This window comes from Blastococcus capsensis (genome assembly GCF_030165005.1).
In the GTDB taxonomy this organism is placed as follows: Bacteria; Actinomycetota; Actinomycetes; order Mycobacteriales; family Geodermatophilaceae; genus Blastococcus; species Blastococcus capsensis.
This window is the reverse complement of record NZ_JASNNW010000013.1, coordinates 55,766-111,095: the sequence shown is the minus strand read 5'-3', so window position 1 is coordinate 111,095 and position 55,330 is coordinate 55,766. Positions and strand designations below refer to the sequence as shown.

58 protein-coding genes and 2 pseudogenes (2 of these 60 cut by a window edge) are annotated in these 55,330 nt (G+C 73.3%); 33 read left to right on the top strand and 27 right to left on the bottom strand.

The window, feature by feature from the left end:
- The 3 genes from QOZ86_RS13295 to QOZ86_RS13285 form a co-directional block, all read right to left on the bottom strand.
- Positions 1-220 carry the beginning of a peptide ABC transporter substrate-binding protein gene (locus tag QOZ86_RS13295; RefSeq protein WP_284492452.1) on the bottom strand. 1,439 nt of this gene lie to the left of the window's left edge, so the window shows 220 of its 1,659 coding nt (coding positions 1-220); the start codon lies at positions 218-220; its stop codon lies off the left edge, out of view.
- Between the two features lie 500 nt (positions 221-720).
- Entirely contained in the window at positions 721-1,335 is a 615-nt protein-coding gene (locus QOZ86_RS13290) for a PDDEXK family nuclease (RefSeq protein ID WP_284492451.1), read from the bottom strand.
- A 278-nt stretch (positions 1,336-1,613) separates the two neighbouring features.
- Positions 1,614-2,369 carry a (deoxy)nucleoside triphosphate pyrophosphohydrolase gene (locus QOZ86_RS13285; protein ID WP_284492450.1) on the bottom strand — a complete coding sequence of 252 codons (756 nt, stop codon included), beginning with the start codon at positions 2,367-2,369 and terminating at the stop codon, positions 1,614-1,616.
- A gap of 27 nt (positions 2,370-2,396) precedes the next feature.
- On the opposite strand from QOZ86_RS13285, the gene QOZ86_RS13280 reads away from it, so the two are divergent.
- The 5 genes from QOZ86_RS13280 to QOZ86_RS13260 all read left to right on the top strand — a co-directional run bounded on the left by QOZ86_RS13280 (position 2,397) and on the right by QOZ86_RS13260 (position 6,696).
- The gene (locus tag QOZ86_RS13280) at positions 2,397-2,879 is read left to right on the top strand and encodes an RrF2 family transcriptional regulator (protein WP_431521218.1); all 483 of its coding nucleotides are present in this window, start codon (positions 2,397-2,399) and stop codon (positions 2,877-2,879) included.
- Between the two features lie 49 nt (positions 2,880-2,928).
- Positions 2,929-3,459, top strand: a complete 531-nt coding sequence (gene cysC / locus QOZ86_RS13275) for an adenylyl-sulfate kinase (RefSeq protein WP_284492448.1) — start codon at positions 2,929-2,931, stop codon at positions 3,457-3,459.
- 299 nt (positions 3,460-3,758) lie between these two features.
- On the top strand, positions 3,759-5,432 hold the full coding sequence (locus QOZ86_RS13270) for a nitrite/sulfite reductase (RefSeq protein ID WP_284492447.1): 1,674 nt from the start codon (positions 3,759-3,761) through the stop codon (positions 5,430-5,432).
- A 177-nt stretch (positions 5,433-5,609) separates the two neighbouring features.
- Complete coding sequence (locus tag QOZ86_RS13265) at positions 5,610-6,320, top strand: phosphoadenylyl-sulfate reductase (protein WP_284492446.1); 711 nt, start codon at positions 5,610-5,612, stop codon at positions 6,318-6,320.
- 82 nt (positions 6,321-6,402) lie between these two features.
- Positions 6,403-6,696 carry a 4a-hydroxytetrahydrobiopterin dehydratase gene (locus tag QOZ86_RS13260; RefSeq protein WP_284492445.1) on the top strand — a complete coding sequence of 98 codons (294 nt, stop codon included), beginning with the start codon at positions 6,403-6,405 and terminating at the stop codon, positions 6,694-6,696.
- A gap of 75 nt (positions 6,697-6,771) precedes the next feature.
- On the opposite strand, the gene QOZ86_RS13255 is transcribed toward QOZ86_RS13260, so the two are convergent.
- Positions 6,772-7,167 carry a DUF3037 domain-containing protein gene (locus QOZ86_RS13255; protein ID WP_284492444.1) on the bottom strand — a complete coding sequence of 132 codons (396 nt, stop codon included), beginning with the start codon at positions 7,165-7,167 and terminating at the stop codon, positions 6,772-6,774.
- A 20-nt stretch (positions 7,168-7,187) separates the two neighbouring features.
- Entirely contained in the window at positions 7,188-8,057 is an 870-nt protein-coding gene (locus tag QOZ86_RS13250; protein ID WP_284492443.1) for a HipA family kinase, read from the bottom strand.
- A 47-nt stretch (positions 8,058-8,104) separates the two neighbouring features.
- Between QOZ86_RS13250 and QOZ86_RS13245 the strand changes: the two genes are divergently transcribed.
- The 3 genes and pseudogenes from QOZ86_RS13245 to QOZ86_RS13240 all read left to right on the top strand — a co-directional run bounded on the left by QOZ86_RS13245 (position 8,105) and on the right by QOZ86_RS13240 (position 9,595).
- Positions 8,105-8,617, top strand: a complete 513-nt coding sequence (locus QOZ86_RS13245; RefSeq protein WP_284492442.1) for a diguanylate cyclase domain-containing protein — start codon at positions 8,105-8,107, stop codon at positions 8,615-8,617.
- Positions 8,515-8,832: pseudogene (locus QOZ86_RS21215) on the top strand (EAL domain-containing protein); the annotation flags it as partial. The gene QOZ86_RS13245 and the pseudogene QOZ86_RS21215, both read left to right, overlap by 103 nt.
- A 217-nt stretch (positions 8,833-9,049) precedes the next feature.
- The gene (locus QOZ86_RS13240; protein ID WP_284492441.1) at positions 9,050-9,595 is read left to right on the top strand and encodes a DUF1990 domain-containing protein; all 546 of its coding nucleotides are present in this window, start codon (positions 9,050-9,052) and stop codon (positions 9,593-9,595) included.
- 2 nt (positions 9,596-9,597) lie between these two features.
- Here the strand turns inward: QOZ86_RS13240 and QOZ86_RS13235 are convergent, their stop codons facing one another.
- Positions 9,598-10,419, bottom strand: coding sequence for a formate/nitrite transporter family protein (locus QOZ86_RS13235; protein WP_284492440.1), 822 nt, complete (start codon positions 10,417-10,419; stop codon positions 9,598-9,600).
- Between QOZ86_RS13235 and QOZ86_RS21210 the strand changes: the two are divergent.
- A pseudogene (locus QOZ86_RS21210) lies at positions 10,309-10,719 on the top strand (DUF6817 domain-containing protein); the annotation flags it as partial. The gene QOZ86_RS13235 and the pseudogene QOZ86_RS21210 overlap by 111 nt on opposite strands.
- A gap of 325 nt (positions 10,720-11,044) precedes the next feature.
- Here QOZ86_RS21210 and QOZ86_RS13230 read toward each other — a convergent pair.
- Together QOZ86_RS13230 and QOZ86_RS13225 are read right to left on the bottom strand one after the other, a co-directional pair.
- A complete protein-coding gene (locus QOZ86_RS13230; RefSeq protein ID WP_284492439.1) occupies positions 11,045-11,692 on the bottom strand; it encodes an FAD-binding oxidoreductase in 648 nt (215 codons plus the stop codon).
- A 241-nt stretch (positions 11,693-11,933) separates the two neighbouring features.
- Positions 11,934-12,542: a sulfite oxidase-like oxidoreductase gene (locus QOZ86_RS13225; protein WP_284492438.1), complete on the bottom strand. Its 609-nt coding sequence runs from the start codon at positions 12,540-12,542 to the stop codon at positions 11,934-11,936.
- A gap of 181 nt (positions 12,543-12,723) precedes the next feature.
- Here QOZ86_RS13225 and QOZ86_RS13220 point away from each other — a divergent pair, with 181 nt between their 5' ends.
- The 3 genes from QOZ86_RS13220 to QOZ86_RS13210 are packed head-to-tail and all read left to right on the top strand — an operon-like array spanning position 12,724 to position 16,196.
- Entirely contained in the window at positions 12,724-13,422 is a 699-nt protein-coding gene (locus QOZ86_RS13220; protein WP_284492437.1) for a succinate dehydrogenase cytochrome b subunit, read from the top strand.
- 12 nt (positions 13,423-13,434) lie between these two features.
- Positions 13,435-15,381: a fumarate reductase/succinate dehydrogenase flavoprotein subunit gene (locus tag QOZ86_RS13215; RefSeq protein WP_284492436.1), complete on the top strand. Its 1,947-nt coding sequence runs from the start codon at positions 13,435-13,437 to the stop codon at positions 15,379-15,381.
- Positions 15,378-16,196, top strand: a complete 819-nt coding sequence (locus QOZ86_RS13210) for a succinate dehydrogenase/fumarate reductase iron-sulfur subunit (protein WP_284492435.1) — start codon at positions 15,378-15,380, stop codon at positions 16,194-16,196. The genes QOZ86_RS13215 and QOZ86_RS13210 overlap by 4 nt, the downstream gene beginning before the upstream one ends.
- A 165-nt stretch (positions 16,197-16,361) precedes the next feature.
- On the opposite strand, the gene QOZ86_RS13205 is transcribed toward QOZ86_RS13210, so the two are convergent.
- A complete protein-coding gene (locus QOZ86_RS13205) occupies positions 16,362-18,683 on the bottom strand; it encodes a putative bifunctional diguanylate cyclase/phosphodiesterase (protein WP_284492434.1) in 2,322 nt (773 codons plus the stop codon).
- Positions 18,684-18,920: 237 nt separating this feature from the next.
- Here QOZ86_RS13205 and QOZ86_RS13200 point away from each other — a divergent pair, with 237 nt between their 5' ends.
- Positions 18,921-21,476, top strand: a complete 2,556-nt coding sequence (locus QOZ86_RS13200; RefSeq protein ID WP_284492433.1) for a putative bifunctional diguanylate cyclase/phosphodiesterase — start codon at positions 18,921-18,923, stop codon at positions 21,474-21,476.
- Between the two features lie 7 nt (positions 21,477-21,483).
- Here QOZ86_RS13200 and QOZ86_RS13195 read toward each other — a convergent pair whose 3' ends face one another.
- The 3 genes from QOZ86_RS13195 to QOZ86_RS13185 all read right to left on the bottom strand — a co-directional run bounded on the left by QOZ86_RS13195 (position 21,484) and on the right by QOZ86_RS13185 (position 24,178).
- Positions 21,484-22,389 carry a DUF1028 domain-containing protein gene (locus tag QOZ86_RS13195; RefSeq protein WP_284492432.1) on the bottom strand — a complete coding sequence of 302 codons (906 nt, stop codon included), beginning with the start codon at positions 22,387-22,389 and terminating at the stop codon, positions 21,484-21,486.
- A gap of 46 nt (positions 22,390-22,435) precedes the next feature.
- Positions 22,436-23,425, bottom strand: coding sequence for an LLM class flavin-dependent oxidoreductase (locus tag QOZ86_RS13190; RefSeq protein ID WP_284492431.1), 990 nt, complete (start codon positions 23,423-23,425; stop codon positions 22,436-22,438).
- Positions 23,426-23,557: 132 nt separating this feature from the next.
- Positions 23,558-24,178, bottom strand: coding sequence for an LURP-one-related family protein (locus QOZ86_RS13185; RefSeq protein ID WP_284492430.1), 621 nt, complete (start codon positions 24,176-24,178; stop codon positions 23,558-23,560).
- A gap of 424 nt (positions 24,179-24,602) precedes the next feature.
- Here QOZ86_RS13185 and QOZ86_RS13180 point away from each other — a divergent pair, with 424 nt between their 5' ends.
- The gene (locus tag QOZ86_RS13180) at positions 24,603-24,758 is read left to right on the top strand and encodes a polysaccharide deacetylase family protein (protein WP_284492429.1); all 156 of its coding nucleotides are present in this window, start codon (positions 24,603-24,605) and stop codon (positions 24,756-24,758) included.
- A 13-nt stretch (positions 24,759-24,771) separates the two neighbouring features.
- Here the strand turns inward: QOZ86_RS13180 and QOZ86_RS13175 are convergent, their stop codons facing one another.
- Positions 24,772-25,224: a nuclear transport factor 2 family protein gene (locus QOZ86_RS13175; protein WP_284492428.1), complete on the bottom strand. Its 453-nt coding sequence runs from the start codon at positions 25,222-25,224 to the stop codon at positions 24,772-24,774.
- A gap of 150 nt (positions 25,225-25,374) precedes the next feature.
- Between QOZ86_RS13175 and QOZ86_RS13170 the strand changes: the two genes are divergently transcribed.
- The 4 genes from QOZ86_RS13170 (at position 25,375) to QOZ86_RS13155 (ending at position 28,392) form a co-directional block, all read left to right on the top strand.
- Positions 25,375-25,914 carry a dihydrofolate reductase family protein gene (locus QOZ86_RS13170; RefSeq protein ID WP_284492427.1) on the top strand — a complete coding sequence of 180 codons (540 nt, stop codon included), beginning with the start codon at positions 25,375-25,377 and terminating at the stop codon, positions 25,912-25,914.
- Between the two features lie 73 nt (positions 25,915-25,987).
- Complete coding sequence (locus QOZ86_RS13165) at positions 25,988-26,224, top strand: hypothetical protein (protein ID WP_284492426.1); 237 nt, start codon at positions 25,988-25,990, stop codon at positions 26,222-26,224.
- A 551-nt stretch (positions 26,225-26,775) separates the two neighbouring features.
- Positions 26,776-27,960 (top strand): NAD(P)/FAD-dependent oxidoreductase, encoded by a 1,185-nt coding sequence (locus QOZ86_RS13160; RefSeq protein ID WP_284492425.1) that lies wholly within the window; start codon positions 26,776-26,778, stop codon positions 27,958-27,960.
- 201 nt (positions 27,961-28,161) lie between these two features.
- Complete coding sequence (locus tag QOZ86_RS13155; RefSeq protein WP_284492424.1) at positions 28,162-28,392, top strand: hypothetical protein; 231 nt, start codon at positions 28,162-28,164, stop codon at positions 28,390-28,392.
- A gap of 52 nt (positions 28,393-28,444) precedes the next feature.
- Here QOZ86_RS13155 and ychF read toward each other — a convergent pair whose 3' ends face one another.
- A complete protein-coding gene (ychF, locus tag QOZ86_RS13150; protein WP_284492423.1) occupies positions 28,445-29,518 on the bottom strand; it encodes a redox-regulated ATPase YchF in 1,074 nt (357 codons plus the stop codon).
- Between the two features lie 24 nt (positions 29,519-29,542).
- Between ychF and QOZ86_RS13145 the strand changes: the two genes are divergently transcribed.
- The 6 genes from QOZ86_RS13145 to QOZ86_RS13120 all read left to right on the top strand — a co-directional run bounded on the left by QOZ86_RS13145 (position 29,543) and on the right by QOZ86_RS13120 (position 34,663).
- Entirely contained in the window at positions 29,543-30,166 is a 624-nt protein-coding gene (locus QOZ86_RS13145) for a GDSL-type esterase/lipase family protein (protein WP_284492422.1), read from the top strand.
- 34 nt (positions 30,167-30,200) lie between these two features.
- A complete protein-coding gene (locus QOZ86_RS13140) occupies positions 30,201-30,563 on the top strand; it encodes a cupin domain-containing protein (protein WP_284492421.1) in 363 nt (120 codons plus the stop codon).
- On the top strand, positions 30,560-32,065 hold the full coding sequence (locus tag QOZ86_RS13135; RefSeq protein WP_284492420.1) for an AlkA N-terminal domain-containing protein: 1,506 nt from the start codon (positions 30,560-30,562) through the stop codon (positions 32,063-32,065). The genes QOZ86_RS13140 and QOZ86_RS13135 overlap by 4 nt, the downstream gene beginning before the upstream one ends.
- Positions 32,065-32,616 (top strand): methylated-DNA--[protein]-cysteine S-methyltransferase, encoded by a 552-nt coding sequence (locus tag QOZ86_RS13130; RefSeq protein ID WP_284492419.1) that lies wholly within the window; start codon positions 32,065-32,067, stop codon positions 32,614-32,616. Before QOZ86_RS13135 ends, QOZ86_RS13130 begins: the two co-directional genes overlap by 1 nt.
- Before the next feature lie 103 nt (positions 32,617-32,719).
- The gene (locus tag QOZ86_RS13125) at positions 32,720-33,826 is read left to right on the top strand and encodes a DNA recombination protein RmuC (protein WP_284492418.1); all 1,107 of its coding nucleotides are present in this window, start codon (positions 32,720-32,722) and stop codon (positions 33,824-33,826) included.
- A gap of 396 nt (positions 33,827-34,222) precedes the next feature.
- Positions 34,223-34,663, top strand: a complete 441-nt coding sequence (locus QOZ86_RS13120) for a DUF6542 domain-containing protein (RefSeq protein ID WP_284492417.1) — start codon at positions 34,223-34,225, stop codon at positions 34,661-34,663.
- 81 nt (positions 34,664-34,744) lie between these two features.
- Here the strand turns inward: QOZ86_RS13120 and QOZ86_RS13115 are convergent, their stop codons facing one another.
- On the bottom strand, positions 34,745-35,716 hold the full coding sequence (locus tag QOZ86_RS13115; RefSeq protein ID WP_284492416.1) for a 4-hydroxy-3-methylbut-2-enyl diphosphate reductase: 972 nt from the start codon (positions 35,714-35,716) through the stop codon (positions 34,745-34,747).
- 164 nt (positions 35,717-35,880) lie between these two features.
- Here QOZ86_RS13115 and QOZ86_RS13110 point away from each other — a divergent pair, with 164 nt between their 5' ends.
- The 3 genes from QOZ86_RS13110 (at position 35,881) to QOZ86_RS13100 (ending at position 38,765) form a co-directional block, all read left to right on the top strand.
- Positions 35,881-37,128, top strand: coding sequence for a hypothetical protein (locus tag QOZ86_RS13110; RefSeq protein ID WP_284492415.1), 1,248 nt, complete (start codon positions 35,881-35,883; stop codon positions 37,126-37,128).
- Positions 37,129-37,296: 168 nt separating this feature from the next.
- Positions 37,297-38,553 (top strand): exodeoxyribonuclease VII large subunit, encoded by a 1,257-nt coding sequence (xseA, locus tag QOZ86_RS13105; RefSeq protein ID WP_284492414.1) that lies wholly within the window; start codon positions 37,297-37,299, stop codon positions 38,551-38,553.
- Positions 38,550-38,765, top strand: coding sequence for an exodeoxyribonuclease VII small subunit (locus QOZ86_RS13100; RefSeq protein ID WP_284492413.1), 216 nt, complete (start codon positions 38,550-38,552; stop codon positions 38,763-38,765). Before xseA ends, QOZ86_RS13100 begins: the two co-directional genes overlap by 4 nt.
- Positions 38,766-38,796: 31 nt before the next feature.
- Here the strand turns inward: QOZ86_RS13100 and QOZ86_RS13095 are convergent, their stop codons facing one another.
- A complete protein-coding gene (locus QOZ86_RS13095; RefSeq protein ID WP_284492412.1) occupies positions 38,797-39,003 on the bottom strand; it encodes a hypothetical protein in 207 nt (68 codons plus the stop codon).
- Positions 39,004-39,194: 191 nt separating this feature from the next.
- A complete protein-coding gene (locus QOZ86_RS13090; RefSeq protein ID WP_284492411.1) occupies positions 39,195-39,824 on the bottom strand; it encodes a DUF4245 domain-containing protein in 630 nt (209 codons plus the stop codon).
- Between the two features lie 131 nt (positions 39,825-39,955).
- On the opposite strand from QOZ86_RS13090, the gene glpX reads away from it, so the two are divergent.
- A complete protein-coding gene (glpX, locus tag QOZ86_RS13085) occupies positions 39,956-41,011 on the top strand; it encodes a class II fructose-bisphosphatase (protein ID WP_284492410.1) in 1,056 nt (351 codons plus the stop codon).
- A gap of 99 nt (positions 41,012-41,110) precedes the next feature.
- Here the strand turns inward: glpX and QOZ86_RS13080 are convergent, their stop codons facing one another.
- A complete protein-coding gene (locus tag QOZ86_RS13080) occupies positions 41,111-41,785 on the bottom strand; it encodes a hypothetical protein (protein ID WP_284492409.1) in 675 nt (224 codons plus the stop codon).
- Between the two features lie 165 nt (positions 41,786-41,950).
- Here QOZ86_RS13080 and QOZ86_RS13075 point away from each other — a divergent pair, with 165 nt between their 5' ends.
- The 4 genes from QOZ86_RS13075 (at position 41,951) to QOZ86_RS13060 (ending at position 47,623) form a co-directional block, all read left to right on the top strand.
- Complete coding sequence (locus tag QOZ86_RS13075; RefSeq protein ID WP_284492408.1) at positions 41,951-43,366, top strand: class II fumarate hydratase; 1,416 nt, start codon at positions 41,951-41,953, stop codon at positions 43,364-43,366.
- 203 nt (positions 43,367-43,569) lie between these two features.
- Positions 43,570-44,886: a citrate synthase gene (locus QOZ86_RS13070; RefSeq protein ID WP_284492407.1), complete on the top strand. Its 1,317-nt coding sequence runs from the start codon at positions 43,570-43,572 to the stop codon at positions 44,884-44,886.
- 151 nt (positions 44,887-45,037) lie between these two features.
- A complete protein-coding gene (locus QOZ86_RS13065; protein ID WP_014374721.1) occupies positions 45,038-45,229 on the top strand; it encodes a hypothetical protein in 192 nt (63 codons plus the stop codon).
- Between the two features lie 291 nt (positions 45,230-45,520).
- The gene (locus tag QOZ86_RS13060) at positions 45,521-47,623 is read left to right on the top strand and encodes an NlpC/P60 family protein (RefSeq protein ID WP_284492406.1); all 2,103 of its coding nucleotides are present in this window, start codon (positions 45,521-45,523) and stop codon (positions 47,621-47,623) included.
- 108 nt (positions 47,624-47,731) lie between these two features.
- On the opposite strand, the gene QOZ86_RS13055 is transcribed toward QOZ86_RS13060, so the two are convergent.
- The 9 genes from QOZ86_RS13055 to QOZ86_RS13015 all read right to left on the bottom strand — a co-directional run bounded on the left by QOZ86_RS13055 (position 47,732) and on the right by QOZ86_RS13015 (position 54,829).
- Positions 47,732-48,499 carry a hypothetical protein gene (locus QOZ86_RS13055; protein WP_284492405.1) on the bottom strand — a complete coding sequence of 256 codons (768 nt, stop codon included), beginning with the start codon at positions 48,497-48,499 and terminating at the stop codon, positions 47,732-47,734.
- The gene (locus QOZ86_RS13050) at positions 48,496-48,843 is read right to left on the bottom strand and encodes a hypothetical protein (protein ID WP_284492404.1); all 348 of its coding nucleotides are present in this window, start codon (positions 48,841-48,843) and stop codon (positions 48,496-48,498) included. Before QOZ86_RS13050 ends, QOZ86_RS13055 begins: the two co-directional genes overlap by 4 nt.
- Before the next feature lie 398 nt (positions 48,844-49,241).
- On the bottom strand, positions 49,242-50,345 hold the full coding sequence (locus tag QOZ86_RS13045) for a sigma-70 family RNA polymerase sigma factor (protein ID WP_284492403.1): 1,104 nt from the start codon (positions 50,343-50,345) through the stop codon (positions 49,242-49,244).
- Between the two features lie 73 nt (positions 50,346-50,418).
- Positions 50,419-50,925, bottom strand: coding sequence for a hypothetical protein (locus QOZ86_RS13040; RefSeq protein WP_284492402.1), 507 nt, complete (start codon positions 50,923-50,925; stop codon positions 50,419-50,421).
- Between the two features lie 200 nt (positions 50,926-51,125).
- Positions 51,126-51,443, bottom strand: a complete 318-nt coding sequence (csrA, locus tag QOZ86_RS21205) for a carbon storage regulator CsrA (protein WP_284492401.1) — start codon at positions 51,441-51,443, stop codon at positions 51,126-51,128.
- 90 nt (positions 51,444-51,533) lie between these two features.
- A complete protein-coding gene (gene fliW / locus QOZ86_RS13030) occupies positions 51,534-51,977 on the bottom strand; it encodes a flagellar assembly protein FliW (RefSeq protein ID WP_284492400.1) in 444 nt (147 codons plus the stop codon).
- A complete protein-coding gene (gene flgL / locus QOZ86_RS13025) occupies positions 51,977-52,864 on the bottom strand; it encodes a flagellar hook-associated protein FlgL (RefSeq protein WP_284492399.1) in 888 nt (295 codons plus the stop codon). The genes fliW and flgL overlap by 1 nt, the downstream gene beginning before the upstream one ends.
- A 5-nt stretch (positions 52,865-52,869) precedes the next feature.
- The gene (flgK, locus tag QOZ86_RS13020; protein WP_284492398.1) at positions 52,870-54,270 is read right to left on the bottom strand and encodes a flagellar hook-associated protein FlgK; all 1,401 of its coding nucleotides are present in this window, start codon (positions 54,268-54,270) and stop codon (positions 52,870-52,872) included.
- A gap of 73 nt (positions 54,271-54,343) precedes the next feature.
- Entirely contained in the window at positions 54,344-54,829 is a 486-nt protein-coding gene (locus QOZ86_RS13015) for a flagellar protein FlgN (protein ID WP_284492397.1), read from the bottom strand.
- A gap of 216 nt (positions 54,830-55,045) precedes the next feature.
- On the opposite strand from QOZ86_RS13015, the gene QOZ86_RS13010 reads away from it, so the two are divergent.
- Positions 55,046-55,330 carry the beginning of a sigma-70 family RNA polymerase sigma factor gene (locus QOZ86_RS13010; RefSeq protein WP_284492396.1) on the top strand. The gene runs 702 nt beyond the window's last position, so 285 of the gene's 987 nt are visible here — the first part of the coding sequence; it begins with the start codon at positions 55,046-55,048; its stop codon lies beyond the right edge, outside the window.

The window sequence follows — 55,330 nt, the reverse complement described above, 5'->3', positions numbered from 1 at the left end:
CCGTCCACAGCGAGTCGACGACCTGACCACCCTCGGTCTCGTTCGTGTTGCCGGGAACCAGCGGGTTCTCGGGGTCACCGATGTAGATGCTGAAGCTGCCGCCGTCGGCCGCGGTGGCTTCGCCGCTGTCACCGCCGTCGTCGCCGCCACAGGCCGTCATCAGCAGCGCGGCGGCGATGGTCGTCGCGACGAGCCCACTGTTGCGCTTGCTCAACTTCACGTGCAATGCCTCCTCGACCCGCATGGCGCGGGAACCGACTGGTCGGATCGCACCGGTATCGGCCGGCCGATTCATTGGTCTCTGTCGCTATCGGCAATCCAGCGGCCCCGCGACACCACGGGGGAGACGGTAGGGCCCCGTTCGAGGGACTGCCACGGACGTCATCGAGTTGTGACCTGGGTCCACCAGCCGCGCCACCACCACAACTCCTGCTTCCAGCCATCCCATAGACCGCAGCCCTTCCGGCTGTTCCGTCCTGTTTCCGGGCATGTTCCGGTTCAGGTTGACAGCATGGTGCGGCAGGACCCGGAGCCGCGACGAGGCGGCGGCCCCTGGCTCACCCCCACCCCCGCCCCGAGCTCCATGGCGATATAGCCCGGGGCTTCATCGCCATGGAGCTCGCGGTGTCGGGCTCTCGTGGACCCCGGCGTCCACGAGGGCCGCACGGATCCGGCGGACGACGGCCTCCACGTCCCACAGGTCCGCGGCACTCAACCGGATCACCCGCCAACCCGCCGCGACGAGGAAGCCAGCCGGGCGTCGTCCTTGACGATCTGCAGTCCCTCGAAGTGATGCTCGCCGTCGTACTCCACGATCAGCCGGGCCTCCGGCCACGCGAGGTCGACCCGACCCAGCCACGCGCCGTCGGCCACGGCCTCGAACTGCGGTACCGGCTCGGGTAGGCCGGCCAGCGCGCACGCCACCCGCACCCAGGACTCCGGCGGCGACTCGGCGCGCGCGTCGACGAGCTCCACCGCCCGGCGGACGCGGCGAACACCCCAGCGACCGCTCCCCGCACGCACGAACGCGCGCAGCTCGGGCTCGTGCAGGACCCCTCTGCGCAGCAGGTCGTCGAGCACTCCGACGGCGGTCCCCACGGGTTCGAGCGCGGCGACGTCCCACGCCGTCCGCAACGGGACCGTGTAGCGGACGCCGTCGTCCCGGCTGAGCACGTCCGACGCCGGTAGCTCCGCCAGGTGCACCCGCACTCCCCGCGGGCCCCGCCAGGACAGGCTCGTCGGCGGGACGACGGTGACCGGGTCGGCGTATCCCGGCGACGGACCCCCGAGGATCGCCGCTGCGGAGCGGCCACCCAACGCCGCCGTCGCCGGCATGAGGAGTGCTGCCGCTCGGCATCTCAGGTCGTGGTCGCGCGGCAGCGCCGGATTGGCGTAGACGCCGTGCAGCACCCGCCGGTACAGGCCCCGCCTGGAGCTGCCGCCGGGTCACCGCTCCGTCGGCGACGGCGTGCACCCCGATGAAGACACCGGTGAGACCAGCAGTCCGCAGCAACACCCGGGGATCGCCACTGCTCCGCCCCTCCGGGCGCTCCCCTCGTCCACAGCCCCGGGCTTCATCGCGATAAAGCCTCGGCGCTTTATCGCCATAAAACTCAGGCAGAGCTCAGGAGTGCGCGGACCGCGGGGAGGAGCGGGCGGTCGGCGGGGATCCAGTCCAGCGCGTCGAGGTCCGCAGCACCCACCCACCTCAGCTCCGCGTGCTCGTGCGCGACCGGCTGCCCGTGCGCGATCCGGCCCCACCACACGCGCATGGTCGACGCCCCGGGCGCCCCACCCGCGACGACGCCGTCCAGTGGCACCTCGCCCAGGAACGCCTGCGGGACGACGGCGACCCGTAGCTCCTCCGCGCACTCGCGCACCAGGGCCGCCAGCTCCGACTCCCCCGGCTCCACCTTGCCCCCGGGGAACTCCCAGCAGCCGTCGTAGCGGCCCCCCGACCGCTGCGCCACGAGCACCCGGTCGCCGTCGACCAGCGCGGCTCCCACCACCTGGACGACGTCGAGCGCCCGGCGGGCGGCCGCCGCGGCGTAGCCGTCCAGGTGCGCCTGCATCGCCCGCACGATCCGGCCGCGCAGCACCACCTGGTCGACGACGCCGCCGAGGACGCCGGGCAGCCCCGTCTCCCAGTCGACCTGCTCGTCGACGAGGGTGCCGGCGCCGGTGGCCGTGAACCGCCGGGAGTGGGTGACCCAGCCGCGGCCGCGGGCGACCGCGTACACGTCCCGCTCCGGCCGTACGGAGACGACCTCCTGCAGCGGCACCGGCCACGGACGGCCCAGCGCGCGGGCTACGTCGAACGCCACGGTCAGCGGTGCCTCCACCAACGTGGCGAAACGCAGCCGGAACACCGGGGCACTGTCCCAGATGACGGCACTATGTCCTGCGTGCGCATCAACGCCCGGGTCGACTACGCCGTCCGAGCGGTGGTCGAGCTCGCCGCCGCAGCGCCGGGTTCGCTCACCGCCGAGCGCATCGCCACCGCACAGGACATCCCGGGCCGGTTCCTGCAGGCCATCCTCGCCGACCTGCAGCACGCCCGGCTGGTCACCAGCCAGCGGGGCCGGGACGGCGGGTACCGGCTGGCGCTGCCCGCCTCGGAGATCTCCATCGCGCGCGTCATGCGGGTCGAGCAGGGATTCCTCGCCGAGGTGCACGGCCAGCGCCCCGAAGACGTCGTCTACCCGGGTGCGGCCGCCGGGCTGGCCGGTGTGTGGGTCGCCGCCCGGGAGGCCTACCGCCGGGTCCTGGAAGGGGTCACGGTCGCCGACGTCGTCTCCGGGCAGCTGCCGCCGCACGCCGCCGAGCTGGTGGCCATCGACGACGCGTGGCGGTCCTTCAGCGCCCCACCGGAGGACTGAACCGGACCCGGTTCCGACCCGCCCTCCCCGGTTCGGCGACACTGGCGGCATGTCCGAGAAGCGACCCGACGGCGTCACCGTCTTCCTCACCGGCCTGTCGGGGGCGGGGAAGTCGACCATCACCGATGCCCTGGTGGCCCAGCTGGAGGCCGAGGGCCGGCCGGTGACCGTCCTCGACGGCGACGTCGTCCGCACCCACCTGTCGAGCGAGCTGAGCTTCTCCAAGGCCGACCGCGATCTCAACATCCGGCGGATCGGCTGGGTCGCCGGCGAGGTGGTCAAGCACGGTGGCATCGCCGTCGTCGCGGCCATCGCGCCGTACGAAGCCGCCCGCGAGGAGGCCCGGAAGCTCGTGGAGGAACACGGTCGCTTCGTGCTGGTGCACCTGTCCACCCCGCTCGAGGTCTGCGAGGGCCGCGACGTCAAGGGTCTCTACGCCAAGGCGCGCGCCGGCGAGATCCCGGTCTTCACCGGCGTGAGCGATCCGTACGAGCCGCCGGCCCGCGCCGAGCTGGTCATCGACACCGCGGGGACGCCGCTGGCGGAGTCGGTGTCCCTCATCCGGGCGGAGATCGGATAAGGACCCCGTCCTCCCCACCCCTCGCACGCTCGGGGCGGGCCCCGGGACGGGGCCACCACCACCGGCGTCCGACTCGCGGCGCCCCGGGATGTGGCACCATTGACGCATGACCGTTGGCAGTGCGTTCCTCGTCGCGCGCCTGCACATCGATCTCGCGCTGGTCTCCAGCGCTGCCTGTCGCGCCGCGCGCTGACCCAGGTTCTCCCGCGCAGCTCCTCCGCTGCGCTCCGATCCAGCAGCGCCCCGTCTCCCCCGGCCCGCTGCCGGGCGGGCGGCGAGCGCAGGAAGAAGTACGCCACGTGAGCACCCCCACCCGCACCAGCAACCGGCCGCAGCGCGGTCAGGGTCAGTGGGCGCTGGGCTACCGCGAGCCGCTCAACCCGAACGAGCGGATGAAGAAGGACTCCGACGGCCTCGAGGTCCGCCAGCGGATTCTCGACATCTACTCGAAGACCGGCTTCGACGGCATCGACCCCGGTGACCTCCGGGGCCGCATGCGCTGGATGGGCCTCTACACCCAGCGCGCGCAGGGCATCCCCGGCGGCAAGACCGCCGTGCTGGAGCCCGAGGAGCTCGAGGACTCCTACTTCATGATGCGCGCCCGCATCGACGGCGGGCAGCTGACCAGCGATGCGCTGCGGGTCCTGGGCGGGATCAGCACCGAGTTCGGCCGGGACGTCGCCGACGTCACCGACCGGCAGAACGTGCAGTACCACTGGATCCGCATCGAGGACGTGCCCGAGATCTGGCGGCGGCTGGAGTCGGTCGGGCTGAGCACGATGGAGGCCTGCGGCGACGTGCCGCGCGTGATGCTCGGCTGCCCGCTGGCCGGGATCCTCGAGGACGAGGTGCTCGACGCCACCGACGTCATCGCCGAGACCGTCGCCAAGTACGTGGGCAGCCCCGAGTTCAGCAACCTTCCCCGCAAGTGGAAGACGTCGATGTCCGGCTGCGTCGACCACTGCACCGAGCCGGAGATCGACGACGTCTCCTTCGTCGGCGTGGTGAACGAGGCGGGCGAGGCCGGCTACGACCTGTGGGTCGGCGGCGGGCTGTCCACCAACCCGATGTTCGCCCAGCGGATCGGCGTGTTCGTCCGGCCCGACCAGGTGACCGACGTCTGGGCGGCCTGCACCGCCGTCTTCCGCGACTACGGCTACCGCCGGCAGCGCAACCGCGCCCGCATCAAGTTCCTCATGGCCGACTGGGGCCCGGAGAAGTTCCGCCAGGTGCTGCAGGACGAGTACCTGGAGGAGCAGCTGCCCGACGGTCCGGCTCCGGCGCCGGCCAAGCACGACCAGCGCGACCACGTCGGCGTCGCCAAGCAGAAGGACGGTCTCAACGCCGTCGGCTTCGCGTTGCGCACCGGCCGGATCACCGGCTCGCTGCTCACCACGATCGCGAACCTGGCCGACGAGCACGGGCAGGGCCGGATCCGCACCACGACCCAGCAGAAGCTGGTCATCCTGGACGTGCCGGACGAGCGCGTCGAGGCGCTGGTCGAGGCGCTGGCCGAGCACGACCTGCAGGTGCGGCCGAGCGCCTTCCGCCGCGGAACCATGGCGTGCACCGGCCTGGAGTTCTGCAAGCTGGCGATCGTCGAGACCAAGCAGCACGCGCAGGATCTCTACGCCGAACTGGAGAAGCGACTGCCCGGCTTCGACGTGCCGATCGGCATCAACGTCAACGGCTGCCCGAACAGCTGCGCCCGGTTCCAGACCGCCGACATCGGCTTCAAGGGCTCGATGGTCCGCGACGAGAGCGGCGAGATGGTCGAGGGCTTCCAGGTCCACCTGGGCGGTCACCTCGGGGTCGAGGCCACCTTCGGCCGCAAGTTCCGCGGTCACAAGGTGACCAAGGCAGAGACCGCCGACTACTGCGAGCGCGTGCTGCGCGGCTTCCTCGAGCGGCGGACGCCGGACGAGTCGTTCGCGCACTACGTCTCCCGGGCCGAGGAGGCCTGGCTGCTGTGACGGGGCTGCTGTGAGCGAGGAGGCGGGTACGGGAAGGACCCGGCAGCTGCCGGTGTTCCACTGCCCGTACTGCGGTGAGGAAGAGCTGGCCCCCCACGGGGAGTCGGCCGATGGCTGGCGTTGCGGCGCCTGCCTGCGTGCCTTCACCGTCCGACTGCTCGCCACGGGGGTTCAGGAATGACCACTGCGATCTCGCCGACGCCGGAGCTCGCCGCCGATGCCGACGCGCGCTTCGCCGGCATCGCCGACCCCGTCGAGCAGGCGCTGGCTGTCCTCGCGTGGGCCGGGGAGAACTTCGGCGACCGGTTCGCGATCACCTCGTCCATGGCCGACGGGCTGCTGGCGCACCTGGCCAGCCGCGCGGTCCCCGGAGTGCACGTGATCTTCCTGGACACCGGCTACCACTTCGCCGAGACGATCGGCACCCGTGACTGGATCACCGGGGTGCTGCCGGTGACGCTGGTGAACGTCACGCCGCCGCAGACCGTCGCCGAGCAGGACCTCATCCACGGCGCGAAGCTGCACGACCGCGACCCCGACCTGTGCTGTTCGCTGCGCAAGGTGCAGCCGCTGGCACAGACCCTCTCCGGGTACGCGGCGTGGGGTTCGGGCGTCCGCCGGGACGAATCGCCGACCCGCGCCGGAACCCGGCTGGTCGACTGGGACGCCAAGCGCGGCATGGTCAAGGTGAACCCGATCGCGTCCTGGAACCAGGACGACGTCGACGGCTACATCGCCGAGCACCGGATCCCGGTCAATCCGTTGTTCGAGCTCGGGTACGGCTCCATCGGGTGCGCGCCGTGCACCCGGCAGGTCGCCCCGGGTGAGGACTCGCGCGCCGGCCGCTGGGCGGGGTCGACGAAGACCGAGTGCGGCCTGCACACCTGAAAACACCCCGTCCTCCTCACGCCTCGCAGGCTCGGCGCGAGCCTCTGGACGGGGCGGCCGTTCCAGACCGTCACCATGGGGCATGCCCCGACCGCCGCGTCTCTCCCCCGACGAACTCGCCGCCGCGCTGCGCGGCCTGCCGCTGTGGTCCGGGAACGGGAGCGGGATCCGCCGGACCGTGGAACTGCCGAGCTTCCGGGCCGCGGTCGCCGCGATCGCCGCGATCGCCGACGTGGCCGAGGAGATGGACCACCACCCCGACGTCGACCTGCGCTACCGGACGCTGCACCTGACGCTGGTGAGCCACTCCGCCGGCGGCGTGAGCGAACTCGACCTGCGGCTGGCCCGCCGCATCGACGCCCTGCTCCTCGCCTGACCCCCCAGGCATGGGAAGCGTTACATGCGTCTTGAGCCCCGCGACGCATGTAACGCTTCCCATGCCCGGGTGGTCTCAGGGCTCGAGGGGGAGGACGAGCAGCCGCAGCAGCCGGTCGGCCTCGGCACCCGGGTCCTCGGTGAGGCCGGTGTGCACCGGGCCCGGCTGGATCACCGTGCTGCGCGGGGCGGTGAGCCAGCGGAACCGGGAGCCGAGCGCCTCGCGCCCGGCCGCACCGGCACCGGGGTCGGCCGCGCAGACGTCGGCGGCCGCCTGCAGCGCCTTCCCGATGGCCGCGGCGTCCGCGGTCGGGTCCAGCGCCCGCAGCCGGTCGGTGTCCAGGTGCAGCCGCGAGCCGAGGTAGTCGCGCTGACGGCAGTAGACGAGCACGCCGGCGTTGAGGAACTCGCCCCGCTCCACCCTCGGGACCACCCGCAGGACCGCGTACTCGAACACGTCCCTCGATGTCATAGCCCTCGATGTCATGGCCCTCATCGCTGGGTGATGCCCTCCGGCGGCGGCGGGCCCAACCAGCCGGGACGGTTCTGCCCGACGGGCGCGCGCCGACGGCCCGATCCACCGGCGGCCGCAGCGACGACCAGACCCGGCAGCCAGGCGTCACGGGCCGCGAGCCGGGCCAGCAGCTGGCCGACGTACCGGTTGCGGACGGCGTGCGGCGGCTCGCCCGGGCTCTCCCCCTCCAGCCACACGTCCGGCACCTGGGCGAGCACCTCCTCGAGCAGTGGCCGCGTGACCCGGGACGCCAGCGCGGCGTCGGCCGCGGGCACGTCCGGCGCGCACTCGATCAGCGCGTGCGCCGACGCGTCGTAGGGCCGGGTGACGGCGGCCTCGGCGCCGGGCCAGTGGTGGTGGAAGGTCAGCGCCGCGCCGTGGTCGATCAACTGCAGGCGCCCGTGCCAGAACAGCATGTTCGGGTTCCGCCAGGAGCGGTCGACGTTGCCGATCAGCGCGTCGAACCACAGCACCCGTCCGGCCAGCTCCGGGTCGACGCCGTCGGCGCCGGCCTCGAAGTCCAGCGCGCCGGGCAGGTAGTCCAGGCCGAGGTTGCGCCCTGCGGAGCGCTGCAGGAGCTCCTGCACCTCGTGGTCGGGCTCGCCCACCCCCAGCTCGGGGACGACGTCCACGGTCACCAGCGCCGGCACCGGGAGGTCGAGCGCCCGGGCCAGCTCCGCGCACACCACCTCGGCGACCAGCACCCGCACGCCCTGACCCGCTGCACGCCACTTCACCACGTACGTGCCGAGGTCGTCGGCCTCCATCAGCCCAGGCAGCGACCCGCCCTCGCGCAGCGGGGTGACGTAGCGGGTGGCGGTGACGACGGGCAGCACAGTGCCGGTCAACCTACCGCCGTCGGCACCCCGGCCGCCGCGCCGTGGTCCGGGTCGCCGTGCCCCGACCGGGGGACGCGCGGGGGCTGACGGAGGAACTGCGCGAGGGAACCGTGCTGGCCCGGCTGGGCGGTGACGAGTTCGTCATCCTGCTGCGCGACTGCACCGAAGAGGAGGTCGCGCAGGTTGCCCGCCGGGCCCTCGCCGCCGTCCGCCGGCCCTGTCAGGTCGAGGGGGTGACCCTGGAGGTCGACGGCAGCTGCGGGGTCGCCGTCCACGGCGGCAGCGCCACGGACCTGCTGCGGCACGCCGACGTCGCCATGTACGCGGCCAAGGCCGACCACCTGGGGCTCGCGGTCTACGCACCGTCCATGGATGCAGGCGCGGCGGCCCGGTTGAGCCTCTCCGGTGACCTGCGCCGGGCCATCCGCGACGGCGAGCTCGTGGTGCACTACCAGCCGCAGGTCCGGTGCTGGACACCTGCCTCGCCGCCCAGGTCGCCGGGCTGCTCCACGAGCACGGCCTGCCCGCCTCGTGCCTGGAGCTTGAGATCACCGAGAGCGCGGCCATGAAGGACCCCGGCCGCGCGCTCGAGGTGCTCCAGGAGCTCCGCTCGCTGGGGTTGGAGCTGTCCGTGGACGACTACGGCACGGGCCACGCGTCCCTGGCCTACCTGACCCGCCTGCCGGTGAGCACGCTGAAGATCGACCGTTCCTTCGTGCAGACGATGGAGCTGGACCCCAGCGACCGGACGATCGTGCGGTCGACGATCGATCTCGCCCACAGCCTGGGCCTGCGCGTGGTGGCCGAGGGGGTGGAGACCCGCGCGACCTGGAGGAACTCGGCCGGCTGGGGTGCGACATCGCCCAGGGCTACTGGCTCGCCCGGCCGCTCCCGCAGGCCGCCGTCGCGGCATCCGTGGCCGAGCTCGAGAACCGGCCGGCGCTCTCACACCCGGCCTGACCACCCGGCACGACGGCGCCGCGACCGGGAGACTGCACGACGTGGGCCTCCTGCGCGCAACCGACCCCGCCGTCCTCGCCGACGCGCCGTTCACCTACGCCGAGGTGGGAGCCACCGGCGACGCCGTCCTGCCGGCGGGGTACCACCACGCCGAGCACCGGACGATCGTCGGCTCGGGGCGGGCGGCGTTCGAGCGCGCCACGGCCGCGGTGTTCGACTGGCGGGCGCAGCGCGGGGTCGGGCTGCGCGTGCGCGCCGACGGCCCGGCGAGCACGCCCGGCACCGTCGTGCTCCTGACCGCGGGGGCGCCGCGGCTGGGGTACGACATCCCGTGCCGGGTGGTGTGGGCCGCCACCGACGGCGACGAACGCGGATTCGCCTACGGCACGCTGCCCGGCCACCCCGAGAGCGGCGAGGAACGGTTCACCGTCCGGCTGACCCCGGACGGCGACGTCGCCTACGAGATCCGGGTCTTCTTCCGCCTGGCCTCCCCCGCCGCCCGGCTGGCCGGACCGCTCAGCCTGGTGGCGCAGCGGCTGGCGACCGCCCGGTACGCGGCCGTGATCCGCCGGGCGGCTCGCGGGTAGACCTACTCGCCCCGGCGGACGGCCGAGCGCTCGCGCTCGACCAGCTCCTTGCTGCGCACCAACCGGGTCGTCGTGACCACGACCAGCCCGCCCAGCACGTTGAACAACGCGGTGTACCAGAACCACGCCAGCCAGTCGGCGTAGCCGAACGGGGCTCCGGCGTGCAGGGCCGCGAAGGCCATGAGGGACTCGACGATCGAGTGGAACAGCTGCAGGCCACCGATCAGGAAGCCGCCGATGACGGCCGCGATCACCTTCACCATGTCGGAGCTGCTGCCGTGCTGCATCCGCGTCATGAGGGTCATCGCCATGCCCGCGAGCACGGCGAGTGAGATCGACTGCAGGTTCAGCGGGGAGAGGACGAAGTGCGCGGCCATCTCGGTGGCCGTGTCCCGCAGGTCGGGCAGTGCACGGACGATCAACCAGGTGACCAGCCATCCCCCGACGAGGTTGGCCACCAGCGTGCCGGCCCACAGTTTGCCGAGCTGCCGGATGCTGGCCCGCCCGGCGACCACGGCCGTCACCGGCACGAGGAAGCCCTCGGTGAACAGCTCGCTGCGACCGAGGACCAGCGCGACGAAGCCCACGCTGAAGGCCAGACCGGCCAGCAGGTGGCTCCCCGTCGCCGCGTAGACGGCCAGCAGGGCGAGCAGTCCGGTCGCCACCTCGAAGCCACCGGCCAGCCCGGTGGCGAGCACTTCTCGCCAGGTGCGGTGCAGCCGTTGGGCACCCTCGCTGAGGATCCGGTCGAAGGCCTCGGAGACCTCGTCCTCGACCGGCGCGCTGGACTCGCCCAGCTCCTCACGCGTGTGGTCGACGGCCACGGTCTCTCCTCGGATGGCGGGACGCCGGAGCCCACGGCGCGGCGGATACGTAGCGGACGCTCTACCCATGGGCGTCCTCCGCACACCGTCCCGCGCAGGTGGCGTCGTCATGGCGCCGCGGCCGAGGTGCTGGCTACGGTTCCGGCCGTGGATCCGACCGACCGGCTCGCCGCACTGCTCCGCGAGCGCGGAGCGGAAGCGATCGGGCACCCCGGGGGCACGCTCGGCGGCCACCTGGAGCGGGTGCAGCACCTGTTGGCCCGGCTGGGCGCCACCGCCGGCGTCCAGCTCGCCGGCCGCGCGCACGCCGTCCGAGCCTGGTCAACGAGCTCGACGTCGCCGAGCACGCCCGGGTTTCCTCGACCAGCACGGCGGCTACTTCCGGCGACTCACCGAGCAGTGGGCGCCGGTGCTCGGCCCGGCGGTGCTCGCCGAAGCGCGGCGGGTGTTCGGCGAGGCCCGCGACGGTTCATGACCACGACTGTCGGCCGGTGGCCGCCTCCGCGCACGCGAGACAGCAGCAGGCCAACAGCCGGGTGGTGCGCTCACTTCGGGAACGGCATCCGCTGCAGCGCCCCGAACCCGGCGGTCATCACCGTCGTTCCGACGCCACCCCTGCCGCAGGTCAGGCCGGTCCACCGCTGGGGCCGAACTGCTCCACGCGGATGGCCGCCGCCGGGGTGCCCAGCGTCTCGAGCAGCCCGGTGGCCGCGCCGGCGAACGCCGCCGACCCGCACACGAAGACGGTCTGACCCGGCTCCCACAGCGGCACGAGGTCCTCCGCGGTGAGCCGGCCGGCGGGGCGGATGCCGCTCGGCTCCCGGGTGCTGGCGATCAGCGCGCCGGCGTCGCGCAGCTCCTCGGCGTAGGGCAGCAGCTCCAGCGTGCGGACGGAGACCGCGATGCGCAGCAGGTCGGTCCGCCCGAGGTCACGCGCGGTGCGCAGCATCGACACGAAGGGGACGACCCCGCTGCCGCCGGCGACGAGCAGCGACGGGGTCGTGCCGTCCCACACGAACCAGCCCCCGATCGGTCCGCGGACCTCGAGCACGTCACCGGGCTCGACGACGTCGGCGAGGTGAGTGGACACCTCGCCGTCGTCGAGCCGTTCGACGAACAGCTCCAGCAGCGGGTCCCCGGGCGCCGAGGCGATCGAGTACGACCGCTGCGCGGTGTACCCGTCGGGAGCGGTCAGCCGCACCACGTAGTGCTGTCCGGGCAGGTGGTCCACCCGGTCCTCGACGTCGAGGCGCAATTGGACCGAACGCGGCACCGGGCGGCGCACCCCCGCGACGGTGGCGGTGTGCCATCCGCCGCTCGGCGCGCCGGCGACCCCAGCACCCAGTACGGCCTCGTCCCAGGGCTCGCCCCGAGCCTGCGAGGGGTCTGTCGGCCTCGGTGCAGGGTCCCGCCGCCGGCCCTCGTGCAGGACCCCGCCGTGAGCCTGCGAACGGTGGGGGGCAGGAGGGTCCTTCCCCGGTGGGGGGCAGCGAGGTCCTTCCGGAGGCCCTTCTTCAGTCACCCTGGTACCGCTGCTGCCGCCACGGGTCCCCGCGGTCGTGGTAGCCGTTCTGCTCCCAGAAGCCGGGCTGGTCGCGGGCCAGCAGCGACAGCTTGCTGACCCACTTGGCGCTCTTCCAGAAGTAGAGGTGTGGCACGAGCAGCCGCACGGGCCCGCCGTGCTCCGGGGTCAGCGGGCGGCCGTCGAAGTCCCAGACCAGCCACGCCTTCCCCCCGGTGACGTCGGCCAGCGGCAGGTTCGTCGTGTAGCCCGTCGTCGACGTCGCCATGACGAACCGCGCCTCGGCGGTCGGCCGGGCCGCCTCGAGGAGCGTGTCGACGCTGATGCCGGAGAACCGGGTGTCGAACTTCGACCACGTGGTGACGCAGTGGATGTCGCCGCGGTACTCCGAGGGCGGCAGCCGGTGGACCTCGTCCCACGACCACGTCGTGGGCAACTCGACCCTCCCGTCGACGGTGATGCTCCAGGTCTCCGGGGCGATGCGGGGGGCGGGCTCGGCGGTCAGCACCGGCCAGTCGCCGCCGACGTCGTACTGGCCGGGGGGCAGCCGCGGGTCGCGTGCGCGACGGCGACCGAGGAATCCACGGGTGGGGGTGGGCACAGGTGCTCCAGTCCCCCGACCTCCCGCTGCTCAATCGTGACCTCGCGATCACTCGTCACCGACCTGCACGAATGCCCTCGGACACCCCGCTGACCTGCGGTGAGGGTCCCCTTACATGAGGTGTTTCACCTTGTGTTGGCTTGGTGGCAAGCGCCGTGTAGTCCTAGCGTGAGGACTTGTGGTGACGGTGGAGCACGCGCAGCGCAGGACCCCGAAGGTTGCGAAGACGAACTCGGTCTTCAAGAAGGCCGTCATGGCGGTCAGCGGCATCATCATGGTGCTGTACCTGATCGCGCACGTGGTCGGGAACCTGAAGGCCTTCTCCGGCGCGGAGGCCTTCAACTCCTACTCCGGGTGGATCCGCACGGTCGGCAACCCGGCAGTGCCCGGGCAGACCACCCTCTGGATCATCCGGCTCGTGCTGCTGGCCGCGGTCGTGGCCCACTTCTGGGCCGCCGTCTCGCTGTGGCGCCAGGCCAAGCGCGCCCGCCCCCAGGGGTACGTCACCAAGAAGGCGGTGGCGCAGAGCTACGCCTCGCGCACCATGCGCTGGGGCGGCGTGATCATCGCCGCCTTCATCATCTACCACATCCTCGACCTCACCACCGGCACGGTGAACGCCGAGGGCTTCGACAGCACGCCGTACGACCGGCTGGTGGCCAGCTTCCAGAACCCGTTCGTCACGATCTTCTACGCGATCTCGGTGATCCTGCTCGGCATGCACCTGCGGCACGGCATCTGGAGCGCCACGCAGACCCTCGGCCAGAGCAACCGCCGCCGCGAGAAGACCGTCAGCCTCTTCGCCATCGGGTTCGCCACGCTCCTCACCCTCGGCTTCCTGCTCGTGCCCTTCTCCGTCCTCTTCGGGCTCATCGACTAAGGAGCTCCACCGATGCCTCTCGAGCTTTTCAACGTCGGCGAGCCGATCGCCGACACCAAGGCCCCCCGCGACGTGCCGATCGGCGAGCGCTGGAGCCAGCGACGGTTCCGCGGCCGCCTGGTCAACCCGGCCAACCGCCGCAAGCTGACGGTCATCGTCGTCGGCACCGGCCTGGCCGGCGGCTCGGCCGCCGCCACGCTCGGCGAGCAGGGCTACAAGGTCAAGTCGTTCTGGTACCAGGACAGCCCGCGCCGGGCGCACAGCGTCGCCGCGCAGGGCGGCATCAACGCCGCCAAGAACTACCGCAACGACGGCGACAGCGTGCACCGGCTGTTCTACGACACGGTCAAGGGCGGCGACTTCCGCTCCCGCGAGAACAACGTGCACCGGCTGGCCGAGGTCAGCGTCGACATCATCGACCAGTGCGTGGCCCAGGGTGTGCCCTTCGCCCGCGAGTACGGCGGCCTGCTGGACAACCGCTCCTTCGGTGGCGCCCAGGTGTCGCGCACCTTCTACGCCCGGGGCCAGACGGGCCAGCAGCTGCTGTACGGCGCCTACCAGGCGCTGGAGCGGCAGATCGCGGCCGGCAACGTCGAGGAGCACGCCCGCCACGAGATGCTCGACCTCATCGTGGTCGACGGCCGCGCCCGCGGCATCGTCGCCCGTGACCTGGTCAGCGGGGAGATCAGCACGCACTTCGCCGACGCGGTCGTGGTCGCCAGCGGCGGGTACGGCAACGTCTTCTACCTGTCCACCAACGCCAAGGGCTCCAACACCACGGCGATCTGGCGGGCACACAAGCGGGGCGCGTACTTCGCCAACCCCTGCTACACGCAGATCCACCCGACCTGCATCCCGGTCAAGGGCGACTACCAGTCCAAGCTCACGCTGATGAGCGAGTCGCTGCGCAACGACGGCCGCGTGTGGGTGCCCAAGGAGCGCGGCGACGACCGCGACGCCCGGGACATCCCCGAGGCCGACCGCGACTACTACCTCGAGCGCATCTACCCGGCGTTCGGCAACCTGGTGCCCCGCGACATCGCCTCCCGCCAGGCCAAGAACGTCTGTGACGAGGGCCGCGGCGTGGGCCCCGGCGGGCTCGGCGTGTACCTGGACTTCGGTGACGCCATGGAGCGCCTGGGGCGACCGGCGATCGAGGCCAAGTACGGCAACCTCTTCGACATGTACGCCCAGATCACCGGCGAGGACCCGTACGAGACGCCGATGCGGATCTACCCCGCCGTGCACTACACGATGGGCGGGCTCTGGGTCGACTACGACCTGCAGTCGACCATCCCCGGCATGTTCGTGATCGGCGAGGCCAACTTCTCCGACCACGGCGCGAACCGTCTCGGCGCCAGCGCCCTCATGCAGGGGCTGGCCGACGGCTACTTCGTGCTGCCGGCCACGATCAGCGACTACCTCGCCGACGGTCCGTTCGAGCAGGTCGACGAGGGCCACCCGGCTGCCGTGGAGGCGCTCACCGGTGTGCAGGAGCAGACCCAGAAGCTGCTCAACATCAACGGCAACCGCACCCCGGCGTCCTTCCACCGCGAGCTGGGCAAGCTGATGTGGGACCTCTGCGGCATGGAGCGGTCCGAGGAGAGCCTGCGCAAGGCGCTGGACCGGATCCCCGAGATCCGCCAGGAGTTCTGGACCGATCTGAAGGTGGGCGGTGACTGGCACTCCTTCAACCAGACCCTGGAGCACGCCGGCCGGGTCGCCGACTTCATCGAGCTCGCCGAGCTGATGTGCGTCGACGCGCTGCACCGCAACGAGAGCTGCGGTGGCCACTTCCGCGCCGAGAGCCAGACCCCCGAAGGGGAGGCGCTGCGCGACGACGAGAACTTCGCCTACGTCGCCGCCTGGGAGTGGACGCCCCAGGGTCAGCCCCCGGTGCTCCACAAGGAAGACCTCGAGTACGAGTACGTCCACCTCGCCCAGCGGAGCTACAAGTGACAGCCACAGACGGCGCCATGCGGTCCAGCGTCGGCACCCCCGGGGCCGAGAAGCGCGGGATGAACCTGACCCTGCGCATCTGGCGGCAGCAGGGCCCCTCGGTCAAGGGCAAGATGGTGACCTACAAGGTCACCGACATCTCCCCCGACATGTCCTTCCTCGAGATGCTCGACGTGCTCAACGAGCAGCTGATCCTGCAGGGCGACGACCCGGTGGCCTTCGACCACGACTGCCGCGAGGGCATCTGCGGCATGTGCGGCGTCATGATCAACGGTCAGGCGCACGGTCCGCAGCAGACCACCACCTGCCAGCTGCACATGCGGTCGTTCGCCGACGGCGACACGATCGACGTCGAGCCGTGGCGGGCGACCGCCTTCCCGGTGATCAAGGACCTCGCCGTCGACCGGCGGGCGTTCGACCGGATCATCCAGGCCGGCGGCTACATCAGCGTCCCGACCGGGACGGCGCCGGAGGCCCACGCGACGCCGGTGCCGAAGAAGGACTCGGACGCCGCGTTCGACGCCGCGACCTGCATCGGCTGCGGCGCCTGCGTGGCCGCCTGCCCGAACGCCTCGTCGATGCTGTTCACCGCGGCGAAGGTGACCCACCTCGGGCTCGTGCCCCAGGGGCAGCCCGAGCGCGACGACCGGGTGGTCAACATGGTCGCCCAGCAGGACTACGAGGGCTTCGGCGGCTGCACCAACATCGGCGAGTGCTCGGCCTCCTGCCCGAAGGGCATCTCGATGGAGACCATCTCCCGGCTCAACCACGACCTGCTCGGCGCCCTGCGCGCCGGCGCACGGCCGAAGAGCTGATCAGGGGCCCCGTCACGAGGACGGGGCCGACCGCGACGGGCGGGCATCCACTCCGGATGCCCGCCCGTCGCGTTCACGGGGCCGCTCCCGGGCTGTCCCGCTGCGCCCGTGCTGCCCACCCGGCCGATGACCGACGAGGAGTACGGGGCCTGGTCGGACGATGGCTCACACCGGGCTGGTAGCCGGCGGCCGGCCGACCGGCAGCTGCGCCCGCTCGTGCAACCACACCCACAGCTGCTCCGGCGGCAGGGGCCGGCTCAGGTGGTACCCCTGGACGACGTCGCAGCCGAGTTCGACCAGCGCCGCCACGGTGGCCGCGTCCTCCGCTCCCTCGGCCACCAGGACCAGGTCCAGGGCGTGCGCCAGCTGCAGCGTGGAGGTGACGATCGACGCCGCCCGCGCGCTGCCCGTCATGGCGGAGATGAACGTGCGGTCCAGCTTCAGCTCCGTCACCGGCAGGGCAGCGAGGTAGGCGAGGCTCGAGTGCCCTGTGCCGTAGTCGTCGATCGCCACCCCGACGCCGTCCTCCCGCAGCCGGGCGAGCACCCGGACGGCGCGCTCACGGTCCTCCATGAGCAGGCTCTCGGTGACCTCGAGGACCAGGCTCCCGGCCGGGAGCCCGTGCGCGGCCAGCTGGCGTGCGACGTCGTCAGGGAAGTGCTCGTCGACCAGGTTGGAGGGGCTGACGTTGACCGCCATCGTGAGCGCACGCCCCTGGTCGGCCCACTGACGGCACTGGGCGAGCGCCATGTCGACGACCTGCGTGGTGAGCTGCGCCATGAGCCCCGCGGTCTCGGCCAGCTCGATGAAGGCATCGGGGTAGAGCAGGCCGCGCGTCGGGTGCTGCCACCGGACGAGCGCCTCCACGCCCTCCACCACTCCCGTCGGCAGGGCGAGCTTGGGCTGGTAGTGCAGGACCAGCTCCCCACGCTCGAGCGCACGGCGCAATGCGGCGACGTCCTCGAGGCGGTGCCGGCCGTGCCCGTCCCGCGCCTCGTCGTAGGCGGTGGCGCCCAGCCGGCCGGTCTTCGCCGAGTACATCGCGAGGTCGGCCAGTTGCAGCAGCTCGATCGCGCTGCCGGCGTCCCTGGGGGCCACGGCCAGGCCGACGGCGGCGTCGACGGTCAGGTCCATGCTGTCCAGGCGGAACGGCCGCTGCAGGTGCGCACGGAGGCGCTGTGCCATCACCAGGGCGTCGTCGGCGTCCAGGTCGGGGGCCAGCACGACGAACTCGTCCCCGCCCAGCCGGGCCAGCAGGTCACCGGCGCGCACCTCCGCCTGCAGCCGGGCGCCCACCTCCCGGAGGAGCGCGTCGCCGACCGCATGCCCGAGAGAGTCGTTGATCTCCTTGAAGCGGTCCAGGTCGAGGACCAGGACGGCGAGCTCCTCGCCGTCGCGCAGCCGGACGTCCACCGCGTCGAGCGCCTCGAAGACCGAGCGGCGGTTGGGCAGGCCGGTCAGCTCGTCGGTGCGGGCCTGACGACGGCTGTCGGCCAGGGCCCGCACATCGCGGAAGGTCAGGCCGGTCCGGGCGAGGGCGGCCAGGACTGCTCCGAGGGCCAGTACCCCGGCCACCGGGTCCCCGCCGGCCAGGTAGCCGGTGAAGAGCAGGGCCACGGCGATGAGCGCGCAGGCGCCGGGCAGCAGGAGCGCGCCCTTGCTCTGGCTCCCCCGCTCGCTCTCGCCGATGCGGCCGCGCTGGCAGGCGGCCAGGCCGAGGCAGACGAAGGCCAGCCCCCAGGCGTAGTCGAGCGGGCCGCCCACCGTGTACGTGCCCCGGACGACCTGGAAGGCGTAGACGGTGTCGGTCAGGACGAACAAGGACAGGCCGCTGGTGAGCCACCACCAGCAGGCACCGGCCCGGCGGCCGATGACCACCAGCGCGCCGGCGAGCAGGCTGAGGAGCAGCAGGTCCCCGATCGGGTACGCGATGCTGGTGAGGACCAGCGCCGGCCCGCCCTCGGCCGACCGCAGCAGCGGCCCGAACGCCAGCGCGCCGGCGACGGCGGCCACGGTCAGGCCGGTGACGGCGCAGTCCAGCCAGGTGCTGAGGGTCAGCCGCCGCACCCGCGTACGCAGCATGAGCACGAGCGCGACGAACGCCAGCGGGTAGAACCCCATGAAGCCGACGTCGGTCCACGACGGCCGTGGCACGACGGCGAGATGGCGGTAGTGCACCTCGAAGGCGGCGGCGCCGGAGAAGTAGCAGCCCACGGCGGCCGCGAACAGCCACCAGGCGCTCCGGTCCCCTGTCGCGTCGCAGCCGCGCACGAGGAACATCAGCGCGACACCCGCGAGGAAGACGAGCTTGCCCTCCTCGGCCAGCAGGGTGCCGACGTCGGCGGAGCCCAGCGAGTCGGCCAGCAGCGCCAAGGCCCAGAGGCCACCGAAGACGGCGCCCAGGAGGCGCACGACCCGGAGCCGGCCGTCGTCGCCCCGTCGCCGGGCGTCGGGGCCCGGGGCCGGAGCGGATCGCTTCGTGCGCATGGGACAGGTATCGACCGGTTTCGTATCGCACTTCAGTGCTGGACGTCGCCCGCGACGCCCGGCTCCCCCGTCGGAGCGACGTGCGACAGACCGCAGGCTCGTCCGGCCGGCGCATCGGCGTGCCGGCACCGGGGGGGTGACCAGCCCGAAGGGGTGACGGTCCGTTCAGCTCGCGCGCCGGCGAGCCGTCAACCGATCGGATCAGCATCCGGGCACGAGCGAGCGGAAGGAGGGACCGTGGCCAGCGAGGCGACCGCACCGCAGGTCCCCGCCGGCGGGCTGGGCAGGCGCGCCCGCACCCTGTGCCTGGCGGTCCTCATGGTCGCCCTCGTCGCCCTGGCGGTGCTGCTGGCTCCCGGTCTCGTGGGCCGTGGCCCGTTCCTGCCGGGGATCGAACTGCCCTGGTGGGCGATCGCGCTGGGCGTCGCCGCCACCGACGCGTTCGTCCTGCACGTCCAGACCCGCCGGGAAGCGCGGACGATCTCGTTCAGCGAGATCCCGCTGGTCCTGGGGATGTTCTTCGCCGCACCGCTCGCGGTCGTCGCCGGGCAGGTGGTGGGCGGCGTGGTGGCGATGCTCGCGTACCGCCGGACGCCGCCGACGAAGTTCCTCTTCAACCTCGCCCTCCTCACCGGTGAGACGAGCCTGGCGCTCGCGCTGTTCCACGCCCTCGCACCGGACAGCGGCTTCCCGGGACCGGCCACCTGGCTGGCCGCTTACGTGGCCACGCTGGCCGTCGACGTCCTCGGGGCCGTAGCGGTCAGCGCGGTCATCGCCGCCTACGACGGCGGGGTCGACCTGCGCTCGCTCCTGTCGGACGCCGGCTCGCTGGTACGGCCGCTCATCGGCACCACCCTGAGCCTCATGGCCGTGCTCACCCTGACCGCGTCGCCGACGGCGGGGTGGTTGCTCGCGGTCTGCGGCGCGCTGGTCCTGCTGGCCTTCCGCAGCTACGCCGCCCTGGCCGAGCGGCACCTCAACCTGGAGCGGCTGTACCGGTTCAGCCAGGCGGTGAGCGCGACCCCCGAGAACGGCGACCTGCTGGCCGACGTGCTCACCGAGGCCCGGAACCTGCTGTCCTGCGAGCAGGCGATGATCGCCTTCGCGCCCACCGCGGAGGGCGTGGTCACCCGGGTGGGCCTGGACCCCGCTGGTGAGCTCCGTCGCCACGAGGACGAGGACGCGAACTCGGCCGGGTGGGTGACCGACCTCGTGACCCATGGCGGCCGGCCGGTGCTGCTGCCCCGCGGCACCCGCGACCCGCAGGCCCGCAGGCAGCTGGCGTCCCTCGGGATGCGGGATGCGGTCGTCGTCCCGCTCAGCGGCTCGGCCGACCTCGAGGGCGCGCTGGTGGTGGGCGACCGGCTGGGCGACGTGCGCACCTTCGACGGCGACGCCGTCCTGCTCCTGGAGACCGTCGCCAACCACGCGGGGGTGGCGCTGCGCAACGACGAGCTGATCGGCCGCCTGCGCCACGACGCCCTGCACGACGCCCTGACCGGGCTGCCCAACCGCACCCACCTGCAGCGTGCGGTGACCGACGCGCTGGCGGAGGTGGCCGCCGGCCGGGCGGCCGGGGCGTCGGTCATGATCCTCGACCTCGACGAGTTCAAGGAGGTCAACGACACCCTAGGCCACCACCAGGGCGACGCGCTGCTCGTCGAGGTCGGCACCCGGCTCACCTCAGCCGTGGGCGCGGCGGGCTCGGTGGCCCGGCTGGGCGGCGACGAGTTCGCCGTCCTGCTGCCCGGGACCGCCGACGAGGACCACGCCTTCCGGATCGCCCGCGCCCTGCTGCAAGCGTTCGAGCTACCGGTGCCGCTGGACGGCCTGGCGGTGGAGATCGGGGCCTCGATCGGGATCGCGCTTGCTCCGGCGCACGCATCGGACACGGCGGCACTGCTGAAGTGCGCCGACCTGGCGATGTACGACGCCAAGTCCTCCACCGGCGGCATGCGCCTCTACGAGCCCGACCTGCACGCCACCAGCCCGCGGCGGCTGACGCTGGTGTCCGAGCTGCGCGCGGCCCTGCACGACGGCTCGGTGGTCGTGCACGTCCAGCCGAAGGGCGAGCTCGCCTCGGGCCGGGTCGTCGGCGTGGAGGCGCTGGTCCGCTGGGAGCACCCCGAGCGCGGTTGGGTGCCGCCGGACGACTTCGTGTCCGTGGCCGAGCGCAGCGGCCTCATCGGGCTGCTCACCACCCGCGTGCTCGACGCCTCGCTGGCCGCGTGCGCGCAGTGGCGGGCGGACGGCCACGACCTCGGCGTCGCGGTGAACCTGTCCACCCGGAGCCTGCAGGACCCGGCGCTGGTCGACGAGGTCGCCGGGCTGCTGCTGCGCTACGGCGTCCCGGCCGACCGGCTCACGCTGGAGGTGACCGAGAGCTCGGTCATGGCCGATCCCGGCCGTGCCGTCGCGCTCCTGGACCAGCTCCGCGCGCTCGGCGTCCGGCTGTCGATCGACGACTTCGGGACCGGGTACTCGTCGCTGTCCTACCTGCAGCGGCTCCCCGTGCAGGAGGTCAAGATCGACCGGAGCTTCGTCGCCGCCCTGCGCGGCGACGGCGAGAACGTGGCGATCGTGCGGGCCATCGTGGACCTGGGCAGACACCTCGGGCTGGACGTCGTCGCCGAGGGCGTGGAGGACCAGGCGACCTGGGACCTGCTCCGGTCGATGGGCTGCGACCTCGTGCAGGGCTGGCACCTGGCCCGGCCCATGCCGGTCGAGGACCTCCCCGGCTGGCTGACCGGCCGTCGGGCCGCGCCGGGCCGGGCCGGCCTGCGCATGGTCTGACCGCGGGTCACCGGGCGGGCACGGGCGGCATGATCCGCTCCACGACGTCGGCCGGCATCAGCCCGGCCTTGCCGAAGCGGGTGGCCGCCTCCAGGAACTGCGGTGCCGAGGCGGCCAGCTCGACCAGCATCTCGCGGGCGGCGTCCTCCCGGCCGGCCAGCGCCGCGACGACGGCCCGCCACATCAGCTGGTCCGGCTCGGTGACGGGGTCCATGGGGCGCAGCAGCTCCAGCTCGCGGTCGGCGGTCACCGGGTCGCCGTCGATGGCCATCTGGAACGCGCGGACGACGTCCTGGTAGCGGGCGCGGGTGACCGTGAGGTCCGCCAGCACGCCGAGCGGATCCGGCGAGTCGTCCACGCGCAGGTCGACCACCATGTCGTGCCAGGGCCGGCCGGTCGTGGTGGCACGGACGACCATGATCGCGGCCGACCGCCGTCCCCGGAAGTCGCCGCCCGCCTCCTCCCCCGCCACCAGTGCGCTGAGCAGCCGCTGCGCCAGGGGGCCGGCCGACCCCTCGAACCGCTCGACCATCGCCTCCCACACCGCCGGCGAGCTGGCCATGTTGGCCAGGGCGACGCAGTTGTCCCCCTCCAGGTGGCCGGCGTCGTCGACGCAGCTCGTGCCGGTGTAGGCCGCGAAGTCACCGGCCACCCCCAGCACGGCGACCTGCCGGCGCTCGGGCTGCGGGTCGACGCTGCTGAGCGCGGTCAGCACCTCCTGCGCGGTGAACCCACCCTGCAGCAGGTCCAGGCCGACCGAGCCGTACATCGGCTCGGCCATCGACTGGGTGGCGATCACCCCGTGACCGGGTAGCGCGAAGGGGACGCTGTTGCCGACCGCGAATGCCTGGGACTGGGTGGCGACGCCCATCTCCCCGGTTTCCGGGTCGCGGGCCACGATCGAGTAGGTCACCGCCGCGAGCTACCCGCGGCTCCCGGGGTGCCGAAACACGGGGCGGTCATACCGTGACCGGCTCCATCGCCTCGGCCAGCAGCTGCACCGACCGCAGCCGGCCCTCCAGGGACCCCGACTGGTGGGCGACGATCAGCTCGTCGGCGTCGGCGACCTGCACGAAGCCCTCGAGGTGCTCCCGCACCTGCGCCGGGGTACCGACGGCGGTGTGGGTGAGCATCGTGCTCACGTGCTGCCCGGCGCCCTGGGCGAGCAGCTGGTCGGCCTGCTCGTCGGTGAGCGCCTGGCCCCGGCCGAACAGTCCGATGGCCAGGTTGCGCCGGACGGCGGCGAGCTGCTCCTGGGCGGCCGCGGTGCTGTCGGCGGCGACGACGTTCACGCCGGCGATGACGTGGGGGCGGGCGAGCTGGGCCGAGGGCTCGAACTCCCGGCGGTAGGCGGCGACGGCGGGCTCGAGCATGGCCGGCGCGAAGTGCGAGGCGAAGGCGTAGGGCAGGCCCAGGGCGGCGGCCAGCGTGGCGCCGAACATCGAGGAGCCGAGGATGTAGAGCGGCACGTGGGAACCCCTGCCGGGGATGGCGTCGACCCCGGGCACGCGGGACTCCCCCGCGAGGTAGGCCTGCAGCTCCAGCACGTCCTGCGGGAACGTGTCGGCCGAGCGCGGGTCGCGGCGCAGCGCGTACATGGTGTTCTGGTCGCTGCCCGGGGCGCGGCCGAGCCCCAGGTCGATGCGACCCGGGTACATCGCGTCGAGGGTGCCGAACTGCTCGGCGATGGTGAGCGGCGAGTGGTTGGGCAGCATGACGCCACCGGCGCCCAGCCGGATGCTGCTGGTCTGCGCGCCCACGTGGGAGATGAGCACGCTGGTGGCCGACGACGCGATCCGCGGCATGTTGTGGTGCTCGGCGTACCAGACCCGCTCGTAGCCGTGCTCCTCCGCGCGCCGGGCGAGGGCCACGCTGGCGGCGATGGCGCTGCTCGCGGTCTCCCCGCGCGGGATCGGTGCCAGGTCGAGGACGGACAAGGGAATGCTCATGCGCGCGGGCCTCTCGGATCGGTTGTCCTGCGCAACGCCCGACGTGGCCGGCTCCTTCCCGCCAGTGCGTGCGCGCACGCCCCGTTCCAGGCCTGGAACCGGGCGTGCGCGCACTCCGTCGTCAGGCTGCGGTCAGCGGCTCTGCAGCGCGTCCAGGGCCACCGCCATGGACGCCGCGACGCGGAAGTCCAGCCGCGGGTCGGGCACGGTGACGGTGTAGCGGTCGCGGAGGGCGACCCGCTTCTGGCTGCTCAGGACCGGCGCACCGCTCCGGGTGTCGGTGAAGTCGAAGTGGAAGACGAACGGCACGGGAATGTTGTTGAGGAACGGGATGAAGTTCCAGACCCGGCGCAGCACGGCGATGAGCTGGTTCCGCTCCTGCCCGACGGCCTCCACGCCCGGGGCCGAGAGGTTCCAGGTGGAGCGCAGCAGGCTGGCCCCGAACTGCTTGCGGAAGTAGCCGATGGGCCGGCCGTACTCGTCGAAGACGTCGTGCTCGGCCCCGACGTCCAGCCGCTGCCGGGCCCTGAACGAGAACACCCGCCGGCTCTTGGACTCGTCGGCGAAGAAGACGACCTCCTCGCGCAGCTTCATGCGCTTCTGCTCGGCCAGGGCCATGAGGGGGCCCTCGTTGCCGTCGGAGTCGGCCACCCGGATCTCGTAGCGGTTGACCATGAAGGTGACCCGCTGGGCGACGAAGAATCGGGGCACGACCATGGGCGCCGGCGGCTGGTTCTCGAAGGGGACGGTCACGTCGGTGCTCCGTTGCGGTCGAGGTAGGAGTGCCCATCGTGACGCACCGGCCGTCGCGGCGGCACGATGCGGGTTCCCGCCGGGCCGGCCGGCGTCGCGCACGCGGGATCCGGAGGCATATTCCGTGCAGCGGCCCGACCGGGTCCTCGGTTCGGCGATGGCACGGGGGCGCGCGCCGGACGCTCGGCTGTCGACGCGGGACCGGGTCGTCGCCCTGACCTTCGACGCGTGTGGCGGCGCGCGCGGCAGCGGCTACGAGGCTGCCCTCGTCGAGGTGCTGCGGACGACCCGGACGCCGGCCACGCTCTTCCTGGGGCACGGCGCACTACGACGAGGTCGCCGTCCGGATCGCGCGGGACCTCGGTGAGACGGTGGTCAACTTGACGTCAACGGTGATGCCGGTGCGACGTCCGGAGCGCAGCAGGTGGCCGCCGCGCTGCAGTCGGCATCGCCCGGATCGATCGTCATCGGGCATCTGAACCCGCCGGCCAGCGGCACCGCACAGGGCGTGGCGGCCGCGCTGCCCCGCATGGCGGCAGCCGGGTTCCGCTTCGTCCGGCTGTCGGACCACCTCGGATAGCGCGGCCGGCGCGTCAGCGCAGCGGCAGCGGCGTCCGGTCGCCGTCCTCGCGCGGGCCGAGGATCCAGCGCTCCTCCGGTGCGATGGGCACGTCGTTGATGCTCGCCTCGCGCCGGCGCATGAGTCCGTCGGGGGCGAACTCCCACTGCTCGTTGCCGTAGGAGCGCCAGGTGCCGCCGCCGGCGTCCTGCCACTCGTACTGGAAGCGGACGGCGATCCGGTCGCCGGTGAAGGCCCACAGCTCCTTGCGCAGGGCGTAGTCGCGCTCGCGCTCCCACTTGCGGGTCAGGAAGGCGACCACCTCCTCCCGGCCTCGCAGGAACTCCTCCCGGTTCCGCCACACGGTGTCCTCGGTGTAGGCCAGCGACACCTTCTCCGGGTCGCGGGTGTTCCACCCGTCCTCGGCGGCCTGCACCTTCTGGCGGGCGGTCTCGAGCGTGAACGGCGGGAAGGGGGGACGGGACACGCAGACCTCCTCGATGCGGGCGGCCGCTTCTCGACCGCCCGCCCCTACCCTGCCCGGAGTACGCGGGAGCGGCGAGCGCGCCGGTGCGATGAGTTACGGGCCGCGGCCCGGTCTACTTCCCGACGAACCGCTGCACCGAAGGAGAATCCCGTGGGACACATCGCCGCCTCGCTGTTCACCACCGTCGACGGCTCGGCCGAGCGGCCCGACCAGTGGCACTTCCCGTACTTCGACGAGGCGATGGGCAAGGCGGTGGACCGGCACACCGACCGGTGCGAGGCCTACCTGATGGGCCGCGTGCTGCACGACCAGTGGTCGCAGTACTGGCCCGGCAACGACACCGACGAGTTCGCCGACTTCATCAACCCCATCCCGAAGTACGTGCTGTCGACGACGCTGGAGAGCTCGGACTGGTCGGGCACCACCGTGCTGCACGACCTGGACGAGGTGCGCGCCCTCAAGGAGCGCACCGAGGGCACCATCGGGATGTCCGGCAGCCTGGCCACCGTCCGCTCGCTGCTCGAGGCCGGTCTGCTGGACGAGCTGGTGCTGCTGGTCGACCCGATCGTCGTCTCCGGAGAGCGCCGCTGGACCGACGAGCTGGGCCGTGCACCCCTGGAGCTGGTCTCCTCGGAGGCGCTCCCGACGGGCGTGCTGCACCTGGTGTACCGGCCGGCCCGGACGGGCTGACGGCCGTCGACCGCTCGCCAATTCTTCGTAGAGCCGTCACGCAGTCGTCGTGTGCGACGGTCACTCTGTCCGCATGACCGCAAGCCTCTTCGTGACCGGTACCGGCGTCGGGTGGATCGGACGCGATCTCCGACCGGAGGACCGCGGTGCGGATCCGCTGGTCGGCGTCGTCCACGCGGTTGCGAGGCCGGTGGTGGACGGGCTGGACTCGTCGGTGTGCGGCGTCCTGGTCACCGCCACCGCCACCTCCGACTGGGCGTCGGACGGTGTCCTGTCGCGTTGCGAGGAGTGTGCGCGCATCGCCGGCTGAGCGGGATCCTTCGCTGCGGTACCGCGGGCTCCGCACGACGCGGACGCCGCGGTGCGGCAGAGGAGCCGGCAGGGCAGGCAATTCCCGCATCGGGCCGATCGAGCGGGCCACCCACCGGACGTGGGACGAGTGGCTGCGGTTCGTGGCCGGTATCGGCGTCCAGGACGAGACCGTGCAGTCGATCGTCGACGGCGAACCCCGGGTGAGCGGCACCGACCGGCGGATCACCTGGCGGACCAGCGCCCGGGACGGGTCGTCGATCGTCGTCACGAGGGAGCCGAAGGCCAAGGGACGGCGTCACTGGTGGTCACCCAGACCGGGATCGCGACCTTCGAGCTGAGCGCAAGGACCCGGGAGACGTGGACCGCCGTCGTCCGGCGCTCCCTCGAGATCGACCTGGCCGTTCCGGGCTGGACAGCCGGCGGTCCGCTTCATCAGCCCTGGAACCAACTGCACGTTCGTCGTGTGCGATCCACCGGGACCGGGCAGGCTCGACGCGATGGCCGAGCCGCGGCGATGACACGGGTTCGCGGCCTTACCCGGGAGCTGACGTGGAACGTCACGGAGTACTGATCGTCGGTGGCGGCAACGCCGGGATCTCGCTGGCAGCACGGCTGCTCCGCGACGGCGAGAAGGACGTCACCGTCGTGGCCCCGCAGCCGGTGCACCGGTACAAACCGTTGCTCAACTACGTCGGCGGCGGCGAGGCGACGATGGCGGACCTGGACCGTCCGATGGCCGACGTCATCCCCGACGGGTGCACGTGGCTCCGGGACTTCGTGGAAGCGGTCGATCCGGATGCCATGACCGTGCGCACCCGCGGAGGCTGCACGCTGCACTGCTCGACCCTCGTGCTGTGTCCCGGCCTCGTGGAGGACTGGGAGGCCACGCCCGGCCTGCGGTCGGCGTACACCGAGGGCTGGGCCGCCACCACCTACGTCCCGGGCAGCACGCCGCTGGTGTGGCCGAGCCTGCGCTCGCTGCGGAGGGGCTCCGTGGTCTTCACCGTGCCGCCGGAGCCGGCGTCCTGCGGGCCGACCGCGCTGAAGCCGCTGTTCATGGCGTGCGACCACTGGCGGCGCGCCGGCGTCCTGCAGGACCTCGACGTCCGCCTGGTCCTGCCCCGGCCGTCGGTGACGGGACTGTCCGAGCCCGAGGAGGTCCTCGAGCGCGGCTACGCCGACTACGGCATCGAGGTGCTGCGCGAGACCCGGATCGAGCGGGTGGACCCCGATCTGCGCACGCTCACGCTCACGTCGCCCACCGGCCGGGGAGTGCTCGAGGACGTCGCCTTCGCGCACGCCGCGCCGAACTACCGGGCGCCGGGATGGATCGCGGACAGCGGCCTGGCTGTGGACGAGACACCCGGCCTCGTGGACATCGACCCGTTCACCCTGCGCTCGCGCCGCCACGGATCGATCTGGGCGCTGGGCGACGCCGCAGCCGTCGAGACGGTCCCGTCGGGTGGAGCGCTGCGGCGCCAGGTGGACGTGCTCGCCAAGAACATCGCCGCCGCGCGGAGCGGGCAGCAGCTGCAGCGGTACGACGGGTACACGGTCATGCCGATCACCGTGAGCCGCCGGTCGCTGATGCTCGCGGAGGTCGATCGCGACGGCCGCCCCCAACCGTCGGTACCGTTCCTCGACCCGGTCAAGCCCCGCCGCGCGACCTGGTTCGTCGACCGCTACGTCCTCCCGCAGATCTACTGGCGCCGGCTCCTGCGCGGCAAGGTCTGACCCGCTCGGGGAGTTGCCACAGAAGGCTTCCGTCAGGTTCCGACGGTGTGGCCGGCCGCGTCCCGGCTCCGGTCGACGTCGACGCCGAACGCCTCGACCAGATGGCCGGCGAGCAGGTCGTCGGCGAGACCGGCGCGGTAGCCGGCGGACCCCTGGACCCTCGACGCCCGAACTCATTGACACCCGTGGGGACGGGCACGAGTGTGGCGCTGCCGAGCGAGCCGCTCGACGCCCGACGGTGATCCCGCCGTCACCGAGCTCGACGAGACCGATCGTGAGGTCCGGGTCACGGTGGAGGCGACCACTCGTCCGCTCGGGCCGGCCGCCGAGTGCCTCGACGTCGTAGAGCTGCCCCTGGAGGCCCCGATCGGCGACCGGATGCTGATCGACGGGTCGAGCGGGGAGGCGGTCGAGCTGCGGCAGGGCGGTTGAGGATGCGGGGTCCGCGGCCCTGGGAGCCGCTGACCCCGCGGAAGGGCGTGGTCTAGACGTTGAAGCGGAACTCCACGACGTCGCCGTCCGCCATCACGTACTCCTTGCCCTCCATGCGGACCCAGCCCTTGGCCTTCGCCTCGGCCATGGAGCCGGCCTCGAGCAGCTGGTCGAAGGAGACGATCTCGGCCTTGATGAAGCCCCGCTGGAAGTCGGTGTGGATGACACCGGCGGCCTGCGGTGCCGTGGCGCCGACCGGGATGGTCCAGGCGCGGGCCTCCTTCGGCCCGGCGGTCAGGTAGCTCTGCAGCCCGAGGGTGCGGAAGCCCACCGACGCCAGCTGATCCAGTCCGGGCTCGTCCTGACCGATGGAGGCCAGCAGCTCGGCGGCCTCCTCCTCGGGCAGCTCGATCAGCTCCGACTCGGTCTGCGCGTCGAGGAAGATCGCCTCGGCGGGCGCGACCAGCTCGCGCAGCTCGTCGAGCATCGCGCTGTTGGCCAGCTCGTCGGCGTCGACGTTGAAGACGTAGAGGAACGGCTTGGTGGTCATGAGCCCGAGCTCGCGCAGGGGCGCGGGCTCGAGGCCGGCGGCGAACAGGGTCCTGCCCTCGTCCAGCACCTGCTGCGCCTCGACGGCGGCCTTGTGCAGCTGGGCGCGCTCCTTGTCCTTGCGCATCTCCTTCTCCAGCCGCGGGATCGCCTTCTCCAGCGTCTGCAGGTCGGCCAGGAGGAGCTCGGTGTTGATCGTCTCGATGTCGTCGGCCGGGCTGACCTTGCCGTCGACGTGCACGACGTCGGGGTCGGTGAACACCCGGATCACCTGGCAGATCGCGTCGCTCTCGCGAATGTTGGCCAGGAACTTGTTGCCCAGCCCCTGCCCCTCGCTGGCGCCGCGGACGATGCCGGCGATGTCGACGAAGGACACGGTCGCCGGGATGATCTTCTGGCTGCCGAAGATCTCGGCCAGCTTCGCCAGCCGCGGGTCGGGCACGCCCACCACGCCGACGTTCGGCTCGATCGTCGCGAACGGGTAGTTCGCCGCGAGGACGTCGTTCTTGGTCAGGGCGTTGAAGAGGGTCGACTTGCCGACGTTGGGCAGGCCGACGATCCCGATGGTGAGGCTCACGGGAGTCCAGCCTAGTTTGCGTCCGTGCCCTCCCCCGACCTCCGCGTCTGCTTCTTCGGTGACTCGCTGACCGCCGGGGTCGGAGACGACGCCGCGATGGGCTGGGTCGGACGGGTGGTGGCCTCCGCGCGCCGCGCCGGCACCGACCTCACCGGCTACAACCTCGGTGTGCGGCGGGAGACCTCGCAGGACGTGCAGGCTCGCTGGCTGGCCGAGGCCCGACCACGGCTGCGCCAGGGCGACGGCCGGGGCGTGGTCCTCGCCGTCGGGGTCAACGACACCACCGTCGACGGCGGGCAGCGACGGGTGCCGCAGTCCGGGACCCTGCGCGCGGTGCGGCTCGTCGCCGACCAGGCCGGCGAGCAGGGCTGGCCGCTGCTGGCCGTCGGGCCCACCCTCGTCCACGACGACCAGCAGAACCGGCTCATCCTCGACCTCTCCGAGGCCATGGGCAGCGAGTGCACCGCACTGCATGTGCCCTACGTCGAGATCGCCGCCGGCCTGCAGGACGACGAGTGGCTCCGCGAGGTCGCCGCCCGCGACGGAGCCCACCCGTCCGCGCGCGGCTACGAGCGGCTGAGCCGCGTGATCCGTCCCGTCTTCACGGAGTGGCTGGGCACCGTGGCGGACGGGGGCCGGAGTTCCTAGACGTGTTTGCGGCGCGGCCAACGAGCATGGCGCCATGCCCTCCCCCGTCGACCTCCCCGCCGTCCTCGCCACCATCGACCAGCCGTGGTCACCCCGCACCGTCGCCGTCCTCGACGACTACGACCTCCGGGTGGTGCACACCCGGGGCGAGTTCACCCGCCACAGCCACCCGGAGACCGACGAGGTCTTCCTCGTGCTGTCCGGCTCGCTGACCATCCGGATGGACGACGGCGACCTCACCCTCGGCCCGGGGCAGCTCTACGTCGTCCCGAAGGGCACCCCGCACCAGCCGTACTCGCCGGACGGCCGGGCTCCGCCGGTCGGGCACCCCGGACCACGGCGGCGTCCGAAAACCGCCAGAAGGGAGCCCCGGGCACTGGCATGCTCGGGGACGTGAACGAGGCCCTCGACCAGGAGCGCTGCTACCGCGCCGTCGCCGGCCGGGACGCGCGCTTCGACGGCTGGTTCTTCACCGCCGTGCACACCACGGGCATCTACTGCCGCCCGTCCTGCCCGGCCCGCACGCCGCTGGCCCGCAACGTCTCCTTCTTCTCCACCGCGGCCGCCGCCCAGGGCGCCGGCTTCCGCGCCTGCCGGCGGTGCCGGCCGGACGCCGCACCCGGGTCACCGGAGTGGGACGTGCGCGCCGACGTCGTCGCCCGGGCCATGCGGCTGATCGGCGACGGCGAGGTCGAGCGCTCCGGTGTGCCGGGCCTGGCCGCCCACCTCGGCTACTCCGAGCGGCAGCTGCACCGGCTGGTCGTCGCGGAGCTGGGCGTCGGCCCGCTGGCACTGGCCCGCGCCCAGCGGGCGCAGACCGCCCGGCTGCTGGTCGAGACCACCGACCTGCCGATGGCCGACGTCGCTTTCGCCGCGGGCTTCACCAGCGTCCGGCAGTTCAACGACACCGTCCAGGAGGTCTTCGCCACCACGCCGTCCGAGTTGCGCCGCGGCCGCCGCGGCGCGCACGGCGGACCGCCCGGCTGGCTGACGCTGCGGCTGGCCGCCAGGGCGCCCTACGCCGCCGAGGAGGTGCTGCTCTTCCTCGGCGCGCATGCGGTGCCCGGCCTCGAGGAGTGGGACGGGACGACGTTCTCCCGCGTGCTCGACCTGCCGCACGGGCCCGCGGTCGTCCGGCTCTCCCCGGCTCCCGACGGCGGCGCGGGGGTGACCGTGCGCCTGCGGCTCGGCGAACTCCGCGACCTGGCGGCCGCGGTCAGCCGCTGCCGCCGGATGCTCGACCTGGATGCCGACCCCACCGCCGTCGACGACGTGCTGGGCGCCGACCCGGCGCTCGCCCCGCTGGTCGCCGCCGCCCCCGGACGGCGGGTGCCCGCCTCCCCCGACGCCGACGAGCTCGCGGTGCGCGCCGTCCTGGGTCAGCAGGTGTCCGTCGCCGGCGCCCGCACCCTCACCGCCCGGCTGCTGACGGCGGCCGGCACGCCCCTGCCCGAGCCGGTCGGCACCCTCACGCACGCCTTCCCCCGCCCGGACGCGCTGGCGGACGCCGATCTGACGGCGGTGGGCCTCACCGGCGCGCGCCGCCGGACGGTGCACGCGCTGGCCACCGCGCTCGCCGGTGGCAGCGTCGCCCTCGGGCCGGGCGCGGAGCGCGCCGACGCGGAGCGGGCACTGCGCGCGGTCCCCGGCATCGGCCCGTGGACCGCGGCCCTCGTCGGGCTGCGCGGCCTGGCCGACCCCGACGTCTGGCTCCCCGGCGACCTCGCCCTGAGCAAGTCGCTCGCAGCGCTGAGCAGCAGCGACACCGACGCCGCCACCCGCTGGCGACCGTGGCGGTCCTACGCCGTCCTCCACCTGTGGGCGCTCGCCATCCCGTCCCTCTTCACCCGCCCGGCCACACCCCTCACCCGTGCACCCGACCTCCCCAGGAGCGCCTGATGACCGTCCTGCTCGACCGCACCGCCCCGCGCGTCCGCTACGCCACCGTTCCCACCCCGCCGGGTCCGTTCACCGTGGTCGTCGGCCCAGACCCCGATGGTCGCGACGTCGTCCTCGCCAGCGGGTGGACCGCGGAGCTCGACGAGCTGTGGCCGGTGATCCACCGCGCGCTGCGGCCCGGCGGCGCCGACGAGGACCCGCGGCTGCCCGTGCTCTCGGCGGTGGAGGCGTTCGTCGCCGGCGACGTCACGGCCATCGACGAGGTCGTCGTCCGCCAGCGGTCCGGGCCGTTCCTCCAGGAGGCCTGGCAGGTGCTGCGCACGGTCCCCGCCGGGCGACCCGACACCTACGCCGCCTTCGCCGCCCGCTGCGGCCGGCCGGCCGCGGTGCGCGCAGCGGCGAACGCCTGCGCCCGCAACGCCGCGGCCCTGTTCGTGCCGTGCCACCGCGTGCTCGGTTCCGACGGCGGGCTGGGCGGCTTCCGCTGGGGAACCCCGGTGAAGCGCTGGCTGCTCGACCACGAAGCGGAGCACGCCGGAGTCGCCGCCTGAGAGGCCGGACCACCACACCGCGAACGCTCTGCCTCTGAGTGCAGATGTACTCAGCGGCAGAGCTTCCGGGAAATCGTCGGACCCCTCGGGCACCCTCCGGGTCATGGACGCCGCTTCCCTGCTCCTCGGGCTCCTCCTCGGTGCGCTGCTGGCCACGGCCGTCACCCTCGGCGTGGTCACCCTGCTGGCGCGCCGCCGGCCCGAGGAGGCCGGCCTCGAACCGGTGCACGAGTCGCTGGACCACCTGCACCGGCTGCTCGCCGGCATGGAGCGCGCCCGCGCCACCGCCCACGGCGAGCTGCGGGAGCAGATGGGCACGGTCGGCCAGGCGTCGGCGCAGCTCAAGCACGAGACGGCGGCCCTGGTCACCGCGCTGCGCACGCCGCACGTCCGCGGCCGCTGGGGCGAGGTGCAGCTGCGCCGGGTCGTCGAGGTGGCCGGCCTGATCGAGCACTGCGACTTCGTCGAGCAGCCGTCGGGCACCAACGACGAGGGCGCCGGCGTCCGCCCCGACTTGGTGGTCACCCTGGCCGACGGCCGCCAGGTGATCGTCGACGCGAAGGTGCCGTTCACCGGCTACATCGAGGCGGTCCAGGCCGACGACCGCGCGGTGCGTGCGGAGCGGGTCGCGGCGCACGCCCGCCAGCTGCGCACCCACATCGACGCGCTCGCCGCCCGCCGCTACCCGACCGCCTTCCGGCCTGCGGCGCCGTTCACCGTCCTGTTCGTCCCGTCCGACGGCTTCCTCACCACGGCGCTGGAGGCCGAGCCCGGCCTGCTGGAGCACGGCTTCGCCCGCGACGTCGTGCTGGCCACCCCCAGCACCCTGCTGGCCCTGCTGCGCACGGTGGCCTACTCGTGGCGGCAGGAGCGCCTGGCACGCGACGCCGACCAGGTGCTGGAGGTGGGCCGGCGGCTGCACGCCCGGCTGAGCACCCTCTCCGGGCACCTGACCCGGCTGGGCTCGGCGCTCTCGACGACCCTCACCCGCTACAACGAGACGATCGGCTCCTACGAGCGCTCGGTGCTCGCCGCCGCCCGGCGGTTCGACGACCTGGGCATCGCCGAGTCGGCGGTGCCCGAACCGGCCCCCGTCGAGGCGACGGTGCGCACCCTCCGCCCGACGGAGCTCACCGACCTCCCCGGCCCCGACACCACCGGTCGGCTGGACGTGGTCACCGGGCGAGAGCGCGACGGCACTTCCGGCTGACGGCTGCCCGCCGGCCCCGTCGGGAACCCGTGTGCCCCCCGTGTCACAGGCATCACGCTGTGTTGCTGAACCACCACAGGAAGGCTGCGACGCGGCGTCGTCCTCCCGCCTCCGGGCCGCTCGGGTCGTTACCGTTGCCGGGAAGGTCGGCCAGCCGGGTCGCCCTGCGGAACCGGACGGGGGTGCGCCATGGCCACGGCGAGCACGGCGGGCGCGTGGCACAGCGGAGGGCGCCCCGAGCGGCCCTATCCCGCGCGCGCACCGCGCCCCACCGCCGGCGCCGAGCGATCACGGCGTCCCGGGCGGCCGGGAGCGCCGGCCCCGGGCCGAGCCGGTGAACGGCTGCATGCCGCCGAGCGCGGGTACACCCACGACCGGTTCGACCAGCCACACCCCGTGCCGCCCCGCCGGCCCGACCGTCGCGCCGGCGCCGGCTCGACGGAGGCGCGCGGCCGCGAACGCACCGTGGCCCCCCGCGTGCGCGAGAGCCGGCTGCCCGGCACGGTCGCCGTCCTCGGCGTCTTCCTGCTGACGCTGGCCGGCTGCGCCGTCGACTCGTTCGTCGGCATGGGCCTGGGCACCATCACGCTCGTCACCCTGGCCGCCGGCACCGCGACCGCCACCTGGCTCGTCCGGCGGCGCGACCTGCTCACCGTCCTCGTGGCGCCCCCGCTGGTCTTCGTGCTCGTCGCCATGGCGAACATCAGCCTGGCGCCGTCGGCGACGTTCAACCTCCCCACCATGGCCACGCTCCTGGTGCGCGGCTTCCCGACCATGGCCGTCGCCACCGCCATCGCCGTGGTGCTCGCCATCGTGCGGCTGGCCGCCCGACGCTAGGCGTCGCTCCTCCCCAGCACGACGAAGGCCCCGGCCCCGCAGACGCGGGACCGGGGCCTTCTCGTGGAACGGGCGGGTAGGTCAGTCGGCCGCAGGATCGGCGTCGCGGCGCTTGGCCCGGAGCTCGTGCGGCAGTGCGAACACCAGCCGCTCCTCCGCGGCCTTCACCGTCTCGACGTCGGCGTAGCCGCGCTCGGCCAGCCAGTCGAGCACCTCGCTGACCAGGATCTCGGGCACCGACGCACCGCTGGTCACGCCCACCGTCGAGACACCGGCCAGCCAGGCCGGGTCGACCTCGGCGGCGTAGTCGACCAGGTAGGAGGCACGCGCGCCCGCCTCCAGGGCCACCTCGACCAGCCGGACGGAGTTGGACGAGTTCGTGGAGCCGACCACGAGCACCAGGTCGCACTCGGCGGCCATCTGCTTCACGGCCTGCTGCCGGTTCTGGGTGGCGTAGCAGATGTCGTCGCTCGGCGGCGACTGCAGGCCGGGGAAGCGGTTCTTCAACTGGTCGACCGTCGCCAGCGTCTCGTCGACCGACAGCGTGGTCTGCGACAGCCACACGACCTTCTCCGGGTCGCGGACCTGCACGTTCGCCACGTCGTCGGCGCCGTCGACCAGCTGGATGTGGGCCGGGGCCTCGCCCGCGGTGCCCTCCACCTCTTCGTGCCCGCGGTGACCGATCAGCAGGATGTCGAAGTCGTCACGGGCGAACCGCTTCGCCTCCTGGTGCACCTTGGTGACCAGCGGGCAGGTGGCGTCGATCGTGCGCAGCTGCCGCGCGGCCGCCTCCTGGTGCACCGCCGGCGACACCCCGTGCGCGCTGAAGACGACGACCGACCCCTCGGGTACCTCGTCGGTCTCGTCGACGAAGATCGCGCCGCGCCGCTCGAGGGTGGCCACGACGTGCTTGTTGTGGACGATCTGCTTGCGGACGTAGACAGGCGCGCCGTGGATGTCCAGGGCGCGTTCCACGGCCACCACCGCCCGGTCGACGCCGGCGCAGTACCCCCGGGGATCGGCCAGCAGGACCCGTCCGCGCTGATCAGCCATGGCCCCATGGTAGTTGAAGGACCCCCCGCCCCCCGCCGCTCGCGAGCTCGCGACGGGGCCCTGCAGGGGCCACGGGGCACCGATGTGACCGGTCCCATCCCTCCGGAGGGCGCATCCTCGCTGGTGGGTGTGTCGGGTGCGGGGTTCTGGGGCACGCTGTGCCCATGTCCCGTGAGATCCCCGAGGTCGTCCGCGCCGCCGCCGGTCTGGCGGCCACCGTGCTGGACGAGGCCCGGAAGCTGCCCGAGACCCTGCCCGGCCTGCCGGTGCGCGTCATCGGCATGGCGATGCAGCACGCGATGAAGGTGCAGCAGACCTACGCCGGCTTCGTCGCCCGCGGCGACGAACTGCTCGTGGGCCTCCGCGGCGACGCCGAGCCGGGCCTGGCCACCTTCGACGACGACGAGGCCGCGCCCGCCACCGGCTACCGCGAATCCGCGTTCGACCGCGCCCCCTCCGGCACGATCACCGACGACGAGGTGGCCGACCTCCCCGACGACCCGGCCGCCGACGCCGTCGTCGCCGCGGTCGACGACCTCAGCCGGGAGCTGGTGGACGACCTCGCCGACGGCGTGGAGGAGCTCGCCGACGGCGCGGACGAGGCCCAGCAGTCCCTCACCGACCTGCCGACGGCCGACGCGCCGGGCACCGACGAGGTGCTCGACGAGCTGGCCATCGACGAGGCGGTCCCCGAGGTGCCCGACACCGACCCGCTGGGCCCGGGTGTCGACGACGCCGTGGCCACCGAGGACGCCGACGCCCTGGAGCAGGCGCTCCTCGAGACCGGGCCCGCACTCTCGGCCGACGACGTCGCGGCCGACGGTGCCACGACCGTCGACGTCCTGACGCCGGACGGCGAGGTCGAGACCGTCGACGCCGCGGTCACCGACGAGGGCATCGCCGCGGTCGAGGCACCGCAGGACGACGCGGGCACCGACGAGACCGGGGCGATGACCAACCCGGCCGCCGAGCAGGACGCCGCCGTCCAGCAGGGCGCCGGCCCCGACGTGGCGGTCGACGAGGGCGGGACCCCCGTCGCCGCGGCCACCGGGGTGCGCACCGACGTGGGTGCGAGCGACACCGACGAGACCGACGCGGCCATCGCCGAGGGCGCGTCGGTGGACGCCGTCGGGGAGACGACCGACGCGCCGACCGACGACCCGCAGGGCGGCAGCGAGGTGTCCGGCGCACAGGCGGCCGGCACCGCACCCGTCGAGGGCTACGACAGCTTCTCCATCGCCCAGCTCCGCGGGCGGCTGCGCGGCTACCAGTTGCACACCGTTGCGGACCTGCTCGCCTACGAGGAGGCCACCAGGGCGCGGGAGCCCTACCTGCGGATGCTGCGCAACCGGTTGGAGAAGCTCGAGGAGCAGGCGGTCGAGTCCAGCCCGCTGGCACCGCGCGGCACCTGAAAGAGGACCCCGTCCCCCTCACCGCTCGCAGGCTCGCAGGCTCGCAGGCTCGCAGGCTCGCAGTGAGCCTCTGGACGGGGCCACCTGCCCCGCGTCGCCGGCGTCGCGGCGAGCCTGGGGACGGGATGGGGAGCCCGGGGGGTCGGTGCCGTCTGGCACCCTCGGGACGTGACCGCCCCGTCCACCCCGGAAGCCCCCTGGCCGGTGCGCACGGTGGCCCGCAAGGTCGCCGACTGGATCGGCCGGCTGGGTGAGGTGTGGGTGGAGGGCCAGGTGGCCCAGCTGTCCCGACGGGGCGGCGCGGCCACCGTCTTCCTCACGCTGCGCGACCCCGCGGCCGACCTGTCGGTGCCCGTCACCTGCCACCGCGACGTCGCCGAGCGGCCGGGCCTGGAGCTGACCGAGGGCGCGCGGGTGATCGTCCGCGCGCGGCCGGACTACTACGTCGCTCGCGGTTCCTTCTCGCTGCGAGCCACGGAGATCCGCGCCGTCGGCCTGGGCGAGCTGCTCGCCCGCATCGAGCGGATCCGCCGGCTGCTGGCCGCCGAGGGCCTGTTCGACACCGTGCGCAAGCGGCCGCTCCCGTTCGCCCCCGCCGTCGTCGGGCTGATCACCGGCCGGGACAGCGCCGCCGAGCGGGACGTGCTGGTCACCGCCCGCCGCCGCTGGCCGGCGGTCCGCTTCGACATGCACAACTGCGCCGTCCAGGGCCCGCAGGCAGCCACCAACGTCATCGAGGGCCTGCGCCGCCTGGACGCCGACCCGGCGGTCGAGGTCATCGTCGTCGCCCGCGGCGGGGGGTCGGTCGAGGACCTGCTGCCCTTCTCCGACGAGGGCCTGGTCCGCGCGATCGCCTCCTGCCGCACCCCGGTGGTCACCGCGGTCGGCCACGAGACCGACACCACGCTGGTCGACCACGTCGCCGACGTCCGGGCCGCGACCCCGACCGACGCCGCGCACCGGATCGTGCCGGAGATCGGCGAGCAGCGAGAGCTGGTGGCCGGTCTGCGCGCCCGGGCCCGGCACCTGGTCACCGCCCGCGTGGACCAGCAGGAACGCTGGCTGGAGTCGGTCCGCACCCGCCCGTCGCTGGCCTCCCCCGAACGGCTGCTGCACGGCCGGGCCGACGACGTCCTCGGGCTGCGCACCCGCGCCCGCCGGATGCTCGTCCACCGCATCGAGGGCGCCGAGCGCGACCTCGAGCACGCCCGGGCACGGGTGGCGGCACTGTCGCCGGCGGCGACGCTGGAGCGGGGCTACGCCGTCGTCCAGCGGCACGACGGCTCACTGGTGCGCGACCCGGCCGGGGTGGCCGACGGAGAACGTCTGCGCATCCGGGTCGCCGGCGGCCGGCTGGCCGTCCGGGTGGACCGCGCCGGCGCCCCGGACACCGCTCCCGGCCCCCACGAGGAGGACTCCCCATGAGCACGACCGACGAGCCGACCACCACCTACGAGCAGGCCCGCGAGGAGCTCGCCGACGTGGTGCGGCAGCTGGAGGCCGGTGGCCTCACGCTGGAGGAGTCGCTGCGCCTGTGGGAGCGGGGGGAGGAGCTGGCGCGGCTGTGCCAGCACTGGCTGGACCGGGCCCGCGAACGGCTGGCCGCGGCCGCACCCGACGACGCCGCGGAAAGCTGACCCGGGGGCTCGGGCGGGCTGACCCGGGAGCTCAGGCGGGGGGACGCAGCTCCCTGCCTGAGGCGACCACGAGGCCGGCGTCGGCGAAGGCGGCGAGCACCCGGTCGACCCGGCGCTGCAGCATCGGGGACGCGGCATCGACGGCGTGCCGGGCCGATCCGTCGTCCAGGCAGCGCGCCAGCACGTCACGCAGCTGGGTGGCGCGTGTTGGCTGCGCCGCCGGGATCCGGGTGACCATGCCGCAGGGACACGACCCACCGGTGGCCGGGGCCCGGTGATCACCACGGGGGCAATCCTCGCGTGGCGGCATCTGCAACTCCTCGGGAACGGGAAACCGTGGCCGGTGAACCCACAGCGTCCCGCCGTCAGCGGCCCACGGCCGTCCGACTCTCCCGAAGGTCATCAGGTCGTGACCTGCGCCACTACCGGCTACCCGGTGTAGGGCTCCACCGCCGCCGCCACCGCGGTCAGCTCGTCGTCCTCGGCCGAACCGGTCACCACCAGGGTGATGCCGCCGTCGACCCGGGAGAGCGCCGTCTCCCCGCGCTGGGTGGTCGAGCGAGCCCACTCCTCGCCCTCGATCTCGACGTCCCCGTCCGCGGCTGCGCCGTCGAGCACCGCGCGCACGGCCTCGGCGTCGTCGTCGTCGCTGACCACGAAGCCCGCATAGGCCCCGGACGGGGTCACGTAACCGATCTGCACCGTCACCGGCTCCCCCTCCGCGGCGTTCCCGGCATCGGTGCGCGCGCTCGTCGGCCGGTACTCCGCATCGAGGTCGGGCACCAGGAGCGGGTAATCGGCCCGCAGGTCGGCCAGCCGGAGCGTGTTGGCCGGGTCGATCTCGAGCACCGGGTCCTCCGGATTGCGGAGGAAGGCCTGCCAGCCGACGACCAGCAGGCAGATCACCACCAGCGGCAGCAGGGAGCGCACCATGTTCCCCGCGCTCATCCGGTTGGCCCGCTCCACCGGGGACGCCGGCGGGGGCGGCAGCTGCTCCTCGGGCGCGGCCGCACCGTCGGGGGCGTCGGGACGCTGGCTCGTCGGGCCGATTCCGGTCATGCCCCTAGGATCGCAGGAGAGCGCTCCCACACCGCCGCCCAGCGTCCGTGCGGCCTCACACCGGCGCAGACGCGCCGGGAGCGGCCGGGGCCAGGCGTCGCCACCACCCGGTGGCCCAACCAGGAGGTCCTGTGTCGCTGCCCCTGCCCGATGGCCCCGTCCACACGTCCGGCTCCGGCCGCAGCTTCAGTGCCGACCGGCCCGCTCCCGACCGCAACCTGGCCCTCGAGCTGGTGCGGGTCACCGAGGCCGCCGCGATGGCTGCCGGGCGCTGGGTCGGTCGGGGAGACAAGAACGGCGGTGACGGCGCGGCGGTCGACGCCATGCGGGCCCTCATCGGCACGGTGCGCATGAAGGGCGTCGTCGTCATCGGCGAGGGCGAGAAGGACGAAGCCCCGATGCTCTACAACGGCGAGCAGGTCGGCGACGGCCAGGGGCCCGAGTGCGACGTCGCGGTGGACCCGATCGACGGCACCACGCTCATGGCCAAGGGCATGCCGAACGCGATCGCCGTGATGGCCGTCGCGGAACGGGGCGCCATGTACGACCCGTCGGCGGTCTTCTACATGGAGAAGCTGGCCACCGGCCCGGCCGCGGCCGACGTCGTCGACATCACCGCCCCGGTCGCCGAGAACATCAGGCGGATCGCGAAGGCCAAGCGCAGCTCGGTCGGCGACGTCACCGTCTGCATCCTCGACCGGCCCCGCCACGAGCAGCTGGTGCACGACGTCCGCGAGGCCGGCGCCCGCATCAAGTTCATCACCGACGGCGACGTCGCAGGCGCGATCGCCGCCGCCCGCGAGGGCACCGGCGTCGACCTGCTGCTGGGCATCGGCGGCACCCCGGAGGGGATCATCGCGGCCTGCGCGCTCAAGTGCATGGGCGGCGCGCTCCAGGGCAAGTTGTGGCCCAAGGACGACGAGGAGCGCCAGAAGGCCCTCGACGCCGGGCACGACCTCGACCGGGTGCTGCACATCGACGACCTGGTGCGCGGCGACGTCTTCTTCGTCGCCACCGGCATCACCGACGGCGAGTTGCTGCGCGGCGTCCGCTACAGCGCCGGCGGCTGCACCACCCAGTCGTTGGTCATGCGCTCCCGCTCGGGCACGATCCGGTCGATCGACAGCCTGCACGCGCTGGAAAAGCTGCGCGCCTACTCCGCGGTGCCCTTCGACCGGGAGGAGTAGCGCACGTGGCCGGAGGTCACGCCGAGCGGGACCCGGGGGCTCCCGCGCAGGCGTGACGCAACGGTCCGGCGCAGCAGGGGCGCACTCCGGCGCGCCGGTTCACTCCAGCTCGGTGCACGCCATCACCGTGAAGGGCTTGACCCGTCCGCCGCAGCTGCTGCCGTACTCCTCGTAGTCCGACAGCGGCGGGGACTCGTACATCAGGTCGTCGCAGGACTGCAGGTCGCCCTCGAAGCAACCCTGGGCGTAGGCGTCCAGCGTCTCGTCCGGCCCGAGGTCGGCCGGCTCCACCGGCGGGAACTGCTCGACGGACCCGCCGGGCATGCCGCCGTACCAGCTGCCCATGCCCTCCTCGCCGAGGAGGCCGCCGAGCATCGCGTCCATCGACTCCTGGCTGCCCTCGACCATGCCCTCACGGACGCCCTCGGTGATGCCCGCAGCCATCTCCTCCCCCATCGCCCGGCCGATGCCCTCGGCGCTGCCGATGAACACCGCGCTGACCAGGAAGGTGGCCGCCACGGCGCCGGCGGCCACCCCGGCCAGGGCTGCACCGGCGACGGCCCACCGGGTACGTCCCGACGACGCCGCGGGCGTCGCCGCGCCCGGTGCGGCGGCCGGGGCAGCCGGCTGCCAGGACGGCGCCGTCGTCGCCCAGTCGGGCGCCGGCTGCGCACCCGGGGCCGGCCACGCCGTCCCAGGAGCCGGCCAGCTCGGCACCGTCTCCCCGTGCGGAGTCGACGATGCGCCCGGGCCGGGCGTCGTGGGCTGGGACATGGGGTGCTCCTCGGGGTCGGGCCGGATCGGCACCCTAGCAACGGGATCCGTCGCTCGAGGCCCTCCTCGGCGGCCCGCACCGAGGGCGGCACCCGCACGTCCTCCCACGGGGATCTAGGGTCCCGTGCGGAGCACTGTCACCATCCACACCACCGGGAGCACAGCGTGGCCCAGCAGAACGGCGCACCGCAGGACGGCGGGGACTTCCGCATCGAGCACGACTCCATGGGAGAGGTCCGTGTCCCCTCCTGGGCCAAGTGGCGGGCGCAGACCCAGCGCGCCGTCGAGAACTTCCCCATCTCCGGCACCCCGATCGAACGCGAGCTGATCGGTGCGCTGGCCGCCATCAAGGGCGCCGCTGCGGCCGTCAACGCCGATCTCGGCGTCCTCGACCGCGAGATCGCCGACGCGGTCACCGAGGCCGCCGGCAGCGTGGCGCGCGGCGACTGGGACGACCACTTCCCCATCGACGTCTTCCAGACCGGCTCGGGGACGTCGAGCAACATGAACACCAACGAGGTCATCGCCACCCTGGCCACCGAGGCCCTCGGCAAGCCGGTGCACCCGAACGACCACGTCAACGCCTCCCAGTCGTCGAACGACGTCTTCCCCTCGGCCATCCACATCGCCGCCACCCGGGCCGTCGTCGCCACCCTGGTGCCGGCGCTGCAGCACCTGGAGGCCTCCCTGGAGCGGAAGGCCGAGGAGTTCGCCGAGGTCGTGAAGAGCGGCCGCACCCATCTGATGGACGCCACCCCGGTCACCCTGGGCCAAGAGTTCGGCGGCTACGCCGCCGCGGTCCGGTACGGCGTCGAGCGGCTCCAGGCCTCCCTGCCCCGCATCGGCGAGCTCCCGCTCGGCGGCACCGCGGTCGGTACCGGCATCAACACCCCACCCGGGTTCGCCGCCGCGATCATCGAGAAGCTCGCGACGCAGATGGCGCTGCCGCTGTCGGAGGCGCGCGACCACTTCGAGGCGCAGAGCTCCCGCGACTCCCTCGTGGAGGCCTCGGGCCAGCTGAAGACGATCGCCGTCGGGCTGATCAAGATCGCCAACGACCTGCGGTGGATGGGCTCGGGCCCCCGCACCGGGCTGGGCGAGATCCAGCTGCCCGACCTGCAGCCGGGCAGCTCGATCATGCCCGGCAAGGTCAACCCGGTGATCCCGGAGGCGGTCATCCAGGTCGGCGCCCAGGTGATCGGCAACGACGCCGCGGTCACCTACGCCGGCACCACCGGCGTCTTCGAGCTCAACGTGACGCTGCCCCTGATGGCCCGCAACGTCCTGGAGTCGATCCGGCTGCTGGCCAACGTCAGCCGGCTGCTGGCCGACCGCTGCGTCGACGGCATCGTCGCCGACGTCGAGCAGTGCCGCACCTACGCGGAGTCCTCTCCCTCGATCGTCACCCCGCTGAACAAGTACATCGGCTACGAGGAGGCGGCCAAGGTGGCCAAGCAGTCGCTGGCCGAGCAGAAGACGATCCGCCAGGTGGTCGTGGAGCGTGGGTACGTCGAGCAGGGCAAGCTCACCGAGCAGCAGCTCGACGAGGCGCTCGACGTGCTGTCGATGACCCACCCGTGAGCCGTGGGGGGGGGGGCACCCATCGGTCTGCGCCCCCCCACGCCGCGCGACGGCGGGGCGCCAGACGGGGGCGGGGGCGGTCGGGTTGGGTGCTCACACCCCCCGGGGGGGGGGGGGGGCGCCCCCCCCCCGCGCCCCCCCCCCCCCCACGCCGCGCGACGTCGGGCCGCGATCCGGGCGCGGGGGCGCTAGCGTCGCCCCTGATGACTGAGACCCAGAGCGCCGCCGCAGCCGGCTCCGCCGACGTGGCCCTGCGCTACCCCGGCGGGGAGCTACCCCTGCCTGTCAAGAGCGGGACCGAGGGTTCCGACGGCCTCGACACGAGCAAGCTGCTGGCGACGACCGGCAAGGTCGCCCTCGACATCGGCTTCGTCAACACCGCGTCGTGCACCTCGGAGATCACCTACATCGACGGTGACGCCGGCATCCTGCGCTACCGCGGCTACCCCATCGACCAGCTCGCCGGGAAGTCCAGCTTCCTGGAGGTGAGTCACCTCCTGATCTACGGCGAACTGCCCACGGCCGATCAGCTGGGCGACTTCGACCAGCGGATCCGCCGGCACACGCTGCTCCACGAGGACCTGAAGTCGTTCTTCAACGGGTTCCCGCGCGACGCGCACCCCATGCCGGTGCTGTCTTCCGCGGTCAGCGCGCTGTCGACGTTCTACCAGGACTCGCTGGACCCTTTCGACGAGGAGCAGGTGGAGATGTCCACCCTGCGCCTGCTGGCGAAGCTGCCCACCATCGCGGCCTACGCCTACAAGAAGTCCGTCGGGCAGCCCTTCCTCTACCCGGACAACTCGCTGGGCCTGGTCGAGAACTTCCTGCGCATGACCTTCGGCTTCCCGGCCGAGCCGTACGAGGCCGACCCGGAGCTGGTCAAGGCGCTCGACATGCTCTTCGTCCTGCACGCCGACCACGAGCAGAACTGCTCGACGTCGACCGTCCGGCTGGTCGGCTCCTCGCACGCCAACCTCTTCGCCTCGGTCTCGGCCGGCATCAACGCGCTGTTCGGCCCGCTGCACGGCGGGGCCAACCAGTCGGTGCTGGAGATGCTCGAGGCCATCAAGGCCGACGGAGGCGACATCCCCCGCTTCGTCGAGCGGGTGAAGAACAAGGAGCCCGGCGTCAAGCTCATGGGCTTCGGCCACCGGGTCTACAAGAACTACGACCCGCGCGCGGCGATCGTGAAGTCCACCGCCGACACGGTGCTCGACAAGCTCGGCGGCAACAACGAGCTTCTCGACCTGGCCCGCCAGCTGGAGGGGATCGCCCTGGAGGACGACTTCTTCATCCAGCGCAAGCTCTACCCGAACGTCGACTTCTACACCGGCCTGATCTACCAGGCGATGGGCTTCCCGACGCGGATGTTCACCGTGCTCTTCGCCCTCGGCCGGCTGCCCGGGTGGATCGCCCAGTGGCGGGAGATGATCGCCGATCCCAGCACCAAGATCGGCCGTCCCCGGCAGATCTACACCGGTGCGACCGAGCGGGACTACGTCCCCGCCGACGCGCGCTGAGGAAGGACCCCGTCCTCGCCACCGCCGCACGCTCGCGGCGGTGGCCTGGACGGGGCCTCCGGGCCGGGTGGTCCTCCGGGTCACCCGGCCCGTTGCGTCCCCGTGCACGGTCCCTACGGTGGGTGGGCCCCCGTACTCGAGAGGACCACGCATGGCCGAGCCCCCCGGCGAGGACGTCCTCGTCCTGCCGCCCATGCCCCTGGCCACCGGTCAGCTGCTGGAGCCCGAGGGCGACGGCCCTCCCGTCCGGATCACCAAGCTGGAGTTCGTCATCTCCACCGAGGACGGCGACGAGCTGCGGATCCCGCTCGTGCACCGGCACGGCGCCTGGTGGGCACCCTGACCGGCCGTCCACCCCGGCCCTGAGCCCCGCCCCGCGGCCGCTACCGCGGGACGAACGCGAGCACCGCCCCACAGCGCGGCACCCACCACCCCACCCCGGCCCTCGCTGGTGACGAGGCCCGGACGACGGTCTCCCCGCACTCCCCCGAGGTTCACCCCACCCCGTACGGGTGATCCGTCCGAACCCGTTCTTCAAGCATTCCCGACGGCGTGTCGATGGATGTGTGCAAGCTCCTGACCACTTCGGCCCCAGGAGCCCCATCCGTTCCGACGACCACGCCCGGGGGACGCAGTGCCTGCATCGCGTACGCCCGCGCGTGCGGCCGTCCCCCGCAGGGCGGCCACCCCGCGTTCCGCACCGACCCGCGCCGCCGCCGGGCGCTCGGCGCCTCCCCGAGCCACGGCACGCAGCTCGAGCCGTCCGCCCCTGACCCCGGCGGAGGTCCTGGCCCTGCGCGAGGCCCTGGCCCTGCGCGAGGCCGCGGCTGCGCGTCCCGGCGTCACCGCCGAGCAGCTGGCCGCCGCCCGTGCGGCCGTGGCCGCCCGTGCCGGTGCAGAGCGCACTCCCCGGCGCGCCGGTGCGCGCGCCGCGACCGGTACGCGCCCGACGATCAGTACCCGCCCCACGACCGGCACGCGGGGCACGACCGGCGGCCGCTCGGCGGCCGGCCGCTCCGCGGTGCGGAGGGCACCGAGCCGTTTCCGGTCCAGCGACCGCCCCCGCACCCGCTGGTCGACCCGCCTGGGCGTCGTCGCCACCAACGCCCTCCTGCTGCCGGCCGTCCTGGCGCTCGCGCTCCCCGGCGCCCCGGCGCCCGAGGGCGCCGGTCCGTCGCTGGACCCGACCGCGCTGGCGCTCACCGCCCGCAGTTCCCTCCTCGAGCAGGCCGACCGCTACCACCGGCTGGCCCAGGTCGCCGACCAGCGGCGCACCCGGCTGGCCGACGCGCTCGCCGCCGAGCAGGCCGCCCGCGAGCAGCTGACCGTCCAGCAGCTCTCCGTGGGCACCGGCGCGGCGATGCTGTACCGGGCGACCGCAGCCACCCGCCATCCGCTGCTGGGCCTGGACGTCCACCGGGCCGGCGCCACGTCGGGCGTCCTGTACGCCCAGGCGCTGGCCGACCGCGCCGAGCAGGACCTGCAGGGCACCGTGGTCCGTGCCGAGCGCGACGCCCTCCGGCTGGAGGCCGCCACGCTGCGGGTCGCCGACGCCCGCGCCGCGCTGGCCACGGCGGAGCGGCGCGCGGGCGACGTGCTCGAGACGGTCCGCGCGAAGGTGGGCGACCTCCCACCGGAGATCTCCGGCCGGCTCGCCGGCCTGGCCACCATCCCGGCGGCCGGAGCGCAGCAGCAGCGCAACGCGGCCGCGACGCAGCGCTGGCAGGACTACCTGGGACGGCTGGCCGCCGCCGGTGTCGAACTGCCCCCCGCGGCGGCCCTCGCCGACCCGGCGGAGCTGCCGACCGGCATGTCCCCCGCGCTCGGTGCCGACGGGCGCCCGATCCCGGGCGTGGCGTGGGCCGTCGTCGGGAACGAGCCGGTCACCGTCCTGCCCGCCGAGACCGTGGCCGCGGTGAGCAACGCCCTGTCCCAGCTCGGCAAGCCCTTCGTCGCCGGCACGGCCGGACCGGAGACCTACGACTGCGGCGGGTTCACCGCCGGCACCTGGCTGCTGGCCGGGTACGCGCTGCCCGGTTCCCCCGAGGAGCAGTGGGCGGCCGGCGTCGCGGTGCCGGTGCGCGACCTCCAGGTGGGCGACCTGGTCTTCTCCCCCACCCGGCGGGACGTCGGCATCAACCTCGGCGAGGGCGACGTCATCGGCGCCTCCGCCGCGACCTACCAGGTGGGCGTCCGGTCGCTGTCCGCCGACGCCGTCGCCGTGCGGGTCCCCCTCGGGGCGTCCGCCGCGCCCAACCCGGCCCCGCCGACCGCCGCGGCCACCGGCCCCTGCGGCGCGCCCTTGCCCGAGCCGGGCCCGGTGCGGCCGGAGTGGGGCGGCTGGGCCAACGGCCACATCCCGGCCGGGGCACTGTGCAAGCTGGCGGTCGCCGGGCACGCGCTGCGCTGCGACGCCGCGGCGTCCTACGCCCAGCTGGACGTGGCCTACGCCGCGGAATTCGGCACCCCGCTGCGGATCACCGACTCCTACCGTCCGTTCGGCGCCCAGGTGGCGGCGTACTACCGCAAGCCGGCGCTGGCCGCCGTGCCCGGAACGTCCAACCACGGCTGGGCGCTGGCGATCGACCTGGGCGGCGGCGTCAACGTCGCCGGCAGCCCGCAGTGGACCTGGATGTCGGCCAACGCCGCGCGCTTCGGGTTCGTGCAGCCCGACTGGGCCGGACCCGGCGGTGAGAAGCCGGAGCCGTGGCACTGGGAGTACGGCTACATCAGCTGAGGAAAGGATCGCGGCCCGGGCATAGGAAGCTATGCATACGGAAGGCGGCCCGAAACCTCAGGCATAGGTTCCTATGCCTGAGGTCAATTCACGTCGCCTCGGGCGGGATCAGAGCCAGGGCAGGTCGACGACGCGACGCCAGGGCAGCGTCACGCTCGCTTCGCTGGCCTGACCGGCCAGCCGGCGAGCCACACCAGGACCGGCACAGGCCACCGGCCGGTGCGGCGTCACGACCACGTGCATGTCGGACAACGACAGCCCGACGGCGGCGATGCGGTGCAGCATCAGGTCCGGGGCGACCAGCGCGGACGACGCCAGAACCGGCACCCGGGGGTGCGACCACAGCGCCAGCGGCCCCTGCACGCGCAGGTCCATGGACACGTCGTGGGCCCGCCCGGTCGCCGCGGAGCGGGTCCGGTGCAGCTCGACGGTGCGCGCGGACGGGGACGGCGCCCACGGGACCGGGATCTCACCGCGTACGACCACCACGCCCCAGCCGATCGCGGTCTGCGCCGCATCGGACCAGTCGAGGACGGCGATGCCGGTGCCGGCTGCGGCGGCGTCGGTGACCGGTCGCCGGGCCACCCAGCTGCGCAGGGCGGCGGCGATGCCGGCGTCCGTGCCGGGTACCCCGGCCCGGCTCATGTCGTCGGCGAGGTCGGTGAGCGGGACGCGCAGGGTGCGTTCGTCCTCCTCGACGTGGAGCACGGTGCCCGCGCCGGGGCGACGCACCAGGCGCAGGTGCAGTCCGGGCGTGGCCAGCCGGGGCAGCAGCTCGGCGGCGACCTCGTGCAGATCGGCGACGTCGACCGCGGCGGCCCGGCGCCGGTGCAGGAAGCGGCCGGACGGTGCGGTGCCGAAGAGGGTGGTGGTCACCGGTGGCCCCCCGCACCGAGCAGCGTCCGCAGCGGGGTGGGCAGGCCCGGAAGGGTGTGGACGGCGGCCAGTTCGGCCGGGCTGAGCCGGACCGGGAGGACGTCGTCGTCCCAGCCGGTCGCCAGGCGGACCCGGGCCGTCGACGCCGGCCAGACCGCTTCACGAGCGGCCGCGACGTGCAGCTCGGTGAGCACGTCCTCCAGGTGGACGGCGGTCACCGGGTGCATCGAGCGGTCCTCCAGAGCGGTTCGCACCGTGGTGGCGAGGAGATCGCGGGCGGGCGCGTCGAGCCAGTGCGGGACCAGCGTCGGGGCGCCGGCGTCACCGGTGGGCAGTGCGGTCACTGGGCCTCACCCCGGTACCACGGTCCGGTCACCGGCCACGCCTGATGGGCGTGGCTGCGGATGCTCGGACGTGGCGTCACGAGGTGGATATCGGCAGGCGCGGATGCCGATCGACCCGTCAGCGCCGTCTTTTCCGAGATCGACCCGCGATCCGCGCGTGTCCGCCCTGGTGAGGGCATCGTGCCCTCCGCGCCACCGGACCGGGGGCGGGCATGCGGACGGCCGGGAACGGCGTGGTTCCGCAGGCCCCGGGTGGGGGGACGAGCGGGACCACGCCGATTTCGGAGAGGTACTCCATGGGGTCAGCTCTTGCGGTGTCGCCGCCGCGCTTGCGGCAGCGCCCCACCGCCGGAGCGGGGAAAGACCGCACGGGATGGACCGGGGGCTGCGGTCCCCCGCTACTCGGCGAGCTCGGCCAGGCGGTGCTTGAGCGCCTTCTCCACCCGGTCGGCGTAGACGTTCATGTTCCGCACCGAGGTGTTGAGATCGCTGGACAGCTGGGTCTTGGTCTGCCCACCCCAGGTGGTCAGGTACCAGGTGGCCCAGCCGAGCACGTTCGGCTGGCCGGCGCGCTGGTCGGGCCGCGCCGCCGGGTCCGGGGCGCAGGCCGCGGTGAGCGCGTGGGAGAGCAGGGTCTGCTCCGCCTCCCCCATGATCTCGTCGGGCGCCTCGGAGGAGTCCGGCAGGAGGATCTCGGTGACGTCGGGCGCGCCGTCGAGCGACTGCAGGTTGCGCAGGCCGTTGAGGGTGGCGACCGTCTGGGAGTTGCGGCGCAGCGTGGCGACGCTCTGGCCCATGTAGGCGGCCAGCTCCTTCTCGCTGGGCCGGCGCTGGTGCTCGGCCATGAAGGAGGCGATCGCCTTCTGCTGCCTGTGCTCGGTGTCCGCTGCGGTGCGGCCGTGCGCGTTGCGGCCCAGGTCGTGCACCCACTTGGACAGCTGGGTGGCCAGGAAGGCACCGAAGGGGACCGACTTGGTCTCGTCGTACTGCGCCACGGCCTTGAGCACCCATTCGAAGACCTGCTGGCCGAGGTCGTCGGGGTCGGGCAGGTGCAGCCGGATCGTGCTCATGTTCCGCTGCAGCCGCTTGAGGCTGACCGGCCCGTAGTGCCGGCAGAGGTCGGCGAGGAAATCCGGCGGCAGGTCGCGCGGGGCGCGCCGCCGGACCTCGGTCTCGGCGCGCAGCCCCACGGTGGTGATCCCCTGGCCGGTGCACCACGCCTTGACCCAGTCCGCGAGCACCGCCGCAGAGCCGCAGGCACCGTCCACCCGGTAGAGGCCGTCACCCTGGTCGTAGCTGACGGTGACGCCGTCGGGCAGCGCCCGGCGGAAGTGGTCGAGCGGAAGTTCCCGGTCGACTCGGAAGTGCACCCGGTCGCGGGGGGTGATGGGCGCCAACGCCCATCCCTCGGCTTCGGGGATCCCGCCGAACACCAGGGGCTCTCGGCTGCGGATCCGGTCGTCGGCGGTCGGAGGAGTCGGGGACGAACTGCGGTCGGGCATCGGTACTCCAGGGCACTACGGGGAAGAAGAGGTGCCGATCGGGCCGGCACCGGCGTACCACTCGCCGACGCCGTCAGGCCGGGATGCGCTCCCCGGGACCGGGCAGCCGGGGGGACGGGACGGGCCAGGCCGGCGCCGGGGAGCCGGGAAGCGCGTCCAGGAGGTCGGCCGCCAGGGCATCGGCCCGGGCGGTGCCCGCGGCGGCGTGCTCCAGCAGCGTGGTGGCGGCGGCGCGCTCGGCGCCGCCGGGCTCGGCCGTGTAGACCGGCATGTGGTCGTAGAGCGAGGTGAAGATCGCCGACACGAACGCGTAGGCGGCCTGCGCCTGCGACGAGAACTTGGCGACGGCCGTGCGGGGACCGAGGTCGACACCGACGGTCACCCGGACCACGCGGTCGTCCTTGCTCAGCCCCGTGACGGCGAAGACCACCTCGTCGTGCTCGGCGGCCAGCGTCGCGAGCGCCGCGAGGCACTTGCGGGTCGCGCCGCGGCGCGGCCGCAGCTGCACGTGGACCACCACGGACTCCGACTCGCCGGCCTGGTCGCCGGCCACCGAAGTGGTGAATGCGTTGCGTGCCATCTTGATCGCCCCCTGTCACTTGCTTGGGGAGAAATCTGCCGCATGCACGCAGCGAACGCGGGACACAACTCGCCGTGTCCGCGCAGTTGTCAGAGGAAATGTTCGGCAACAGTTGCCTGTGTTGCGCCCTGCCTGCCCCTCGGAGCCGTCAGATTGGCACCGTCTGCCGAGCGCACCCCCCTTGTCACCGTAGAGTTCTGTCAGTCTCCCGGGCGCGCCGCCGGCACGGTGCCGTCCTCGGGAGCTCCCGGGCCCTCGACGCCGGCCCCGACCGCCTCGGACCCGGACACCGCGGTCGGCGCGAACGCCGCCAGCGCCCCGAGCGTGTCGGCCGTGACCTGAGCGGCGAGGAGGTTGGCCTCCGCGATCTGCCGGTAGACCTCCTCGCGGTGAATGGCGACCTCGCGAGGGGCCTTGAAGCCCAGCCGGACGGTGCCGCCGCGAACCTCGACGACATGGATCTCGATGTCGTCGCCGATGCGGATCGTCTCGCCGACGCTGCGCGTGAGTGTGAGCACGGATACCCCTCCATGGGTGTGTGATGGCCGTCCTGGCATGCCCGCCGGAAGGCGGGCGTCGGCAGCCGCGTACCGACGCGGCCCCTGAGGTTATCGGCGCAGACGCCGCCGAAGGGGATGAGCTCCGTCGCTCTGGACGACCTGCCGGGCGCGTCCCGTCGCGGGGGCGACCACGACCGGCGCGCGCAGGTTGGCCGTCGCCTCGGCGACGTCGCCGTCGGGCACGCTGACCAGGCAGAACACCCGGGCGTCGGCCACGTCGACCAGTCCGAGCTCGACGCGCACCGCCGCCGGGACCACGGGCGCGTACCCGGGGAAGAACGCCCGGGCCGGCACCGCGAGGAACCGCGGCCCGTCGAGGGCGACCGACTGGAGCCAGAACAGCAGCCCGGCGGTGTCCCCGGCGACCAGGACGTAGTCCCGGTGGCCGGGGAAGCCCGGCAGTGGCTCGGCGAAGGACAGCACCTGGACCGGGGGTGGAGCCGGTGCCGTCGGCGTCGAGGCCGGCGCCGGGCCTGCGGTGAGGGTGGCCATCAGCGCAGGTAGTCGAGCAGCGTCGGTGTGATGGCCTTGGCGGTCGCCGCCAGCGCCGACTCGTAGGCCGTCTGCTGCATCTGCAGTCGCATGATCGTGTTCGGCAGGTCGATGTCCTCGACCTCGGCCAGCCGTGTCTGCAGGCTGATCCCCTGGTCGGTGGTGATCTGGCTCTCGCGGTCGATCCGCGCCGAGCGGGCGCCGACGTCGGCGACGGCCGACACCATCGACTGCATGATCCCGTCCAGCTTGGCGAGATCCTGCTCGAGCGCCGCCGGGTCGGCCGTCAGGTTGCCGGCGATCTGACCGACGAGTGCGAACAGATCGCCGTCGGCCGGATTACCGAAGGCTTCGGGCCCGCTGATGTCGACCCGGACCTCCTCGGTCTGCGACACCCGCCGGAGCACGTCCGTCCCCGTGGTGCCGAGGTACGCGCCGGTGGTGGAGTCGTAGGCCCGCTGGCCGGTGGTGATCCCACCGAACAGGGGGCGGCCGCCGATCGTGGTGTTCGCCAGCCCGAGCAGGCTCTCCCGCAGCGAGGCGGTCTCGGTGGCCAGCGCCTGACGGGCGGTGGCGGACATGGCACCGGTGTTGGAGCCCTGCACCGTGAGGTCCCGGACCTTGCGGGTCACGTCCATCATCTGCTGCAGGGTGGAGTCGGTCTGGTTCAGCCAGCTCTGCCCGTCGGAGATGTTGCGCGCGTACTGCGCGACCGCCTCCTGGTCCGCCCGCGTCTGCATGGCGCGGTTGGTGCCGGTCGGCGAGTCCGACGGGGCGCTGAGCATCCGCCCGGACGTGAGCTGCTGCTGCAACTTGCCCAGGGCGTCCAGGTTCTGGTTGAGCCCCTGGAGGCTGGTGAGCGCGACGGCGCGCTGGGTGATCCGCATGGCGATCAGCGCCCGACCAGGCCGGTGCGGTTGATCAGCACGTCGAGCGCCTCGTCGATCGCGGTGATCATGCGGCCGGCGGCCGCGTAGGCGTGCTGGTACGAGAGCATGTTGGTGAGTTCCTCGTCGAGGTTGACGCCGGCGACCGAGTCGCGCGCCGCGTCCACCGTGGTCGTGATGCTGGTCTGGATGTCGAGATTGCGCTGGGACACCGCCGACTGGACGCCGAGCTCGACGATCATCGTGCGGTACGTCGCATCGACGCCGGTGGCCGAGTTCGCCAGCTGGGCGATCTTGTCGGCGTTCCCGCGGTCGAGGTTGGGGGCGCCCGGCCCGATCGACGACGCGGCGATGCGCTTGGTGTCGGTGGTCAGGACCGAGATCGTCGAAGCGGTGATCGGACCGCCCGACGAGCCGAGGATCGCCGTCCCCGGGTCGCCGTACAGGTCGAAGCCCCCGGCGTGCGTGTCGTTGAGCGCCGTCGCCAGGCTCGTGGCGATGCCGTCGAGCTGACCGCGGTACCCCGGGATGATCGTGTTCAGGGCGTTGAGCTGCCCGGCCGCCGTCCCGCCGGGGCGCACGGTGAACGCACCGACCGCGGTCACGATGCGCAGCGGGTCACCGGCCGCGGTGTCGGGGTCGGTGGAGCCGGCTAGGGCGAACTTCGTCGCCGAGCCGGCGGAGACCAGCGACATCCCGCCGACGACGACGTCGAGGACGCCGTCCTTGCCGTGCCGGACGGTGGCGCCCACCTGGTCGGCCAGCTTCATGATCAGCAGGTCGCGCTGGTCGGCGAGGTCGTTGCTCGGCAGGTCGCTCTGGGTGGCCCGCTGGATGGCCACGTTCAGCGAGGCGATGTTCTCGGCGGCGGCGTTGACGTCATCGACCAGGACGGCGAGGTTCTCCCGCGTCTGGGCCCACTGGCCGCCGAGCTGGTCCTGGCTGAAGTGCAGGCCCCCGACGAGGGTCTCCAGCCGCTTGAGCACCTGGCCCCGGGCGGCGGGGTCATCGGGCGAGTTGGCGACCTCCTGCCAGCCGCTCCACACCTCCGAGAGCATCTTCTGGATGCCGGTGTCGCCCGGCTCCCGGAAGGCCTGCTCGACCAGCTCGAGCGCGTCGGTCTCGGCGACCAGCTGGGCGTTGTTGGCGTGTTCCGTGTGCCCGCGTCCCTCGAGGAACGAGTCGCGGATGCGCATGACGTCGTCGGCGCTGACGCCCTGGCCGATGCCCGAGCTCGTCGAGAAGAAGGCCGGCACGGTGCTGCCGCTGATGGCCGCGAGGTCGACCCGCTGTCGGGAGTAGCCGTCGGTGTTGGCGTTGGCGATGTTCTGGCCGGTGACGTCGAGTCCGCGGCGCTGCGCCCACAGGGCGGTCGTCGCCGTGTTCAGGCCGGAAAAAGTACTCACTTGGACTCCTCGCTGGCGCTCGTCGTCTGCGTTCGCAGGGCTCCGTTGCACATCGGTGAGCTCGCGAGCTCGCTCACAGTGCACCGTCCAGGGTGACGGCGCGGTGGCTGCCGTCGGAGTGGCGGCCGGTCGAGCCGTAGGTGCCGGCCGACGGGGTGCGCACCTGCAGCAGGGCGTCGCCGATGGCGGCCAGGCCGCCCTCGATCAGCTCCCGGTTGGCGTCGGAGAGGCTGCGCAGCTCGGTGACCAGCACGAGCAGGGACTCGTGGTGCTTGGCGTAGAGGTCGTTCCACGGAGCGGGGGCGGCTTCGGCCACCTGCCGCAGCGAGGGGTCGGATTCGATGCCCAGCCCCTGGGCCAGCATCTCGGTCGCCGCCGCCCGTTCCACCTCCAGGGTGCGCAGCTGGTCGAGGACCACCTCGATCTCATGGGCGATCCGCTGCAGCCAGCGGGTCTTCCCGGTGAGGATCAGGTACTGCTTCTCCTCGGCCTTGAACAGGAGCAGGTCGAGGAGCTCCTGCTCCCGCCACAGCAACGTCGACAGGTGCTGGTAGTCCACGTGTCCACCGCCTTCCGTCGTCTCGCTCGTCCGTGGGCTCGTCATCAGGCTCCCGGTCGGGCCGGGCCGGGTGCCCCGGACGACCGCCGTCGAGGGCTGCCATCGGCACTCGATCGAGGGGGATCAAGCCGAAGCGCGGAACTGGCACTCAAGTGCGGGAGGATTCCTGCCGACCGGTGGTGCCGACTTCCCCGTCGCCCGCCGAGAGATACGGACGTGACCCCAGTCCGTGCCCTCGCGACCGAGCGACCCCTGCCGAACCGGTCCGCGCATGACCGGCCGTTGCACGAACGCCCCCGGAGCGGCCGGGTACCGCATCCGGTCAAGGGCCGTTCCCAGCAGGAGGTCGACGCGCTGGTGACCGAGCACCTGCCGCTCGCCGCCTTCGCCGTGAACGCCGTGGCCTCGCGCATCTCGCTGCCGAGCCACGTCAGCCGGGAAGACCTGCTGTCCTGCGCCCACGTGGCGCTGGTGGAGGTGGCCCGGCGATTCGATCCGACC

Excerpts from the sequence above, each read along its gene's own strand:
- QOZ86_RS13280 (WP_431521218.1), top strand. The coding sequence starts at position 2,397 with ATGTCCTGCGTGCGCATCAACGCCCGGGTCGACTACGCCGTCCGAGCG.
- QOZ86_RS13040 (WP_284492402.1), bottom strand. The coding sequence starts at position 50,925 with ATGGCACGCAACGCATTCACCACTTCGGTGGCCGGCGACCAGGCCGGC.
- QOZ86_RS13095 (WP_284492412.1), bottom strand. The coding sequence starts at position 39,003 with ATGGTCACCCGGATCCCGGCGGCGCAGCCAACACGCGCCACCCAGCTG.
- QOZ86_RS13130 (WP_284492419.1), top strand. The coding sequence starts at position 32,065 with ATGACCGTCCTGCTCGACCGCACCGCCCCGCGCGTCCGCTACGCCACC.
- QOZ86_RS13260 (WP_284492445.1), top strand. The coding sequence starts at position 6,403 with ATGCCCCGACCGCCGCGTCTCTCCCCCGACGAACTCGCCGCCGCGCTG.
- QOZ86_RS13190 (WP_284492431.1), bottom strand. The coding sequence starts at position 23,425 with ATGAGCATTCCCTTGTCCGTCCTCGACCTGGCACCGATCCCGCGCGGG.
- QOZ86_RS13090 (WP_284492411.1), bottom strand. The coding sequence starts at position 39,824 with ATGACCGGAATCGGCCCGACGAGCCAGCGTCCCGACGCCCCCGACGGT.
- QOZ86_RS13290 (WP_284492451.1), bottom strand. The coding sequence starts at position 1,335 with ATGCCGGCGACGGCGGCGTTGGGTGGCCGCTCCGCAGCGGCGATCCTC.
- cysC (WP_284492448.1), top strand. The coding sequence starts at position 2,929 with ATGTCCGAGAAGCGACCCGACGGCGTCACCGTCTTCCTCACCGGCCTG.
- QOZ86_RS13080 (WP_284492409.1), bottom strand. The coding sequence starts at position 41,785 with ATGTCCCAGCCCACGACGCCCGGCCCGGGCGCATCGTCGACTCCGCAC.
- QOZ86_RS13215 (WP_284492436.1), top strand. The coding sequence starts at position 13,435 with ATGCCTCTCGAGCTTTTCAACGTCGGCGAGCCGATCGCCGACACCAAG.
- QOZ86_RS13045 (WP_284492403.1), bottom strand. The coding sequence starts at position 50,345 with ATGCCCGACCGCAGTTCGTCCCCGACTCCTCCGACCGCCGACGACCGG.
- QOZ86_RS13070 (WP_284492407.1), top strand. The coding sequence starts at position 43,570 with ATGACTGAGACCCAGAGCGCCGCCGCAGCCGGCTCCGCCGACGTGGCC.
- QOZ86_RS13110 (WP_284492415.1), top strand. The coding sequence starts at position 35,881 with ATGTCCCGTGAGATCCCCGAGGTCGTCCGCGCCGCCGCCGGTCTGGCG.
- QOZ86_RS13125 (WP_284492418.1), top strand. The coding sequence starts at position 32,720 with ATGGACGCCGCTTCCCTGCTCCTCGGGCTCCTCCTCGGTGCGCTGCTG.
- QOZ86_RS13065 (WP_014374721.1), top strand. The coding sequence starts at position 45,038 with ATGGCCGAGCCCCCCGGCGAGGACGTCCTCGTCCTGCCGCCCATGCCC.
- QOZ86_RS13100 (WP_284492413.1), top strand. The coding sequence starts at position 38,550 with ATGAGCACGACCGACGAGCCGACCACCACCTACGAGCAGGCCCGCGAG.
- QOZ86_RS13205 (WP_284492434.1), bottom strand. The coding sequence starts at position 18,683 with ATGCGCACGAAGCGATCCGCTCCGGCCCCGGGCCCCGACGCCCGGCGA.
- QOZ86_RS13265 (WP_284492446.1), top strand. The coding sequence starts at position 5,610 with ATGACCACTGCGATCTCGCCGACGCCGGAGCTCGCCGCCGATGCCGAC.
- QOZ86_RS13140 (WP_284492421.1), top strand. The coding sequence starts at position 30,201 with ATGCCCTCCCCCGTCGACCTCCCCGCCGTCCTCGCCACCATCGACCAG.
- fliW (WP_284492400.1), bottom strand. The coding sequence starts at position 51,977 with ATGGCCACCCTCACCGCAGGCCCGGCGCCGGCCTCGACGCCGACGGCA.
- QOZ86_RS13115 (WP_284492416.1), bottom strand. The coding sequence starts at position 35,716 with ATGGCTGATCAGCGCGGACGGGTCCTGCTGGCCGATCCCCGGGGGTAC.
- flgL (WP_284492399.1), bottom strand. The coding sequence starts at position 52,864 with ATGCGGATCACCCAGCGCGCCGTCGCGCTCACCAGCCTCCAGGGGCTC.
- QOZ86_RS13165 (WP_284492426.1), top strand. The coding sequence starts at position 25,988 with ATGACCGCAAGCCTCTTCGTGACCGGTACCGGCGTCGGGTGGATCGGA.
- QOZ86_RS13255 (WP_284492444.1), bottom strand. The coding sequence starts at position 7,167 with ATGACATCGAGGGACGTGTTCGAGTACGCGGTCCTGCGGGTGGTCCCG.